Origin of the sequence: Victivallis vadensis, assembly GCF_003096415.1 — a bacterium.
GTDB classification, from domain to species: domain Bacteria; phylum Verrucomicrobiota; class Lentisphaeria; order Victivallales; family Victivallaceae; genus Victivallis; species Victivallis vadensis.
This window is the reverse complement of record NZ_QEKH01000006.1, coordinates 115,344-173,014: the sequence shown is the minus strand read 5'-3', so window position 1 is coordinate 173,014 and position 57,671 is coordinate 115,344. Positions and strand designations below refer to the sequence as shown.

General features: G+C 61.1%; 46 protein-coding genes (2 of these 46 cut by a window edge). 25 read left to right on the top strand and 21 right to left on the bottom strand.

The annotated features are described in order from the left end of the window. Positions 1 to 504 carry the 3' end of a carbohydrate ABC transporter permease gene (locus tag C8D82_RS05360; protein ID WP_116883248.1) on the top strand. The gene continues 1,098 nt to the left of window position 1, outside the view, so 504 of the gene's 1,602 nt are visible here — the last part of the coding sequence; the start codon falls outside the window, past its left edge; its stop codon occupies positions 502 to 504. A gap of 18 nt (positions 505 to 522) precedes the next feature. Continuing rightward, positions 523 to 1,365: a carbohydrate ABC transporter permease gene (locus tag C8D82_RS05355; RefSeq protein ID WP_116883247.1), complete on the top strand. Its 843-nt coding sequence runs from the start codon at positions 523 to 525 to the stop codon at positions 1,363 to 1,365. 18 nt (positions 1,366 to 1,383) lie between these two features. Here the strand turns inward: C8D82_RS05355 and C8D82_RS05350 are convergent, their stop codons facing one another. The 3 genes from C8D82_RS05350 to C8D82_RS05340 are packed head-to-tail and all read right to left on the bottom strand — an operon-like array spanning position 1,384 to position 5,672. Next, positions 1,384 to 2,775, bottom strand: a complete 1,392-nt coding sequence (locus tag C8D82_RS05350; RefSeq protein ID WP_116883246.1) for an MFS transporter — start codon at positions 2,773 to 2,775, stop codon at positions 1,384 to 1,386. Positions 2,776 to 2,805: 30 nt separating this feature from the next. Next, positions 2,806 to 4,857: an alginate lyase family protein gene (locus C8D82_RS05345; protein ID WP_116883245.1), complete on the bottom strand. Its 2,052-nt coding sequence runs from the start codon at positions 4,855 to 4,857 to the stop codon at positions 2,806 to 2,808. Positions 4,858 to 4,880: 23 nt separating this feature from the next. Further along, positions 4,881 to 5,672, bottom strand: coding sequence for a type II secretion system protein (locus C8D82_RS05340; protein WP_116883244.1), 792 nt, complete (start codon positions 5,670 to 5,672; stop codon positions 4,881 to 4,883). 248 nt (positions 5,673 to 5,920) lie between these two features. Here C8D82_RS05340 and C8D82_RS05335 point away from each other — a divergent pair, with 248 nt between their 5' ends. Continuing rightward, positions 5,921 to 6,745, top strand: a complete 825-nt coding sequence (locus C8D82_RS05335; protein WP_116883243.1) for an AraC family transcriptional regulator — start codon at positions 5,921 to 5,923, stop codon at positions 6,743 to 6,745. Between the two features lie 694 nt (positions 6,746 to 7,439). Here the strand turns inward: C8D82_RS05335 and C8D82_RS05330 are convergent. From C8D82_RS05330 to C8D82_RS22080, 6 genes are all read right to left on the bottom strand, one after another. Continuing rightward, entirely contained in the window at positions 7,440 to 9,467 is a 2,028-nt protein-coding gene (locus C8D82_RS05330; protein ID WP_116883242.1) for an FAD-dependent oxidoreductase, read from the bottom strand. After that, positions 9,467 to 11,188, bottom strand: coding sequence for an NADH-ubiquinone oxidoreductase-F iron-sulfur binding region domain-containing protein (locus tag C8D82_RS05325; RefSeq protein ID WP_116883241.1), 1,722 nt, complete (start codon positions 11,186 to 11,188; stop codon positions 9,467 to 9,469). The genes C8D82_RS05330 and C8D82_RS05325 overlap by 1 nt, the downstream gene beginning before the upstream one ends. Then, positions 11,185 to 11,637 (bottom strand): NADH-quinone oxidoreductase subunit NuoE family protein, encoded by a 453-nt coding sequence (locus C8D82_RS05320; protein WP_116883240.1) that lies wholly within the window; start codon positions 11,635 to 11,637, stop codon positions 11,185 to 11,187. The genes C8D82_RS05325 and C8D82_RS05320 overlap by 4 nt, the downstream gene beginning before the upstream one ends. Positions 11,638 to 11,673: 36 nt before the next feature. Next, positions 11,674 to 12,567, bottom strand: coding sequence for a 4-deoxy-4-formamido-L-arabinose-phosphoundecaprenol deformylase (locus C8D82_RS05315; protein WP_116883239.1), 894 nt, complete (start codon positions 12,565 to 12,567; stop codon positions 11,674 to 11,676). 15 nt (positions 12,568 to 12,582) lie between these two features. Continuing rightward, a complete protein-coding gene (gene arnA / locus C8D82_RS05310; protein WP_116883238.1) occupies positions 12,583 to 14,577 on the bottom strand; it encodes a bifunctional UDP-4-amino-4-deoxy-L-arabinose formyltransferase/UDP-glucuronic acid oxidase ArnA in 1,995 nt (664 codons plus the stop codon). A gap of 112 nt (positions 14,578 to 14,689) precedes the next feature. Continuing rightward, positions 14,690 to 15,655, bottom strand: coding sequence for a LacI family DNA-binding transcriptional regulator (locus C8D82_RS22080; RefSeq protein WP_116883237.1), 966 nt, complete (start codon positions 15,653 to 15,655; stop codon positions 14,690 to 14,692). Positions 15,656 to 15,819: 164 nt separating this feature from the next. On the opposite strand from C8D82_RS22080, the gene C8D82_RS05300 reads away from it, so the two are divergent. Genes C8D82_RS05300 through C8D82_RS05285 form a run of 4 tightly spaced genes read left to right on the top strand, consistent with a single transcriptional unit; the run spans position 15,820 to position 19,621 of the window. After that, complete coding sequence (locus C8D82_RS05300; RefSeq protein WP_116883236.1) at positions 15,820 to 16,593, top strand: type I 3-dehydroquinate dehydratase; 774 nt, start codon at positions 15,820 to 15,822, stop codon at positions 16,591 to 16,593. A gap of 22 nt (positions 16,594 to 16,615) precedes the next feature. Further along, the gene (locus tag C8D82_RS05295) at positions 16,616 to 17,617 is read left to right on the top strand and encodes an NAD-dependent epimerase/dehydratase family protein (protein ID WP_116883235.1); all 1,002 of its coding nucleotides are present in this window, start codon (positions 16,616 to 16,618) and stop codon (positions 17,615 to 17,617) included. Positions 17,618 to 17,635: 18 nt separating this feature from the next. Beyond that, positions 17,636 to 18,655, top strand: coding sequence for a Gfo/Idh/MocA family protein (locus C8D82_RS05290; RefSeq protein ID WP_116883234.1), 1,020 nt, complete (start codon positions 17,636 to 17,638; stop codon positions 18,653 to 18,655). A gap of 6 nt (positions 18,656 to 18,661) precedes the next feature. Then, a complete protein-coding gene (locus C8D82_RS05285; RefSeq protein ID WP_116883233.1) occupies positions 18,662 to 19,621 on the top strand; it encodes an NAD(P)H-quinone oxidoreductase in 960 nt (319 codons plus the stop codon). 158 nt (positions 19,622 to 19,779) lie between these two features. Here the strand turns inward: C8D82_RS05285 and C8D82_RS05280 are convergent, their stop codons facing one another. After that, positions 19,780 to 20,409 (bottom strand): hypothetical protein, encoded by a 630-nt coding sequence (locus C8D82_RS05280; RefSeq protein WP_116883232.1) that lies wholly within the window; start codon positions 20,407 to 20,409, stop codon positions 19,780 to 19,782. A 123-nt stretch (positions 20,410 to 20,532) separates the two neighbouring features. Then, on the bottom strand, positions 20,533 to 21,465 hold the full coding sequence (locus C8D82_RS05275; RefSeq protein WP_116883231.1) for a hypothetical protein: 933 nt from the start codon (positions 21,463 to 21,465) through the stop codon (positions 20,533 to 20,535). Positions 21,466 to 21,504: 39 nt separating this feature from the next. On the opposite strand from C8D82_RS05275, the gene C8D82_RS22270 reads away from it, so the two are divergent. The 5 genes from C8D82_RS22270 (at position 21,505) to C8D82_RS05250 (ending at position 28,030) form a co-directional block, all read left to right on the top strand. Beyond that, positions 21,505 to 22,227: an AraC family ligand binding domain-containing protein gene (locus C8D82_RS22270; protein ID WP_116883230.1), complete on the top strand. Its 723-nt coding sequence runs from the start codon at positions 21,505 to 21,507 to the stop codon at positions 22,225 to 22,227. A 71-nt stretch (positions 22,228 to 22,298) separates the two neighbouring features. Continuing rightward, positions 22,299 to 23,810, top strand: a complete 1,512-nt coding sequence (locus C8D82_RS05265; RefSeq protein ID WP_116883229.1) for a DUF1846 domain-containing protein — start codon at positions 22,299 to 22,301, stop codon at positions 23,808 to 23,810. A gap of 10 nt (positions 23,811 to 23,820) precedes the next feature. After that, on the top strand, positions 23,821 to 25,002 hold the full coding sequence (locus C8D82_RS05260) for a glucuronyl esterase domain-containing protein (RefSeq protein WP_116883228.1): 1,182 nt from the start codon (positions 23,821 to 23,823) through the stop codon (positions 25,000 to 25,002). A 16-nt stretch (positions 25,003 to 25,018) separates the two neighbouring features. After that, positions 25,019 to 26,521: a tagaturonate reductase gene (locus C8D82_RS05255; protein ID WP_165832840.1), complete on the top strand. Its 1,503-nt coding sequence runs from the start codon at positions 25,019 to 25,021 to the stop codon at positions 26,519 to 26,521. Positions 26,522 to 26,524: 3 nt separating this feature from the next. Further along, a complete protein-coding gene (locus C8D82_RS05250; RefSeq protein ID WP_116883226.1) occupies positions 26,525 to 28,030 on the top strand; it encodes a UxaA family hydrolase in 1,506 nt (501 codons plus the stop codon). 192 nt (positions 28,031 to 28,222) lie between these two features. On the opposite strand, the gene secA is transcribed toward C8D82_RS05250, so the two are convergent. The 7 genes from secA to C8D82_RS21060 form a co-directional block, all read right to left on the bottom strand. Beyond that, the gene (gene secA, locus C8D82_RS05245; protein WP_116883225.1) at positions 28,223 to 31,285 is read right to left on the bottom strand and encodes a preprotein translocase subunit SecA; all 3,063 of its coding nucleotides are present in this window, start codon (positions 31,283 to 31,285) and stop codon (positions 28,223 to 28,225) included. Position 31,286: 1 nt separating this feature from the next. After that, positions 31,287 to 31,853 (bottom strand): orotate phosphoribosyltransferase, encoded by a 567-nt coding sequence (gene pyrE, locus C8D82_RS05240; protein ID WP_116883224.1) that lies wholly within the window; start codon positions 31,851 to 31,853, stop codon positions 31,287 to 31,289. Between the two features lie 145 nt (positions 31,854 to 31,998). Further along, positions 31,999 to 32,391 (bottom strand): hypothetical protein, encoded by a 393-nt coding sequence (locus tag C8D82_RS05235; RefSeq protein WP_116883223.1) that lies wholly within the window; start codon positions 32,389 to 32,391, stop codon positions 31,999 to 32,001. A 27-nt stretch (positions 32,392 to 32,418) separates the two neighbouring features. After that, positions 32,419 to 32,880: a PTS sugar transporter subunit IIA gene (locus C8D82_RS05230; RefSeq protein WP_116883222.1), complete on the bottom strand. Its 462-nt coding sequence runs from the start codon at positions 32,878 to 32,880 to the stop codon at positions 32,419 to 32,421. A gap of 239 nt (positions 32,881 to 33,119) precedes the next feature. Further along, positions 33,120 to 35,183, bottom strand: a complete 2,064-nt coding sequence (locus C8D82_RS05225) for a SpoIIE family protein phosphatase (protein ID WP_116883221.1) — start codon at positions 35,181 to 35,183, stop codon at positions 33,120 to 33,122. Continuing rightward, entirely contained in the window at positions 35,180 to 36,166 is a 987-nt protein-coding gene (locus C8D82_RS05220) for an ABC transporter substrate-binding protein (RefSeq protein ID WP_165832839.1), read from the bottom strand. The genes C8D82_RS05225 and C8D82_RS05220 overlap by 4 nt, the downstream gene beginning before the upstream one ends. 1 nt (position 36,167) lies before the next feature. Continuing rightward, entirely contained in the window at positions 36,168 to 36,743 is a 576-nt protein-coding gene (locus tag C8D82_RS21060; protein ID WP_165832838.1) for a hypothetical protein, read from the bottom strand. A gap of 186 nt (positions 36,744 to 36,929) precedes the next feature. Here C8D82_RS21060 and C8D82_RS05215 point away from each other — a divergent pair, with 186 nt between their 5' ends. From C8D82_RS05215 to C8D82_RS05160, 12 genes are all read left to right on the top strand, one after another. Further along, the gene (locus tag C8D82_RS05215; protein ID WP_116883219.1) at positions 36,930 to 37,520 is read left to right on the top strand and encodes an electron transport complex protein RnfA; all 591 of its coding nucleotides are present in this window, start codon (positions 36,930 to 36,932) and stop codon (positions 37,518 to 37,520) included. An 18-nt stretch (positions 37,521 to 37,538) separates the two neighbouring features. After that, entirely contained in the window at positions 37,539 to 38,390 is an 852-nt protein-coding gene (locus C8D82_RS05210; RefSeq protein WP_116883218.1) for an RnfABCDGE type electron transport complex subunit B, read from the top strand. Then, a complete protein-coding gene (gene rsxC, locus C8D82_RS05205; RefSeq protein ID WP_116883217.1) occupies positions 38,387 to 39,709 on the top strand; it encodes an electron transport complex subunit RsxC in 1,323 nt (440 codons plus the stop codon). Before C8D82_RS05210 ends, rsxC begins: the two co-directional genes overlap by 4 nt. 22 nt (positions 39,710 to 39,731) lie before the next feature. Continuing rightward, positions 39,732 to 40,829 carry an RnfABCDGE type electron transport complex subunit D gene (locus C8D82_RS05200; RefSeq protein ID WP_206212499.1) on the top strand — a complete coding sequence of 366 codons (1,098 nt, stop codon included), beginning with the start codon at positions 39,732 to 39,734 and terminating at the stop codon, positions 40,827 to 40,829. A 6-nt stretch (positions 40,830 to 40,835) separates the two neighbouring features. Further along, positions 40,836 to 41,510, top strand: coding sequence for an RnfABCDGE type electron transport complex subunit G (locus C8D82_RS05195; RefSeq protein WP_116883216.1), 675 nt, complete (start codon positions 40,836 to 40,838; stop codon positions 41,508 to 41,510). A 2-nt stretch (positions 41,511 to 41,512) separates the two neighbouring features. After that, positions 41,513 to 42,196 (top strand): electron transport complex subunit RsxE, encoded by a 684-nt coding sequence (gene rsxE, locus C8D82_RS05190; protein WP_116883215.1) that lies wholly within the window; start codon positions 41,513 to 41,515, stop codon positions 42,194 to 42,196. A 375-nt stretch (positions 42,197 to 42,571) separates the two neighbouring features. Continuing rightward, a complete protein-coding gene (locus C8D82_RS05185; RefSeq protein WP_133245062.1) occupies positions 42,572 to 43,120 on the top strand; it encodes a hypothetical protein in 549 nt (182 codons plus the stop codon). Next, positions 43,117 to 44,931: a coiled-coil domain-containing protein gene (locus C8D82_RS05180; RefSeq protein ID WP_116883213.1), complete on the top strand. Its 1,815-nt coding sequence runs from the start codon at positions 43,117 to 43,119 to the stop codon at positions 44,929 to 44,931. Before C8D82_RS05185 ends, C8D82_RS05180 begins: the two co-directional genes overlap by 4 nt. A 1-nt stretch (position 44,932) precedes the next feature. Next, positions 44,933 to 47,539: a bifunctional serine/threonine-protein kinase/formylglycine-generating enzyme family protein gene (locus C8D82_RS05175; RefSeq protein ID WP_116883212.1), complete on the top strand. Its 2,607-nt coding sequence runs from the start codon at positions 44,933 to 44,935 to the stop codon at positions 47,537 to 47,539. Next, positions 47,526 to 49,499: an ABC-F family ATP-binding cassette domain-containing protein gene (locus tag C8D82_RS05170; protein ID WP_116883211.1), complete on the top strand. Its 1,974-nt coding sequence runs from the start codon at positions 47,526 to 47,528 to the stop codon at positions 49,497 to 49,499. Before C8D82_RS05175 ends, C8D82_RS05170 begins: the two co-directional genes overlap by 14 nt. Before the next feature lie 28 nt (positions 49,500 to 49,527). Then, positions 49,528 to 50,016, top strand: a complete 489-nt coding sequence (locus tag C8D82_RS05165; RefSeq protein WP_116883210.1) for an LA_2272 family surface repeat-containing protein — start codon at positions 49,528 to 49,530, stop codon at positions 50,014 to 50,016. Positions 50,017 to 50,047: 31 nt separating this feature from the next. Then, complete coding sequence (locus C8D82_RS05160; RefSeq protein WP_116883209.1) at positions 50,048 to 50,524, top strand: hypothetical protein; 477 nt, start codon at positions 50,048 to 50,050, stop codon at positions 50,522 to 50,524. Positions 50,525 to 51,373: 849 nt separating this feature from the next. Here the strand turns inward: C8D82_RS05160 and C8D82_RS05155 are convergent. From C8D82_RS05155 to pepD, 3 genes are all read right to left on the bottom strand, one after another. Beyond that, positions 51,374 to 54,445: an alpha-mannosidase gene (locus C8D82_RS05155; protein ID WP_147835720.1), complete on the bottom strand. Its 3,072-nt coding sequence runs from the start codon at positions 54,443 to 54,445 to the stop codon at positions 51,374 to 51,376. A 174-nt stretch (positions 54,446 to 54,619) separates the two neighbouring features. Further along, positions 54,620 to 55,705, bottom strand: coding sequence for a peptidylprolyl isomerase (locus C8D82_RS05150; RefSeq protein WP_116883207.1), 1,086 nt, complete (start codon positions 55,703 to 55,705; stop codon positions 54,620 to 54,622). 154 nt (positions 55,706 to 55,859) lie between these two features. Next, a complete protein-coding gene (pepD, locus tag C8D82_RS05145; RefSeq protein ID WP_116883206.1) occupies positions 55,860 to 57,323 on the bottom strand; it encodes a beta-Ala-His dipeptidase in 1,464 nt (487 codons plus the stop codon). A gap of 159 nt (positions 57,324 to 57,482) precedes the next feature. Between pepD and C8D82_RS05140 the strand changes: the two genes are divergently transcribed. Then, positions 57,483 to 57,671, top strand: partial view of a thioredoxin family protein gene (locus C8D82_RS05140; protein WP_116883205.1) — the beginning only. The gene runs 309 nt beyond the window's last position; the window shows 189 of its 498 coding nt (coding positions 1-189); it begins with the start codon at positions 57,483 to 57,485; the stop codon falls past the right edge of the window.

The following is a 57,671-nucleotide window of genomic DNA, read 5'->3' as shown; positions in this document are numbered from 1 at the left end:
CTGCCGCAGATGGTGCTGCAGACCAACGGGCAGCCGACGCCCGACGGGCTGACGCCGCCGCAGTGGCTGGCCGACTACTACTGGGCCAAGCCTTCTTTGCTGCTGATGGGGTTCTGGGGTGCGATCGGCTCGAACAATATGCTGCTGTACCTTGCCGGCCTCTCCGGCGTGCCGCAGGAGCTGTATGAGGCCGCCGACATCGACGGCGCCAGCCCGTGGCAGCGGTTCTGGAACATCACCTGGCCGCAGCTCTCCAACGTGACCTTCTTCATCATGATCATGGCGGTGATCGGCGGGTTGCAGGGCGGTTTCGACATGGCCCGCGTGATGACGCAGGGCGGCCCGGCCGGATCGACCACAACGCTGGCGTACTACATCTACACGCAGGGTTTCGGAACCGGACGCCTCGGCTACGCTTCGGCGGTCTCCTGGCTGCTCTTTCTGCTGGTGTTCGTCGTGACGATGTTCAACTGGAAATTCGGCAACCGCTACACCAACGAGTAAGGAAGGCAACGACAGATCATGAAAGAAAACAGCAAATTCCTGACGAACTTCGCCAAGCTGTTCAGCTTGAATGTGGTTCTTACGCTGATGGCGGTGCTGCTGGTGCTGCCGTTCACCTGGATGATTCTCGCGAGCCTCAAAATGCTCGACGAAATCGGTTACGACACCTGGCTGCCGGAAGTCTGCCAGTGGCACAACTACCGCGACGTGTTCACGATGAAGGGGATCTTCTTCGGGCGCTGGTACTGGAACACCGTGTTCGTGTCGGCGTGGATCACCTTTCTGCAGGTGTTCACCAGCAGCCTCGCGGCGTTCAGCTTCTCCCGGCTGCAGTGGAAGGGGCGCGACAAGGTCTTCTTCCTGTACCTGGCCACGATGATGCTGCCCGGCCTCGTGATGATGATTCCGAACTATCAGAATATGATCCGGCTGCATCTGGTGGACACCTACACCGGCCTGATCCTGCCCGGCGCGTTCTCGGCGTTCGGCACCTTCCTGATGCGGCAGTTCATGATGAACATCCCGAAATCGCTGGACGAGGCCGCGGAAATCGACGGCGCTACCAAGTGGCAGCTCTACTGGGACGTGGTGCTTCCGCTGGCCCGTCCGGCGCTGGTCACGCTGACCATCTTCAGCTTCATCGGCAGCTACAACAGTCTGTTCTGGCCGCTGGTGCTGATGAAGAGCCCGGACAAGTACACATTGCCGATCGGCATGCTGGCCTTCGACTCCTCGCAGGGACAGCAGACCAATCTGCTGATGGCCGCGGTCGCGATGAGCGTGGTCCCGATGATCATCATCTTCGTGGCGATGCAAAAGCAGCTGGTCAAGGGCATCATGCTCGGCGGCGTGAAGGGCTGAGTTCCGTCCGTATGGGAGTCACGGGCGGGGCGAACTGTCCTGCCCGTGAAGAGTTTCGATATCCGGCGCCTGATAGTTCCGGTCGCCGCCGAGTTTCAGGAAGCCGCGGTACACGACGCAGAGGATCGCGACGCCGAAGATCGAACAGATTCCGCCGATGAAGAGCGTGTAGTTGTAGCGGTGGCCGATCAGGTCCAGAATCCTGCCCGTCACCGGCGTCAGGATCATCCAGGTGAAGGATTGCAGAATCCACATCGCCGAATTGAACTGCGCGAAATATTTCCTCGGGAACAGCCGGGGACCGAAGGAGGCGGTCAGGGTGCTGAAGCATCCGGAGATCACCCCGTGCAGGATAAAGACGATCGCAAACGACAGATGCCCCGAAATCAGGAACGTTCCGCAGAAGGCGAGCACGCCGTACACCGCCGTCGAAGCGATTCCCATGCGGATCGGATGGAACCGGTCCGCGAGCATGCCGAGAAAATAGCTCAGTCCGAACGAGATGATATAGGTATACGCGAAGTATCTGCCGAGTTCGTCCATGCCGATGTTCAGGCTTTTGGCGTAAAAGATCGTGTATGCGTTAAAGGGGACGTTGGCCATATTCGCGACCGGCACCGCCAGCAGCGCCCAGCGGTAATAGGGCAGCGCGAAACACTCCTTCAGATAGGTGCGGAAGATCGCCGGAATGCTTCCGGCTCCGCGCGGCGCGGGTTCCGCCGGCGGGTACTCCCCCTCCTTCACCTTGCACAGCAGCATGGTGAAACCGGTGCCGTACAGCGCGGCCAGCCCCAGAAAGATCCACATCGAATACGCTTCGGCGTGTCCCAGAAAAAAGAAGTTGAACAGCACGCCCGCCGCGAGGCTGATCGCCCGGAACAGTCCGAAAAAGCGCCCCAGAAACGCCACCGGCACCACATCGTTGACCAGCGCCGTGAAGATCGAGCTGGCCAGCGTATTGCCGAAGTCGAACATGATCCAGAAGAAGCCGAACACCAGCAAACAGGCCATATTCGGCGAAATCGCATCCGCTCCGATCAGGCCGTGCAGTTCCCGTCCCAGCCACGGCGTAAAGGCCAGTCCGATCATCCCCGCCACGATGAACGGGACCGTGAAGGCCAGAAACGGGATGCGCCTGCCGAAACGGCCGCGGTGCCGGTCGGACCGGAAGCTGACCAGCGGCCCGAGGATCGCATTGGTGAAATTGGGGAACGAGAGGATCAGCAGCCCGTAGGTGAAATCGGACACTCCGAACGATTTCACCATCAGTGTCGCCACGCTGCCGACGGCGCGGTCCTTCATCGACCATGCGAAGTCCCCCCACAGCAGCCAGAAGAACAACGCGGCGATCCCGGCGGAGGTATAGGTCAGCGTTCCGACCGACCACAGTTTCGTTTGAGATCTGGACATGGGATGACTCCGGTTTGACGCAGGCAACCGCTACCGCGCGGCAACGCCGTTCCGCAGTTGGCCGGGATCGAAGGTGACGCTCCGCCCGTTGAAAACCACCCGGCAGCGGCCATCCTCCAGCCGGGTGACCTGCGGCTTCGCCCCGCCGGATTTCAGCGGGAACAGCAGCGTGGCGAACCGGAACTCCTTCCGCCGCCTCGCGGTCATCGACAGCGTCGTCGCCGGGTGGAGGTTCCGATCGTTGCGTCCGGCGTACCAGCCCGCCAGACGCGGCTCCTTTTGCCCCGAAACCCGACTGACCTCCAACCCTTCCGGATACAGCGGCACGATCAGAATATCGTAATTCCTGCCGAAGTCCGAAATCACCGCGCCGGGAAGCTCATCGACCGGCTTCAGCTTCAGCGTGTCGAGCTGGAACAGCAGTTCGTAGTCGTGCGCCCGGCCGTCGCGGGAGTTCACCGTGTCGGCCACACAGAAGAAATCCGGCTTCGCGAACAGCACTTCGCGGCGGTGGACGGCAAACTTCGCCTCCTCCGGCCCGAAGCCGTCCCGATAGTCGGCGGCGGCGTAATCAAACCGTTCGTTGGAGATCCACCCCGCCTCGACCGGCGCTTCCGCCGTTTTCGGCTCCCGGCGGAACTGCGCCAGCCCGTCGACCAGCAGCGTATTGTGTCCGGCCCCCGAACGGGCGTGGAAGTAGTGCGGCGACCGGTCGTACTGGCCGCCGCCGTCGTCGAAGATCAGCTCCTCGGAGCCTTTGTAGAGGTTGATGTTCAGCTTGTCCTGATGTTCATGCGCCCGGCCGAGCGGCCCGACGTCGAAGCAGAGGTACGCCGCCTCCGGCCCCCAGTCCGAGCGCATCACCGCGAAACCGCTCCACGGCAGGTACCGCGAGGCCGTCCCGCCCGCCGGCGGCGTTCCCTCCGCGCGGCCGGTCGCCGCCCAGCGGAAATCCTGCCGGTGCGGGAACAGCTGCGAGGCAGGCAGCAGCACCGACTTCGTGCGCAGCGTATAGCAGTCGTTGGTGCGCGGCTGCGTCAGGCCAGGCGCGGCCATCGCGAGGTACGCTTCGGCGGCTTTCTCCAACAGCGGCAGGAAATCCTGCGGCAGCTCCCCGAGCCGTCCGTACTGCCGGGCGATGTGCCAGACGGTTGTATTGTTGTTGAACACCACGGCATGATAGTCCGGCGACAGCTCATTCTGCCAGCCGTCCGGCAGCAGCTGGCGGCGCAGGGCATCGGTGATGATGTTCATCGCCTCGCGCCTCATCGCCGCGGCCTCCCGGAACTCCGGGAAAAAGGACGCGAAGGCGTAGACGCCGCTCATCTCCATTGCGATCCAGTTGCCCATGAAGCGGTTCGGACGGGTTGCCGAACCGTGGCGCATCAGGTGTTGCGCCTGCTGGTGCATCGATGCGACCATCAGCAGCAGCGTTTCATCCGGCACTTCCGGGGAGTTCCGGAAGACCTCGAACGCCAGCGGCCACGGCTTCCCGAGCCGGATGCCCGCTTCGATGGAACGCCACGCGCTGCCCGGCCGGTCGCCGTTGTCGTCCGCGGCGGGAGCCGGAACCTGCAAGATCCAGTCGCGCACCTGACGGTTGAAGGCGCGGGCGCAGGCTTCGTCCTTCTTCCGGTAATAGTCCGCCGCCATGTCGTTCCAGAACCACATCCGGTTGAGCTGCCAGAGCCATTCGTGGTTCTGCGGCGGACGGGCCGCCGTCGCGTCGAACCGGAAGTCGATCCGGCCATCCGGGAAAGCATACGGAACGTTGACCACCGTGACTTCGCCGCGGACCGCCCGCCGGGCCCGTTCCGCGTCATATCCTTTCTGCGCCAGCCCGGCCAGATAGGGATTCTCCGGCTTCCGGCGGTAATAGCCGGCAACCAGCCGGAGCGCCTCCGCCCGGTCTCCGCGCTTCAGCGCGGCGGCATATTCCGGCCCGAAAGGCTCCGCATTCAGCCAGTTCGGCAGGTTGTCGAGAAGCTGATCGCGGCGCTTCTCCGGGGCGTCCGCAGCCGTCCCGGCAACGGGAAGCAGCGCGGCGGCTGCCAGCATCAGGGAAAGAAAGCATCGTTTCATTGCAGTTCTCCGGCGGTGAAAGTTCAAAGTGTGCTGCCGACGCCTTCGGCGCTGATCGTGTACGTAATCGGGGCGGGCAGGGCTTTCAGCTCCCCCCGGTTCATCGACTGCACGTGGAAGTCGTAGAACAACCCGTTGAGGCGGTCGCCGTGGCGCAGCTGGAAACCACGGTCCGACTCCACCTTGCCGGGATGGACGCGGTTGTAGCCGTACCCGAAGTTGCTGCTGATGACCAGATGGCCGCTGTCTCCGAATCCCAGGAGCTGGCTGGGCGACTTGATCCTTTTGACGAAGATATACTTCCGGCTGGCGTCGATGCGGTGCCAGAAGCTGCCGAACCGCTCCTTCATTTCGGCGTTGTATATGCTCGTGTCATCACCCCAGGAGGCCTGTCCATACCGATAGACATTGATGTTGCTGTACTGTGGGCGCTTCATCGTCGGACAGAGCAACACATCGGTCGGCAGACCGCTCTGAACAGGATAGTCTGTGCGGATGGTATTGCTGCTGTTGTAGGAAGGGGAGATGTGCTGCGCCCAGTTGACCGTGTCCGATCCCCACTTGGAGTTGACCGGCACACAGCCGTCGGATTCATCCGAATAGAACGCCAGCGCGACGCCGACCTGCTTGAGGTTGCTGGTGCATTTGATCGAGTGCGCCTTGGAGCGCGCCTGATTCAGAGCCGGCAGCAGCATGGAAGCCAGAATTGCAATAATCGCAATTACCACTAACAGCTCAATCAGCGTAAAACAGAAAAATTTCCGGGAGGCTGCGGGGAAGAAATTCCCCGTTTTACCAGATCGGGCGGTATTCATCGGAATTCCGATAAACTCAAATGAATTATTCTGTATCTTGAATCCTTTCTGTTACCGGTTGCGGAAGCCATCTCCTGTTTCCATATTTATATTATGACGCACATTGCCGTGCAAGACAAGGGAAAAATTAGCAAAGAACAATGCAATAATACAACAAAACACTTTTTCCAGGAAATGCGTTCCCGGCGGGCTGGATTTTCTTTTTCGCGTTGCTATAGTATAAATTGAACGGGAAAGGCCGGTGCAAAATGGATAATTTCAGCTCTTTGCCGCTGATTCTCTATGCCGGAAACTACAACGGCAGGAACTACGGAAAATACAACGGAAAACTTCACTTCCATGACGGCATGGAGCTGGTTTTCATCAAATGCGGCAGCTGCATCAACCGGACGCCGGAAGGGGAATACCCGTCCCGGGCCGGCGATCTGCTGGTCATTCCGCCGCAGCTCAAACACCAGCAGGTCGATCAGGAGTACGTCGAGACATTCTTTGTGGTTTTCGAGACCACCGGAATCCGGGCGCGGCAGCCGATGCACGTGGTGACCGCCGACGGCGACCCCCTGGTCGGCTGCTGGATGGAGCAGATCCTGATGCTCTACCGGAAGCGCCGCCTGAAAGAGTGCAACTTCCTGCTGGCCGCGCTGCTGCAGCACCTGACCCATGCGGAAAACAATCTCGAAGAAGTGGCGGATTACCCGGAACGTTTCCGGCTCGCGCTCGATTATCTCGCCGCCTATCCGGGCGAAACGGTCGCCATCGGTGAAGTCGCAAGGAAGTTCTCCTACAGCACCACGCATTTCAACGCGCTGTTCCACCGCTATTTCGGCAAGAGCCCCTCCGCGTACCGGGAGCAGCTGCGCATGTCGCTGGCCCGGAAACTGCTGCTCAACACCCACGAGGGCATCGCCGAAATCGGCCAGCTCTGCGGTTTTCCCACCGCCCACTATTTCGGCAAGGTATTCCGCCGGACTCACGGGATCTCGCCGCGCGAATACCGCAGCCACCGGACCTTTTACTGGGCGAAAATCGACGAGGACGCAGCCGCCTACCGGCTGACGCCGTGGGATTCCTGAGCAGGACTTCCCCCGCAAAGCGGCTTGGGAATGCGGAGATGAATCTCCGCACTCCAAGACAGTTATGACGGAGTGCGGAAGCTGGTTAAATCATCGAAGGCCAGTCGCAAAGGGGAAAGCCTGCCGCCTTCGCGGCAGGCGGGTCTTACGGCCTTACGGCCTCCAGACCTTGTGCGCTACGCGGCCTGATTTTCAATCAGGCTCCGGTAGCAGGGCGCTGTAGCGCACAAGTGTCTCCGACGGCAAGGGCACTTCGTCCCTTGACCCCGACCGGGTAGCACCCGATGGCAAGTACAGCCGATAGAACCAATAAACTGATAGATAATAACCCCGGTTTTGAGATTTTTGCGCAGCAAAAAGCTCGAAACCGCACTCGGCGCCGGCACCTTGCCGGTCGGGGGGCCCGGGGGGCGAAGCGCCCCCGGCCGCCGGAGGCGAGTCCCCGGGAAGCCATGCCGCTTTCGCGGCAGGCGGGTCTTACGGCCTTACGGCCTCCAGACCTTGTGCGCTACGCGGCCTGATTTTCAATCAGGCTCCGGTAGCAGGGCGCTGTAACGCACAAGTGTCTCCGACGGCAAGGGCACTTCGCCCCTTGACCCCGACCGGCAACGTGCCGGTGCGGAGTAACGCCGATCGAACAAATAAGCTGATAGATACTAACCGGGGGCGAAGCGCCCCCGGCCGCCGGAGGCAATTACTTCTTGATCCGCCAGTCGAGCGCGCCGACCGGGCAGGCTTCGATGCACTCGCCGCATTCGCTGCAGCTCGCGGGGAAGCCCTTGTCGAACGCGGTGCCGACGTAGGTGTAGAACCCGCGCTTTTTCGGGCTGAGCAAACTCCGGTTCACCACCTCTTTGCAGACCTTCACGCAGGTGCTGCACTTGATGCACTTGCCGCGATCCTGAATGATCAGCGGATGGCGGATGTCGTAGCTGACCGGGAGACGTTCGCCCTTGATCGCTTCCGGGTTGCAGCCGTAGCATTCGCCGTGCTCGCGCAGCTTGCAGTCGTGCTTGTCGGTGCAGCTGCACTCGATGCAGCGCTGGCCTTCCTTCATCACCTTCTCTTTGGACATCGTGGAGGTGACCTCCTTGAAGGTGGTCTTGCGCTCCTCGACCGGGATGAAGTCAAGCTGTTCGCGGTCCGCTTCGGAGACGTCGTCGCGCAGGAAAACCAGATCGGACTTCTTCAGGTTCTGCCACTTGCCGCGGGAGACGTAGACGGTGTGTTCCACCGGCAGCGCCTGGCCGGTCAATGCGTTCACGATTTCAAGCGCCGCCTGACGGCCGCCGGCGACGCCTTCGACCACGGTGGCCGCGCCGGAGACGCAGTCGCCCGCCGCATAGACTCGGTCGGCGATCTTCATCGTGCCGGGCTGCACTTCGATGTTGCGGAACCGGTTCGTCGGGAGTCCGGCCGGAACGATGGTTCCCTGTCCGATCGCGCCGATGATGGTGTCGGCTTCGACCTCGAAGTCGCTGCCGGACACCTCGACCGGCTTGCGACGGCCGGAGGCGTCGGGTTCGCCGAGTTCCATCTTGCGGCAGGTCATCACCAGCTTGCCGCCGCGCTTTTCGACCTTCACCGGAGCCACCAGGAAGTCGAAAATCACGCCCTCTTCGCGGGCTTCATGGATTTCGATCTTCTCCGCGGGCATCTCGGCTTCGGTACGGCGGTAGAAGCAGTGAACCTCGGGGCTGCCGAGACGCACGGAGGTGCGCACGCAGTCCATCGCGGTATTGCCGCCGCCGACCACGATCACCTTGCCCGGATTATCGAGCTTGTTGCCGTTTTCGGCCACTTTGCGCAGGAAGTCGATGCCCGGCGTCGCGAGCTCTTCGCCTTCGCAGCGCATCCCGGAGGCTTTCCAGCAGCCGACCGCGATCACCACCGCGTCGAACTCCTTCAGAAGCTCTTCGACCGTCAGGTTGTCGCCGAGTTTTTTGCCGAACACGAACTTCACGCCCATTTTCTCGTAGTGGGCCAGCTCGCGGTCGAGGATCGCCTTGGGCAGCCGGTACTCCGGAATGCCGTAGCGGGTCATACCGCCCGCCTTGGGCATCATTTCAAAGACCGTCGCGGCCACGCCGTTGCGGCGCAGGTAGTACGCGGTCGAAAGCCCGGCAGGGCCGCCGCCGACGATCGCCACTTTCCGGCCGGTTTCCGCCGGAAGCTCTTCCATGTACTCATCGTAGTACAAATCGGCGGCGAGCCGCTTGAATTCGTTGATCGCGACCGGCTTGCCGTACACGTTGCGGCGGCACTCCTTCTCGCAGAAGCGCGGGCAGACGCGGCCGATGGTCATCGGCAGCGGAATGCGCTCCTTGATGATCTTCAGGCTTTCGAGGAACTCGCCCTTGCGCCCGGCGCGGACGTACTCTTCGACGTTCGCATGGGCGGGGCAGGCCAGCGTGCACGGCGCTTCGCAGTCGCCGGAGTGTTCGCTCAGCAGCAGGTTCAGCGCGGTCTTGCGCATGTCGAGCACTTCGGGAGTCGAAGCCTCGATCTCCTGCCCCGGAGCGGGCATCGCGGCGCAGCTCGGCATGAACCGGCCGGTCTTCTTGTCGCGGACCACGCACACAAAGCAGCTGGTGGTCTTGGAGATGCGCTGTTCACGGCACAGGGTCGGAATCTTGATCCCGTTGGCCCGCGCCACTTCCAGAATGGTCTGACCGGGTTCCGCAGTAACGTTCCGGCCGTCCAGAATAAATTCGATACTCATCAGTTGGAACCTTTCTTGACCCGGCTGATCGCCTTCTTGGGACAGATGTCCACGCAGGTGTTGCAGCGGGTGCACTTCGTATTGTCGACCACGAAATCGTCGGAGATCGCCCCGACCGGGCAGTTCTTGATGCAGAGTCTGCACTTGACGCATTTGGACTGGTCGAGCTTCAGGTCGACCAGCGCGTTGCACTGCAGCGCGTCGCACTGGCGGTCGCGCACATGCGCTTCGTATTCGTGACGGTAATAGCGCAGCGTCGCCAGCACCGGATTCGGCGCGGTCTGGCCGAGTCCGCACAGCGAACCCATCCGGATCTTCGGGCCGAGGTCCTCCAGCAGAGCGAGGTCCTCCATGCTGCCCTTGCCCGCGACGATCCGCTCAAGCGTCTCGTACATGCGGGTGGTGCCGACGCGGCAGAACGTGCATTTGCCGCAGCTTTCGCGGTGGGTGAAGTCGAGGAAGTACCGCGCGGTCTCCACCATGCAGCGGTCCTTGCCGATCACGATCATGCCGCCGGAGCCCATGATCGCACCAAGTTTGCGCAGCGAATCGTAGTCCACGGGAGTGTCGAAAAGTTCGACCGGGATGCAGCCGCCGGAGGGACCGCCGGTCTGTACCGCTTTGACCTTCTCCGGATCGGCGCCGCCGATGTCGAACACGATCTCGCGCAGCGTGGTGCCCATCGGCACTTCCACCAGGCCGGGATGCTTCAGGTCGCCCGCCAGCGCGAAGAGCTTGGTCCCCTTGCTGCCCTCGGTGCCGACCGACGCGAACGCCGCAGCGCCTTCGCGCAGGATCAGCGGCACGTTGCCGAAGGTTTCGACGTTGTTGATCATCGACGGGTGGCCCATCCAGCCCTTGTCGGTCGGGAACGGGGGACGGAAACGCGGCGTGCCGCGCTGCCCTTCCAGCGACGCGATCAACGCGGTTTCCTCGCCGCACACGAAAGCGCCCGCGCCCTCCTTGATGATGATCTCCAGCTCGCGGCCGTTGACCACATTGAGCTTGTGCTCGTAAATCTGCGCGATCGCGATCTTCAGGTGTTTGATCGCCATTGGATATTCGGCGCGGCAGTAGATGAAAAGCTTGGTCGCACCGGTCGCGTAGGCCGCGATCAGCATGCCTTCAAGCACCTGGTGCGGCGCGGATTCCATCAGCGAGCGGTCCATGAACGCGCCGGGGTCGCCCTCGTCGGCGTTGCAGATCAGAATTTTCTCATCGGCCTGCTTGGCCGCGAGGAAGCCCCACTTGTTGCCGGTCGGGAAGCCGCCGCCTCCGCGGCCGCGCAGCCCGGAGAGCTTCACTTCGTCGACCACCTGCTGACTGGTCATCGCGAGCGCCTTTTCCAGCCCCTTGTAACCGTCATGGGCGACGTAATCCTCAAAGCTGGTCGGATCGATGCGTCCGGCCAGCGCCAGCACCTTGACCAGCTCCTTCGCCTTGCGGGCGGGCGGGATTTCAAAACGGCTCTCCGGCCCGACGCTGAGGATGTTCTGCATCGCCTTGTCGTCGGCTTTCACGTCGCGGTAGAACACGGAATCGCCGTTTTCCAGCACGACCTCCACCATCGGCTCGGCATAGCAGTGGCCGAGACAGCCGGTGCCTTCCACGGGAATATCGCCGGCCCGCTGCTTGAGCAGGTCCATCACAGCCTCGGCCCCGGCGGCCACGCCGCAGCTGGCCACGCCGACCCGGATCTTCTTAATCTTGGCGTCGCTCATTTCGCTTCGTACTCCTTCAGGATTTTGATCGTGCTCTTGCGGTCGAGCTTACCGTAAACCCGGCCGTTGACGCTCATCACGGGAGCGAGGCTGCAGCAGCCGAGACAGGCGACCGTCTCAAGGGAGAAATGTCCCCGCTCGTCGGTCTGGCCGTCCTCGATGCCCAGTGCGCGGCTGACCCACTCCTGCACCAGCGGCGAACCTTTGATGTGACAGGCGGTGCCGTCGCAGATCGCGATCTTATACTTGCCGGGCTTGACCCGCTTGAACTGAGCGTAAAAGCTCAGGACGCCCTCGACTTCGACCTCCGGGATTCCGAAATATTCGGAAATCGCCCGGATGCTCTCATCGGAGACGTAACCCTCGACTCCCTGAACCGCCTGCAACCCCTTGATCAGGTTGCTCGGTTCACGGCCGATCTTCTCCAGAAATGCGTACTTCTGACTCATTTGCCTTTTGAGACTCCTGGTTGGTATGGAAATTCGTCACAACTCTTTTTGTACCGCGAGTTCCCCTTCACGGCCGGGGAACCCGCATAATTCGATCCGCCCCTCGGGAGCGGAATCCCTGACTTCCTCCGCGATCACGCCCAGCGGCACGACCCGGTAACCGAGCTTCAGAACCCGGTCCAGATACTCCTCGAACATCGCGGAACAGCGGCCGCCCTCGGCCTCGGCGTGAATGGTCAGGACATTCAGCGCATCCGGCTTCAGCAGCGAAATCTGGAAGTCGTTGTAGTTCCGGTCCGACACGCCGTCGCGCCCGAGCGCCTCGTCGTAGGTCGGCAGCGTGACCGGAATCTGCAACTGTTCGAGTTTCTTTCCGTTGACGACCGGGTAGAACGGGTGATTTCCACGGCAGTCGCTGTTGTAACGGAACGGAAAATTCGATTTGATTTCAAGCAGCCGGTCATTGGCCCGCCAGCCCGGCGCCGCGCTGGTCGCGGGCAGTTCCCCGGTGATGCCGGTCAGCACCGCCAGCCCCTGCTCGATCTCCTGCACCATCGCGCCGGTGGTCATCGCCATAAGCCGGGCCTGCGCCTTGTGGTGGTCCCATGCGTGGAACCCGATCTCATGCCCCGCCTCTTTGACGGCGCGGATCACGCTGCCGAAGCGCTTGCCGATCTTCGGGCCGGGCCACGCGGTGCCCATCAGGATGATTTCCGGCCCGTACAACCCGGCCGCGTCGGTGCGCAGCATCTTCCACAGGAAAGAGGGCTTCAGCAGCCGCCACAAATGGCGGCCCATATTGTCCGGCCCCACGGAAAAATAGAACGTGCCTTTCACGCCGCGCGCGGCGAGTATCCTGCACAACGCAGGCACGCCGCGGCCGGTGCCGCGGTAGGTGTCCACGTCAATGCGCAATGCAATGGTTTTCATGCGACGGCCCGCAGATCAATCCAGGTTGAATTCGCCGGAGCTGATCGCTTCCGCGAGGAAGAAGTCCAAAGTGGTTTCGATCGACTTTTCCAGCGGGATCGCCGGAGCCCAGTCGAGCAGCTTCTTCGCGTTTTTGATCGACGGCACACGGTGCTGCATATCCTGATAGCCCTTGCCGTAGAACGCGCCGGACTCCACCACCAGATAACCGGCGAAGGGAGGGAACTTCGAACGCAGCGGATGCTTGTCGAACTTCTCGACCAGCATTTCGGCCATCGTCTTGATGCTCGCTTCGTTCTCCGGGTTGCCGATGTTGATGATCGCGCCGGTGCACTTGCCGTCCTTGTTCTCGATGATGCGGTACAGGGCCTCGACGCCCTCCTTGATGTCGACGAAGCAGCGCTTCTGCTCGCCGCCGTCGATCAGCTGGATCGGCGCGCCCTGCACGAGGTTCAGGATCAGCTGGGTGATCGCGCGGGAGCTGCCGATGCGGGCGCTGGTCAGGCTGTCGAGCCGCGGCCCGATCCAGTTGAACGGCCGGAACAGCGTGAAATCGAGCTGCCCCTTCGCGCCGTAGGCCCAGATCACGCGGTCGAGCAGCTGCTTGCAGGTGGAGTAAATCCACCGCTGCATCCGGATCGGGCCGGTGACCAGCTTGGAATTGTCCTCGTCGAACTGCGGGTCCTCGCACATGCCGTAGACCTCGCTGGTGGACGGGAAGATGATCCGCTTGTTGTACTTCACGCAGTAGCGGACGATCCGGAGGTTCTCCTCGAAGTCCAGCTCAAAGACGCGCAGCGGATTGCGGGTGTATTCGATCGGGGTCGCGATCGCGACCAGCGGAAGCACGATGTCGCACTTGCGGATGTGGTATTCGATCCACTCGCGGTGGATCGAAATGTCGCCCTCGCGGAAGTTGAAGCCGGGACGGTCGAGCAGGTGGTCGATGTAGTTGTGGCGCAGATCGAGGCCGTAGACCTCGTACTTGCCGGAGTCCAGCAGCCGTTCGCTGATGTGGCTGCCGATGAAGCCGTTCACGCCGAGAATCAGCACCGACTTCTTGCGGCCCATCTCCTTGAGGCGGCGCGGATCGCAGCCCCAGACCATGTTTTCGACGATGCGCGCGTCGGCGGCGAGCTGGTCGCCGGTCATGAATACGCCGCCGTCGAGCTGGGCGGTCTTGACCCGCACCGCGCCTTCGCCGCACGCGACGGTGAAAGGTTTCGCTCTGAGCACGGTGCCGGGAGCCGCCTTGCGGGAGGCTTCGACCACGTCGACCGACCAGAAGAAGCATTTGCGGTCGCCGATGAAGCTGAACGCGCCCGGATAGGGGCGGGTCACCGCGCGGATCAGGTTCCGCACCTCCTTCGCGGATTTCGTCCAGTCGATCTGGCCGTCGGCGGGCTTGCGGCCGCCGAAGTAAGTGGCCTCGGCTTCATCCTGCGGCGTGCGCGGCGCCTTGCCGCTCTTCAGCAGCGGCAGCGTGCGGTCCAGCAGGATTCCGGCGGCGGTCACGGCCTTGTCGAACAGCGTCCTGGCGGTGTCGTCGTCGCCGATCGCGAATTTCTCCTGGTCGACGATGTCGCCCGCATCCGGTTTCGCGGTCATATAGTGCAGCGTCACGCCGGTTTCGGTTTCGCCGTTGATGATCGCCCAGTTGATCGGAACGCGGCCGCGGTACTTCGGCAGCAGCGAGCCGTGCAGGTTCAGCGCGCCGAGGCGCGGAATCGACAGGAGATCGCCTTTGACCATGTCGCGGAAGTAGAAACTGAAGATGAAATCCGGGGCCATCGCCCTGATCCGGCCGACCCACACCGGGTGGTTGATGTCTTCCGGCGCGAAGACCGGAATGCCGAGTTCGCCGGCCAGCTCGGCGACGGAGCCGAACCAGATATTTTCGCCGGGGTTGTCCCGGTGGGTAAAGATCGCACTGATCTCGAATCCGTTACGAATCAACGCCTCAATGCCGGCGCGCCCGACATTGTGATACGCGAGGACCACACACTTCATTTTCCACTTCCTGACTTGGTTGCAACTGTCTCGAATTACATAGAATATCGTTCTTAATATAAACGCGCAATTGCGTTTTTGCCACATCTCAAGTTGTTATTTTACAGGATTTTTACTGTGCCCGGACGCTTTCGCGTGAAATCAGCCGGTACGGCAGCGTGGCGGCATCGGTCGGAACCGGCGTTCCGTCCAGCCGCCTTTCCAACACGTCGGCGGTGGCGGCGGCGATGGCCGGATAATCCGGGCTGATCGTGGTCTGCGGCGGCACCGCGTGCTGCGAGAAGAAGGTCTGTTCGGAGGCGATCAGCGAAATATCCGCCGGAAGCTGCCGGTTGAACAAGGAAAGCGCGTACAGCGATACGATTCCGGCGTTTCCGCCGGGACAGAACAGCGCGTCGGCCCGCTGCCGCAGCAGTTTGCCGATCAGCTCGACATAGCGGTCGGAACCGGGGCCGGAGAAACAGATCAGCGGCTCCTCGACCGGCAGTTTGCGTTCGCGCAGCGCGGCCAGGATCGCGGCGTGACGGATGTCGGCGTTGCCGGTGCCGGGATCGCCGTGGATGATGCAGCCGATCCGGCGGCAGCCCCGCCGGTACAGGTGATCGATCGCCAGTGTCATGCCCTGCCGTTCGTCGGAGTGCACGAAGCAGACGTCCGGCGAAACCGGCTGCGCGGCGCGGTCCACGATCACCAGCGGCACCGGGAAGCGTTCGGACCAGCCTTTGAAGTCGCCCGGCTCCGCGCCGACCGCGACCGCGCCGCAGAACTGGATGCTTTCCAGCCGTTCGAGGTTGTTGCACGGCAGCACCTCCAGCCGGAAACCGCGGCGCGGCAGCTCCCGCATCAGCGCCATTAAAATCATATCCACGCAGCTCTGGACCGGATAGACCGAATCGTAGGGCGTCACGATCACCACATTCCGCTGTTTGCTGGAGAGGCGCGGATGGTAGCCGTGTTCGCGCGCCGCCGCCAGCACCCGCGCACGCACATCTTCGCGGATATTCGGGTGATGGCTGAACACCCGCGACACCGTCGAAGTCGACACCCCGGCCAGCCGGGCGATTTCCGAGATCGTCATTGCAAGAGTTCCCTTTGTTTTGATGCAGTTTCAATATAACGGGTTTTCTTTTGAGAATCAAGCCGCGATTGCATGATACTTTTCAGAAACAGTGGAAAACGCCGGTTGTACCGGAAGCGGCAGGAGAGTATTGTTATTCACAGGAAAAACAGGAGGACCCGTTTATGAAACGAACCTTTCTCAACCAGCCCGATCCGGTCGTCACCGGAATCTTCGCCGGGCAGACGCCGGCGGAGCTGACCGCCGAAGCGCGGAATTGCGAATTTGAAGGAGCGGACGGCCTCGCGGTCGACCTGGGGGACCTGAAGCCGGAATTCCGCAAGCGCGACGCGCTCAAAGGGGTGATCGACGCGGTGCGGCTGCCTTTCATGTTCTGTTTCTACCGCAACGATCCGCAGCAGCATCTCGGCGACGACGCCCGGCAGGAGGTGCTGCTCGCCGCCGCCGACGCGGGCGCTTCGATCATCGACGTGATGGGGGACCTGTACGATCCCTCCCCGATGGAACTGACCCGCAATCAGGCCGCCGTCGATAAGCAGAAGCGGCTGATCGACCGGATTCACGGCAAGGGGGCCGATGTGGTGATCTCGTCGCACATGCAGTGTCCCCGCACGGCGGAACAGGTGCTCGAACACCTGTCGGAGACCGCGAAACGCGACGCGGATGTGGTAAAGATCGTGACCACGGTGAACAGCGATGACGAACTGGCCGAGGCGTTCCGCACCACGCTGCTGCTGAAACGCGAACTCAAACTGCCGTTCATCCACCTCTGCAACGGCAGTTACAGCCGTCCGCACCGCTTCATGGGGCCGGCGCTCGGCGTGTCGATCCTTTTCGCGGTTTCCCGCTACGAACCGCGCTACGGCATGGGGCAGCCCACCATCCGCGCGATGAAAACCGTACTGCAGAATATGCACTGGAACATCAACAACCTGTAACCTCCCGAAGGAGAAAAGCGACATGAATACTCCACGCAAAGTCCTCGTTCTCGGCGCCACCGGCGCGATGGGCCGCTATCTGGTTCCGCTGCTTGCCGATCTGGGTTATCAGGTCGATGCCGTTTCCCTCGACGAAGTGAAATCCGACAGGCCCAACGTGAACTGCATCAAAGCCGACGCCAAGGACCGGGAAGTCCTGAAACGGCTTCTGGCGAACGGCTGCGACGGCATCGTCGACTTCATGATCTACTCCACCGCCGAGCTTCCCGGCGCTTTGGCGTTCCTGCCGGCGCATACGGACCACTACGTCTATTTGTCGACCTACCGCATCTACGACGACAAGGAGCATCCGGTCAAAGAGAGTTCGCCGCGGCTGCTCGACACCGCCGACAACCTTGTGCTGCGCAATTCGGACGACTATTCCGTCTACAAGGCGCGCGGCGAAAACATCCTGCGCGCGCTGCCGAACCGGAACTGGACCATCGTCCGCCCCGCCATCACCTATTCCTATTTGCGCAACCAGCTCGTGACGCTGGAAGCGCCGGACACCGTGGGGCGGGCCTTCGCCGGGAAAGCCGTCGTCCTCCCGGAACAGGCGCGGAACGTTCAGGCGACGATGAGCTGGGGCGGCGATGTCGCCCGGATGATCGCGGGGCTTTTGTTCAACGAGCACGCGCGCGGCGAAGCCTTCACCGTCGCCACCGCCGAACACCACAGCTGGGGCGAAATCGCCGACTATTACAAGGCGATCTGCAACCTCGAAGCGGTCTGGGTGGACAAGGAGGATTATATCCGCATCCTGCGGCCCGACCCGTATGACTTCGGCGCGCGCTGGCAGCTCGAATATGACCGCCTCTTCGACCGGATCATGGACAACTCCAAGGTGCTCGCGGCAACCGGGATCAGCCAGTCGGAACTGACGCCCCTGTACGACGGCCTTGAAAGGGAGATTTCCCGCTGTCCCAAAGACTATCCGTGGCCCGTCAACCGCCGGATGGACGACTACCTCGCTGCCATGCGGTAAGCCGGAAGGAACTCAAAAATGGATAGAATCAGAATCGCCCAGATCGGCATCACGCACGAACATGCCAACGGGAAAATGTATTCGCTGCGGAAACTGCCTGAGGTGTTCGATATCGTCGGTTATGTCGACGACCGGGAATTCTCCAAATCGCCGCGTTTCGGTAACGATTTTGTAAAACCCTACGAGGGATTGCGGAAACTGACGCTCGATGAGGCGTTCAATATGCCCGGTCTTCAGGCCGTCACCGTGGAGGTGCCGAACAACGAACTCGTCCCGGTCGCGCTGCGCTGCATGGAGCGCAATCTGGCCATGCACATGGACAAGCCCGGCGGCGAGGACCTCGCGCTGTACAAAACGCTGCTCGACGGCTGCAAAGAGCGGAATCTTCCGTTCCAGATGGGCTTCATGTTCCGCGGCAATCCCGCGTTTCAGTTCTGTATCGCCGCGATCCGTAACAAGCTGATCGGCGAGGTGTTCGAGCTGGAAGCCGATATGAACCACTGTTACGGCGGCGAACCCTATCAGGAGTACATCGGCAAATTCGCAGGCGGAATCATGTACAACCTCGGCTGCCATCTGATTGACTTCGTGGCCGCCGCTCTGGGGCGCCCGGAAAACGTGACGCCGTTCCTGAAATCCGCGCCGGGTTATCCGGCCGCGATCCGGAACAACTGCATGGCGGTTCTGGAATATCCGCATGCAACCGTAACCCTCCGCTCCTGCAGCAAGGACATCGCCGATACGGACGGACGCCGCATGAAGATCGTCGGTACCAACGGTTCGATCGCCTTCAATCCGCTGGAGCGTTTCGACGGAAAACCGGTCGAGCTCTCCTTAAACCTCGCGGCCGCCGCCGGAGAATTTCCCGCCGGCAAGCATACGCTCCGTTTTCCACCGCAGGCGGACCGCTACGAGGCCCAGCTGCTCGAATTGGCCCGGATCATCCGGGGCGAGATTGCCAACCCGTACACGTATGAACACGATTATCTGGTGCACGAAGTCACACTGGCCGCCGCCGGATACAACCGCTGGAGATAAGATGCCATGCACGCAATGATTCTCGACGCCGACCGCAATTTCGCCTGGGCCGAAGTACCGGACCCGGTTCCCCGCGACGGCGAAGTGCTGATCCGGGTCTGCGCCGCCGCGGTCAACCGCGCCGACCTGATGCAGAAGGACGGCTGTTACGCGTCACCCGAGGGTTGGCCGCAGTGGTGCGGACTCGAGGTCTCCGGCGAAGTGGTCGCCGCTCCGGCGGACGCGAAAGTCAGGCCGGGCGATAAAGTCTGTGCGCTGCTCGGCGGCGGCGGCTACTCCGAGCTGGTCGCCGTACCGGCGGGCATGGTTATTCCGGTCCCCGAAGGGCTGTCGATGATCGAAGCCGCCTCGCTGCCGGAGGTCTGGAGCACCGTCTACCTCAATCTGATGCACGAGGCGGGCGGCATGAAGCCGGGCGATGTTTTCTATATGCAGGCCGGAGCCAGCGGCGTCGGCCTCGCCGCGATCCAGTTCGCCAAACGGATGGGAGCCGAAGTCATCACCACCATCGGTTCCCCCGAGAAAGCGGCATTCGTGCGTAAACTCGGCGCCGATTACGCGATCGACTACCACACCGAAGACATCCGTACAGTCATCGCCGCCCATCCGCCGACCGTCGCCCTGGACTGCGTCGGCGGGAAACTCATGGGCGAATGTTTCCGTCACATGGCATTCGGCGGCCGCTGGATCATGATCGCCACGCTGGGCGGAGCCGAAACCGCCATCGACCTCGAAACCGTCTGGCGCAAGCGCATCCGGCTGATCGGCAGCACGCTCCGCAGCCGCACGCCGGAAGAGAAAGCCGCGATCCTGCAGGCGCTGGAACGCGAGCTCTGGCCCCTTTTCACCGACGGCAAGCTCGTGACCAATATTCACGCGGTCTTTCCGGTCCGCCAGGTCGACGAAGCTCACAACATACTGCGCCGCAACGAAAACATCGGCAAAGTCGTACTGCGCTTTCCCTGACAGGGAGATGTCTCCGGCGGTCCGGGGCAAGCGCCTTGGTCGCTCCGAAGGGAGCGAAATCCCGGTTCAAGAAACTTGCACACGGCATTAAATTAAAGAATCGGCATCAGGATGATTTGGCTTATTTAGGGATAAGCTCTAACATACAGACTTCAAGGTCAGTTCCAAGGGGTTAAAGTGGCTTGCAGCACGTGGGTGAAACGGTTGGTCACTGTTTTCAGTTCGGTATAGCTTCTGGCGGCGACATGGCCGTCGAAGAAGTTGACGTTGGCGCGGTTGTTATGAACGGTTGCCACACCATCCCTGTCAACGAGGCTTCCGGTCGGAGAGAAAATATAAAGACCGATATTATTGATATCCCGGGTGTCGGCAAGGAATACCGTTGTGCTGGGAGCCTTCATCAGGCTGGGCCGGTAGGAGATGGTTCCGCTCCACGGGGGCGCCTCGATACAGGCGCCGCTGCCGAGAACCGAAGCTGCGTCCGCCCCTCTGCTGCCCAGCCCGGAGTCTACGGCAAAAAGATACATCCCATATATTCCGGTGGATGAGCCGATCGATGTGACCGGATCCGCCGGGCATTTGCCTGCCACGCGAGGCAGATAGTTCGGGAAAAGCCCGAATTCATTCACATCGCCCCAGCAGCCGACTCCGCTCCGCCAATTCGGAACGGTCCAGCCTTTGTTGTTGTCCGCATACAGCAGCATGCCCTGCATGGTCTGCCTGAGATTGCCGAGGCAGCTGGAGGCGCGCGCCGCTTCCCGCGCCTTATTCAGCGCGGGAAGGAGCATAGCTGCAAGAATAGCGATAATTGCAACAATCACAATAAGTTAAATAAGCGTGAATAATATTTTTTCCCCATTTTTCCACTTCCCGTCAATGATGTTTTCTGTTCCATTTTTTCAAATCTCCGGTTATTGGTAAAGTTCCAGATTATCGATCAGCAGCCAATCCGCCGCTTCTCCGCCGTTGACGTCGATGTAGAAGATCAACGTGAGAGCTTTGCCCGGCAGCCGGTCGGCGGGAAGCTCTGCAGAAACTTCGTGCCACCCGTCGGGCGATATCGAAAGCGGCAGGGGTGTCCCCGGATATTTTTTCCCCTCCAGCGGCGGTTCCCCCAGAGCCGCGATTCTCCAGGTTCCGGCCCAATGTCCGCCGGAGAACATCGCCGCGTGAAAGGAAAGCCGCACATCCGGCGAAAGCCTGCCTTTCAGCATGGCTTTGAAGCGGAGCGGACGCCCCGGAAGCATCGGGAGCTGTTCCAGGTGATGGATTCTGCCGCGGAACGGGCCGCCGAGGCGGAGGCAGCCGGAGTTGTCCACACCGCCTTCCGCCTCCACACGGACGCCGGGATGGCAAAACTCCCGGAGATCGTGGAAAAAACTTCCGCCGCGGATGAAGCTGCGCCTCCCGACATCGACCGGGAGCCACCGGATCACCTCCGGCATATCCTCCGAAGGAAGGCGGAAAGTGAATTTCACGACACCCGCCTCGGCGCCGTTGCCGGCGGTGATTTCGCCGGACACCCGGTCACGCCCGGTTCGGACCCGTAATCCGGCCGGGAATTCCGGCGTCTCCGACCAGATGGCCCGGCTGCCGGAGGGCATGGTGAATTCAAAAGATCGCTTTTCATTTGGTTCAAGCTCCATGACCGGCAGGGGGGTCACCGCCGTTTCCGCTTCGGCGGCGAGGCGGCGTTCCTCCATCCATGCCTTTCGGGATTCCGCCGCCGTTTCCGGGAGCTTTCCGCTGCCGAAAAGAAAGCGGGGGCCGCCATTCAATTTCAGCGTGAGGTTCGCCGCCTTGCCCTGACAAACCGGATTGCCGAACAGGTCGCGGACCGTCAATTGATACGGAAAAATAAAAATTGATAAACACGGTAAAATATGATATATTCACGACATGGAAAAACAACATGCAGGAGAAACGGAAACTTGGAGTTGCGCGCCGAAATCAAAACGCGGATGTCGGAATATCTCTGCTTCACCCCGGACGGGCCCGGCGTCTGGGTCGGATTACGGAAGTACTTCGGTACAACGGAAATTATTCACGAACATGATTTCTTCGAATTGGTGCTGGTTCGCGCCGGAACGGGTATCCATCTGACGGAAACCGGAGAATATCAGGTCGGCCCCGGCAGCGTGTTTCTGGTGACCCCGGGCTGCGTGCACGGCTACCGGCAGATGAGCGAATTTGAGATTATCAACATCCTCTATCTGCCGAAGCGGTTGAAAATGGAATTGGCCGATCTGGCAAAAGATGCCGTCTGCCAGGCCATTCTGGGCAAAACTGCCGATTCGGTGCTGCATGACGGTTTCATGCTCGACGCCGACCATATGGCCATAATCGCGTACAGCTGCGGTTTCAGGGAGAGCAATTATTTCTGCAAGCTGTTCCGCCGCAAGTTTTTTTGTCGCCGCAGGAGTATCGCCGCAAATTCCTCCCTCTGCAATCTTCTCCGCGTCGGGGAGTTGATGAAAGGTGAAAAAGCGTTTCTCCGGCTCGTTTTCCAAGCTCCTCGAATGACTTCTTGCTGCAAGCCGGGAAAGCTGCCGGAGCGGTTCCTCGCTTCGCCGGAATCGGGAATCTTTTCCGTAAAAAATTCTTGAAAAATTACAGCGCGGAGCTATATTGCAATCATGTTTGTTCAGTTTGCAGCATCTTGGCAGAGGGAAGTTTTATGAGACCGGGTTTCGACAGCGAGAAGTATTTGGAAGAACAGTCCCACGCGATTCTGGAACGGGCCGCCAAGTTCGGCGACAAGCTCTATCTGGAGTTCGGCGGCAAACTGATCTGCGATTTCCACGCCGCGCGCATCCTTCCCGGTTTCGACCCCAACGCGAAAATCAAGCTGCTGCAGAAGCTCAAGGACAAGGTCGACATCATCATCTGCATTTTCGCCGGGGACATCGAACAGCGTAAAATGCGCGCCGATTTCGGCGTCGCCTACGACACCGACACCATGCGCACCATCGACGACCTGCACGACTGGGGGCTGGAGGTCCGGGGTGTCGTGGTCACGCGCTATCAGGACCAGCCGGCGGTGCGCACCTTCCTGAACAAACTTTCGCGCCGCGGCATCAAGGTCTACACCCACCGCCCGATTCAGGGATATCCGACCGAACTCGACACCATCGTCAGCCGCAAGGGCTACGGCGCAAACTCCTATATCGAAACCGAAAAGCCGATCGTGATCGTGACCGGCCCCGGCCCCAATTCCGGCAAAATGGCGACCTGCCTGTCGCAGGTGTACCACGAGTTTCAGCGCGGCGTCAAGGCCGGCTACGCCAAATTCGAGACTTTCCCGGTCTGGAACCTGCCGCTGAAGCACCCGGTGAACATCGCATACGAGGCGGCCACCGCCGACCTCGCCGATGTGAACATGGTCGATCCCTATCACCTCGAAGCCTACGGAAAGACGGCGGTCAACTACAACCGCGATGTCGAAATCTTCCCGGTGGTCAAGCGCATCTGCGCGCGGATCATGGAGCCGGAGCAGCTCTACCAGTCCCCGACCGACATGGGAGTGAACCGGGTCGGCTTCGCGATCAGCGACGACCGGGTGGTGCGCGAGGCTTCCATTCAGGAGATCATCCGCCGCTACTTCCGCTACATGGCCGATTACGCGACCGGCACCGCCGACAAGGCGGCGGTGGACCGGGTCAAGCTGCTGATGGACGACCTCGGTGTGACCGAGCTCGACCGCAAAGTGGTCGCTCCCGCGCGCAAAGCCGCCAAGGAGGCCGAAACGCAGGGCAAGGGGAACAACAACGTCTACTGCGGCGCGGCGCTGGAGCTGCCGGACGGCACGATCGTGACCGGCAAGAATTCGCCGCTGCTGCATGCCGCTTCCAGCTGCATCCTCAATGCGATCAAACTGCTGGCGAAGCTGCCGGACGACCTGCTGATGCTTTCTCCCGAAGTGATCGATTCGGTTTCCCAGCTCAAGAAAAATGTATTCAAGAACCGCGAAGTCAGCCTCGACCTCGCCGAGACGCTGACGGCGCTCAGCGTCTCGGTGCCGACCAATTCGGCGGCCCGCCTCGCGATGCGCAAGCTGCCGCAGCTCGCCGGCTGCGAAATGCACATCAGCCATCTGCCGACCGCCGGAGACGAGGCGGGACTGCGCAAGCTCGGCATCCGCCTTACCAGCGAACCGGTCTTTACCAGCCGCAACCTGTTTATGGAATAGGAGGTCTTTCATGCTGCCCGAAGCCAATTACGAAGAATCCGAAGCCGGCAACCTGCCGCTGCCCTCTCCGCTTGAGGGGGAAGACGGCGGACGGATCGGCACCGCAACCCGGTGGAACCGCCGCCGGGCCGCCATCCGCGCCGAGTTCGCCCGGATCATGTATGGCGAGCTTCCGCCCCGGCCTGAAGCCGTGCGGTTCGAACTTCGCCGCGAGTGCGACGATGCCATCGATGGCATTGCGATTCGCCGGGAAATCCGCATCCATCTGGAGCAGGGGAGGAAGCATCACTGCATCGACGTGCTGTGGTATCTGCCGAAGTCGGTGAAGGAGCCGGTCCCGGCGATCGTCGGCATGAATTTCCGGGGCAACCACGCCTGTTCTCCGGAGCCGGATGTATTTCCGCCGGAATTTTTCCCGCTCGACGAACCGGTCGAACGGGGCAGCCAGACGGGCCGGTGGTGTTTCCGGCAACTGGTCGAGAGCGGCTTCTCCGTCGCGACCGCATTCCGGGGCGACCTGTTCCCGGACCGGGCGGACGGCCGCGCCGACAGCGTGTTCCGGCTGTACCGCGAAGCCGACGGGCTGACGCCGGAGCATCGCGAACTGACCGCGATCAGCGCATGGGCGTTCGGTTATGTGCAAATGCTCGAACTTCTGGAAACCGACCCGCGCATCGACCGCCGCCGGATCTGGGCGCACGGCCACTCCCGGCTCGGCAAGACCGCGCTGTGGGCAGCCGCCAACGAACCGCGTTTCGCCGGGGTGGTCAGCAACGACTCCGGCTGTTGCGGTGCGGCGTTGAGCCGTCGGAACTTCGGCGAAACGGTCGGGCGCATCACGCAGATGTTCCCGTGGTGGTTCCAAAAGGAGCTTGACCGGTACGCCGGGTGTGAGGCGGAGCTGCCCTTCGACCAGCATTTCCTGTTGGCGCTGGCCGCGCCGCGCCCGGTGCTGGTCGCCAGCGCGACTGAGGACCTGTGGGCCGACCCGCGCGGCGAATTCCTGTCGGCCCGTGCGGCCGGCGAAGTCTACCGGCTGTTCGGCTGCGAGGGGATCGGCGACGCGGAGTTCCCGGCGCCGGAGCAGCCGGTGTTCGGCGACGCGGTCGGCTACTATCTGCGCACCGGCATCCACGATGTGACGCCGGTCGACTGGAAGTTTGTAACGGATTTCATCAGACGCAATTCATAAGGAAAAGGGAATGATCATGGAACGTTTAACCCGCAAGCTGCTGCCCTCCATTCAGACGAAAGATCTGGTGATCGGGCCGCGCGAGGAGTACCCGGTCAAAGTGATGCAGTTCGGCGAAGGCAACTTTCTGCGCGCCTTCATCGACTGGATGATCGACAAGTCCAACGAAGCCGGCAGGTTCGGCGGCATGGTGCAGCTGGTGCAGCCGCTGCCGCAGGGAATGGCCGACTTCATCAATGAGCAGGACGGCCTTTACACATTGATCCTGCGCGGGATGGAAAACGGGGCTCCCGCCGAATACAAGCGGGTCGTGACCTGCGTGAAGGGATGCCTTAAGACCGATTCCGAATGGGACAAGGTGGTCGAATGCGCCTGTCTGCCGTCGCTGGAGCTGGTTTTCTCCAACACCACCGAGGCGGGCATCGAATACCGGCCGGAGGCTTATACGCCCGGCAAGGCGCAGCAGACCTATCCGGCCAAGCTGGCCAGTCTGCTGTACGAGCGGTTCAAGGCGGGGCGGAAAGGTCTGGTGATCGTGCCGTGCGAGCTGATTGACAGGAATGGCGCAAAGCTGCGCGAATGTATCCTTCACTACGCTGCCGACTGGAAGCTCGGCGGCGGCTTCGTGAAATACGTTGAAAACGAGTGTGCGTTCCTGAATACGCTGGTCGACCGGATCGTCGCCGGTTATCCGCGCGCCGAAGCCGCTGCTTATTGCGAAAAACTCGGCTACGAGGATAAATTGCTCGATTGCGGCGAACTTTTCCATCTGTTCGTGATCGAGGGGGATGAGAAGTTCCGCAAGGTCATTCCGTTTGCCGAGGCCGGGCTGAACCTCGTCTGGACCTCCAACCAGACCCCGTACCGCAGCCGCAAGGTGCGGTTCCTGAACGGCGGCCACACGTCGAGCGTGCTCGCCGCCTATTTGGCCGGTTTCGACTTCGTGGACAAAATGACCGCCGATCCGCTGTTCGGCCGGTATCTGCGCACCGCGCTGTTCGACGAGGTGTTCCCGACCGTACAGCTGCCGGACGGCGAAAAGAAGGCGTTCGCCGAGTCGATCATCGACCGCTTCCTGAACCCCTTCGCCAATCACCAGCTCATCTCGATTTCGCTCAATTCGATTTCCAAGTGGCAGGTGCGCGTGCTGCCGTCGCTGCTGGACTACGTCGAACTCAAAGGCAGACTGCCGAAGGTGCTGACTTTCTCCTTCGCCGCGCTGCTCGCGTTCTACCGCGGCACCAAGAATGCCGACGGCAAGTGGATCGGCAAGCGCGCCGCGGGCAGTTATCCGATCAGCGACGACGACGCCAAGATCACCACGATCAATGCCGCTTATGCCGAGCTGGACCGCTCCGGCGACTACCGGAGCTTCATCGAAACCATCGCCTCCAAGACCGATTTCTGGGGCCGTGACCTGAATCAGGTGCCGGGCTTTACCGACGCGGCGGCCGCGTATCTGAAATCCATTGAGGACGACGGCGTCGCCGCCGCGGTCCGCAAGCTGCTGGAGGCGTGAACCATGGCCGAAGCTCCCCGTTACATCAGGATCGGGCGCACCGATAATGTCGCCGTCGCGCTGACCGACCTCGCCGCCGGAGAGCGGTGCGAGGCGGACGGCCTGGCCGTCACGCTGGCGCAGCCGGTTGGGCGCGGCCACAAATTCGCGCTCACCGCCATTCCGGCCCAGAGTGCGGTGATCAAGTACGACATGCCGATCGGCAATGCGACGCGGGAGATCCGGCCCGGCGAGTTCGTGCATACTCACAACTTGAAGACCCGCCTTTCCGGCGAACTCGAATACAGCTACGCTCCGGCGGCTCCGGCGAAGCTCGACCCGTGCGAGGCGGGCCGGACCTTTCAGGGCTTCCGGCGCGCCGACGGCACCGTCGGCATCCGCAATGATCTCTGGATCGTGCCGACCGTCGGCTGCGTGAACAAACTCGCCGAAAACCTCGCCCGCGATTTCGGGCGGCAGTTGCCGCGCGGCACCGTGCGGCGGGCGCTGGCGTTTCCGCACCCCTATGGCTGTTCACAGCTCGGGGGCGACCACGAGATGACTGCGAAAATCCTCGCCGCGCTGGTGAAGCACCCCAACGCGGGCGGCGTGCTGGTCGTCGCGCTCGGCTGCGAAAACAACACGCTCGAAAGTTTCAGGGCGCGGCTCGAAGGCTGCGACCTGTCGCGTGTGCGTTTCCTGAAAGCGCAGGATGACGGCAGCGAGTACGAACAGGGGCTGGAACTGCTCGGAGAACTGGCCGCGCAGGCGGAGGGCTTCAAGCGCGAACCGGTTCCGGTTTCCGAACTTAAAGTCGGCCTGAAGTGCGGCGGCTCCGACGGCCTCTCCGGCATCACCGCGAATCCGCTGATCGGCCGCTTTTCCGACCTGCTGGTCGCGGCGGGCGGCACCACCGTGCTGACCGAAGTGCCCGAAATGTTCGGCGCCGAAACGCTGCTGATGGCCCGCGCCGCCGACCGCGGCGTATTCGACCGCACCGTCGCGATGGTCAACAGCTTCAAGGAGTATTTCCTCCGCCACGGACAGGCGGTCTATGAGAATCCTTCTCCGGGCAACAAAGCCGGCGGCATCTCCACGCTTGAGGAGAAGTCCCTCGGCTGTACCCAGAAGGGCGGCACCGGCCCGGTTTCGGACGTGCTCGACTACGGCGAACCGCTGAAAACCCCCGGCCTGAATCTGCTGACCGGCCCCGGCAACGATATGGTCGCGACCACGGTGCTCACCGCGGCGGGCGCGCAGATCGTATTGTTCAGCACCGGGCGCGGCACTCCCTTCGGCGGGCCGGTTCCGACCGTCAAGATCGCGACCAACCACGAGCTTGCCGAACGCAAGCCGAACTGGATCGATTTCGACGCCGGAGTCCTCGTCAGAGGCGGCACCGATCTCGACAAGCTCGGCAAAGAGCTGTTCGATTATGTGGTCCGGCTCGCCTCCGGCGAAGTCGAAGCCCGCAACGAAACTTACGGTTATCAGGAAATCGCCATCTTCAAGGACGGCGTCACCCTGTAGCCTTGGGATTTCGCCTTCGGCAACCAAGGCGCTTCGCCTCTGGAACCCGACCGGCAAGGCGCCGGCGCCAGGTATGTTTTTGAAATTTTTGCTGTGCAAAAATCTCAAAAACGGTGTCGAAACAGCGATAAAAAACGAACTCCCCGGTACACCTCACGGGAACCGGGGAGTTCGTTTCAATATGCCGGCGGCTTATTCCCTGCCGCAGCACTTCTTGTATTTCTTGCCGCTGCCGCAGGGGCAGTCGTCATTACGGCCGACTTTGGGCACGGTGCGATGGAACGTGATCTGCACGTCGTCCTGTTCCGCCGGAGCTTCCTCCGGCATCGCTTCTGCGCCGCCCGCCATTCCCATCGGAGGCATGCCGCCGAGCATGATCGGCTGGCCGGGAGCGAGATCCGCGGAATTGATCGTGATCGCACCGCCGTCAAGCGTGTTGTGGATCAGTTCCTGCGGCATCGAAGCGAGCAGTTCTTCCAGCGAAATCAGCCGGGTCACGGTGGCCCGGAAGAGATTCGCGGCGACATCCTGATAAATCTGGTCCATCAGGGCCTTGAAGATTTTGTACGCTTCGTGCTTGTACTCGACCAGCGGGTCCTTCTGAGCGTAGACGCGCAGCGACATGCTCGAACGCAGGTTGTCCATCGCGTAGAGATGCTCCTGCCAGAGCCGGTCGATCGCTTCGAGCACGGTGTGGCGTTCCAGATACTTGACCTGATCCTCCGGCAGCGCCGCGTTGCGGTCGACATAGGCCTGTTCGATCCGGTCGACGATCTGGAGCGTCAGCTTATCGGCATCCACCAGACGGGCGCCGTCGATTCCCTCGGTCAGCTCTTCCTCGGTGAAATTCAGCGGGAAAGTCAGATTGAGGTAGGCCAGCAGCGCTTCGATATTGAAACCGTCGCGCTTGGACTCCTTGTCGCCTTCAGCCGGGCTGGCGGCCTTTTGGATCTCCATTTCGACCACCTGCTCGATAATGCCGAACAGCACATCGTGCGGAGTTTCGGAGAGCAGCGCATCCTTGCGGAGGCCGTAGATAATCTCGCGCTGTTTATTCATCACATCGTCGAAGTCCAGCGTGCGTTTGCGGATCGAGAAGTGGTGCTGCTCGACGCGGCGCTGCGCGGTTTCAATCGACTTGGTCAGCCACGGATGCTGCAGCTCGTCGCCCTCCTCCAGACCGAACCGGTCGAAAATCTTCACGATCCGGTCGGAGCCGAAGAGACGCATCAGGTTGTCCTCCAGCGACACGTAGAACTTGGACGAACCGGGGTCGCCCTGACGCGAGCAGCGGCCGCGCAGCTGGCGGTCGATACGGCGCGAATCGTGGCGCGAGCTGCCGATCACATGCAGCCCGCCGAGATCAGCGACACCGGGACCGAGTTTGATGTCGGTGCCGCGGCCGGCCATGTTGGTCGCGACGGTCACCGCCCCGGCCTGACCGGCACGGGCGACGATTTCGGCCTCATGCTGGTGATTTTTCGCATTCAGCACGTTGTGTGGAATGTTGCGCATCTTGAGCATGCGCGACAGGATTTCAGAATCTTCCACCGAAATCGTGCCGAGCAGGATCGGCTGCCCTTTCTTGTGGCGCTCTTCGACATCCTTCAGGATCGCGGTGAACTTCTCGCGTTTGGTCTTGAAGATCGAGTCGTTCTCATCCTTGCGGATGCAGGGCCGGTTGGTCGGCACCACGATCACGTCGAGCTTGTAGATCTGGTGGAACTCGTTCGCCTCGGTTTCGGCGGTACCGGTCATGCCGGCGAGCTTCTTGTACATGCGGAAATAGTTCTGGATGGTGATGGTCGCCATAGTCTGGGTTTCCTGTTCGATCGGAACCCCTTCCTTGGCTTCCAGCGCCTGATGCAGGCCGTCGGAGAAACGGCGGCCCGGCATCAGGCGGCCGGTGTGCTCGTCGACGATCATCACCTTGCGGTCCTGAACCACGTAGTTCACATCCTTTTCAAACAGACAGTAGGCCTTCAGCAACTGCGACAGGTCGTGCAGCCGCTCGCTCTTGGCGGAGAACTCCTCCTGAAACGCATTGCGCTTCTCGGTCTTTTCCGCCGCGGAGAGCGAATCGTCGGAGTCGATTTTGTTGATCGTGCCGAGCAAATCGGGCACGATGAACGCATCCGGATCGTTCGGAGAAAGATTCTTGCGGCCGAGCTCGGTCAGGTCCGCCTCGTGGGTTTTCTCGTCGATCGCGAAATACAGCCCCTCCTGCACCTCCTGCAGCATGCCGCGGTTGGAATCGCTGCGGACGCGGGTTTCGAGCTTTTCCAGCTCCTTGACGATGTCGCCGTCTTCGAGTACGTGCAGCAGCTGCTTGTGAGTCGGCAGGCCGAACTTGACCTGAAGCAGCTTCATCATCGCCTCTTCGCGCTCATCGGCGGACACATCCTGCCTGGAGAGGACCGCGCGCGCTTCACGGACCAGCCGCGAGCAGAGCAGATTCTGCTTGTTGTAGAGGTCGCCGACCAGCGGCTGCAGCACGTCGAACTGGTGGGTCGACATCGGCACCGGGCCGGAGATGATCAGCGGGGTACGCGCTTCGTCGATCAGGATGCTGTCGATTTCGTCGACGATCGCGTAATAGTGGTCGCGCTGCACCAGCTGCGACGCTTCGGTCGCCATGCCCATGTCGCGCAGATAGTCGAAGCCGAATTCACTGTTGGTGCCGTAGGTGATGTCGCAGGCGTACTGCTCGCGGCGGACGTGCGGCGGCTGCATGTTCTGCAGGCAGCCGACCGTCAGGCCGAGAAACTTGTAGACCGTGCCCATCCAGGTGGAGTCGCGCAGTGCGAGGTAATCGTTCACCGTGACCAGCTGGCAGTTCTTGCCGGTCAGCGCGTTCAAATAGAGCGGCATGGTCGCGACGAGGGTTTTTCCTTCGCCGGTTGCCATTTCCGCGATATTGCCGCGGTGCAGCGCGATGCCGCCCATCAGCTGCACGTCGAAGGGAATCATATCCCACACCTGCATCTGGCCGCATACATCGACCTCGGTATGGCGTTCGGCAAGGCGGCGGCAGGCGTTTTTGACCACGGCGAACGCTTCGCACATGATGTCGTCAAGCGTTTCGCCTTTGGCAAGACGCTCCTTGAATTCGGGCGTCTTGGCCTGAAGCTGCTCGTCGGAGAGCTTCCGGTACTCCTCTTCCAGCTGGTTGATCCTGCGGACCAGCGGAATCATCTTCTTCAGGTCGCGCTGGGATTTGGTGCCGAAGATGGCTTTGAGTATATTCGTAAGCATCTTATTTCGACCCCGGGCGATCGATCGCCTGACCTTCCTTGCACATCGGGCATTCCGCCGGATCGAAGGTCGGGAGGGAGAGTTTCAGGGCGCTCTTGAACGGCACGTCGAATTTCGCGTCGCCGCCGGAGCGGTCCACGATCACCGCGATGCCGACGATTTCCGCGCCGAAGCTGCGGGCGAGGTCGATCGTCTGCTGCACCCGGCCGCCTTTGGTGACCACGTCTTCCGCGACCAGAATCCGGTCGCCCGGCTTGATCGAGAAGCCGCGCTTCAGCACCAGCTGACCGTCCTCCTTGTCCGCGAAGATCGCGCGGCAGCCGAGGGCGCGGGCGACCTCCTGGCCGACGATCAGGCCGCCGACCGCGGGAGAGATCACCGCATCGATTTTTTCATTTTTGTACTGCTCCGCGAGGAAACGGCAGACCGTCTCCGCCTTGTCGGGATATTGCAGCAGCAGAGCCGCCTGGAAGAAGCGGTTGCTGTGCAGGCCGCTGCGCAGCTGGAAGTGGCCGGTCAGCAAAGCGCCGGACTCTTCCAGAATTCTGATGATTTCCTGTTCCGTCATAATTTTTTCGACTCCTGATATGTTAAACTTCAGACTTCATAAAAAACAAACGCCGGCTCCTGCACCCGGCGCAGATTTCCTGCTCCGCGGCGCTGCCGACGTGCAACCGGCCCGGGGCCGGCACTGTTTACTGTACTTGCGCTTCTTACCGGAACGTATCCGGGGAAGAAGGCTCGATCCACAAGTGGAAGTCCACCTTGCGGCCGCCGACCTCCAGCGTAATCAGGGTATTCAGGCGCGTCAACAGCAGCGCATAGGGTATCTTCACCTCTCCGCCGGCGACATTCACCGAAACATTGCTGTCTCCGAGAATATCCTCCGCCTTGCGGATGGCGGTAATCAGTTCGAGCATCCGGCCGAGCTTGTCCTTCAACGCCGCATCCAGCTCATAGGCGCGATGGCACTTCGGGCAGACCGCCTGAAATTCCCGGCCGGCGATATCGGCCAGGTTGAATTTGACGATTCCGTCGCACTCCGGATCAAAACAATGAAAGTCAATCTGCGCCTTGGCGCCGAGTTCATTCGCGGACTTGCTCATTCTTCAGGTATCTTTCCTGCCGTTCGATTAGGCTTCTTCACGCTTGATCACTTCGAGGATTCTGGCGGGCGCTCCGACGCATCCGACCAGTTCCTCGATCAGAGCGGAATTGCGCAGCTTGCGCGAGATGCTCGAAAGCAGCTGGAGATAGGCCTCCTGGTTTTCATCGGGGGCGACGGTGAACACGACCACGCGCACCGGCTGGTCGTCCTGCCCCTGGTAATCCTCGATCGGATTCTCGCAGACGCCGATGATCACATAGGGACGGGTGATGTCGTTCACCCGGATGTGCGGCAACGCCAGCATGCCGCCGACGCCGGTGGTCATCATCTGCTCGCGCTTCCAGGTCAGCCGGAAGATCACGTCGCGGTTCAGCTTGGTCAGGTCCGCAGCCCGGGTGATGAGCTGGTCCATGATCTCAAGCTTGTTCCGGCCGTCGAGCGACATCACCGAATCCTTGGTCACATACTGGGTGAAATCATACTTCATTTTTTATCTCCGTAAAACTGTCCTTTGGGCCGCTTGAAAAATTCCGCTGGAATATTGATGAACCGCAGCCGGTTGTCCGAATTATATAATTTATCCTTAAGATATCCCGCCAGTTTCATTTTTTCAACAGGATAAGCCAAAAAAATTTCTTCTAAATCGTTCCGGCTGCTCAAAAAAACGCATTCCGGGCGTTTCCGGGCCGAAACCGGCCGTCTCAACGAAACGGTTACCGTCCGTTTTCACCCGGCGGCAATTCCGTTTTTCCGGTATTTCAGCACCAGCAGCGTGATATCGTCGGCCTGCTCGGCCCCGTCCGCGAACCGGTCGACCGCCGCCACGATGTCGCCGCCGATAATGCGCGGTTCCAGTCCGCGGTCCCGGGCCAGCACCTGCCGGAGGGATTCAGCTCCGAATTCGTGAAATTCCGGATTCATCGCCTCCACCACGCCGTCCGTGTAAAGAACCAGCGCATCCCCCTCTTCGAGCGTGATCCGGGAACTGCCGTACTCCTGATTCTCCACCACCCCCAGCGCCGGGCCGTGCCGGGTGTTGAGCAGCTTGAGTTCGCCGCATCCCTGCAGGATGTAGGGCGGATTGTGTCCGGCGTTGGTGTATTCCACTTCGCCGGTCCGGATGTCCAGCACCCCCAGGAAATAGGTCACGAACATCATCGAATCGTTATTCCGCACCAGCAGGTTGTTGATCCGGGAAATCAACGCCCCCGGCGAATGCTGTTTTTCCGATTCGCTGCGCTGCAGCGTCTGAGTCACGGCCATGAACAGCGCCGCCGGGACCCCCTTGCCTGAAACATCGCCGATAATGAAGCACCAGTGAAACTCGTCCAGAAAGAAAAAATCGTAGAGGTCGCCGCCCACCGCCCGGGCGGGACGCAGCAGCGCGAACAGCGAGAACTCCGGCGTTTCCGGCAGGGGCGGCAGCATCGCCGGCAGGATGCTGCGTTGAATCTGCCGCGCGACCTCCAGTTCGCTTTCGATCTTCTGGCGGATTGCCGTGTTTTCCTGAAGCTCATCGACATACCGTTTCAGTTCATGCTGCATGGAATGGAACGCGCTGCTGAGGCGGCCGATTTCGTCCAGCCCGCGCACCGCCGGAACCGGCGTGTTGAAATTGCCGCTCCCGATCGACTGCGCCACCCCGGCCAGACGGACCAGCGGATGCGAAAAACGGCGGTTGATCACCGCCACGGTCAATACCATCATCAGGATGCCCAGCACAGCCAGGGAGCCGATCTGCCATTCCAGCTGATCCAGCTGCTTCATCAGCATCTTTTCCGGGTAGATCACGCCGACGCTCCAGCCGGGTGTGGAGCACGGGGCGAAATAGAGCCACTGCGCTTCATCGCGCTCCCGGCTGAGCAGTCCGAGCCGGGCGTGTCCGGTTTCCCCCGCCAGCATCGCCTTGCCGACCCGGCGCAGCTTGGAGAGTTCCAGACTGTCGGAAAAGGCGGAGCCGGCCATCGCGTCCGCCATGCTGAAAATCGTGGTATTGTAGACGTGGTGCCGCCGGTCTTCCGCCGGAAGCGGCGGAGCTTCGGCTTCCGTCGTTTCCAGCCAGTCGTTTTCGGCTTCCGCCGGCATTTCGCCGGGAAAGACCGCAAAGCGGCCGAAGCGGGAGAGCAGGAACTCCTCGCCGTAACCGTAAGCGTCGGCGTCCTTGACCATCCTGCCGAGTCCGGCGAGTGAGAGATCGAAACCGACGACTCCCCGGAATTGTCCATCCGGCTTGCGGATCAATTGGCTCCATGTGGTCATGTGCAGACGGGCGTAGGTGTCGAAATAGGGCTCGGTCCAGATGGAGCGGCCCAGCAGCTCCGGCAGCACAAACCAGTCGAATTTATCATATTGATAGCCCGGACCGCCCAGGCGGACAACCCGCGGTTCCCCGGCCGGTCCCTCGTGGATATACAGCATGAAATAGCGGCCGGCCGCCACCGGATCGTCAGGGGGATAAGCGATGCTGATGCCGCAGAGCGCCGGCACCTGCGTTTTGAGTTGCCGATAGGTACGCTCAAGCATCCGGCGCATATCCGCTTCATCCGGCTCGAGCGTTTCCAGCACCGATGCGAACTCCGCCGCGCCGGTCGCCACCACCGGAAATCCGGCGTTGATCTTCCGGGCCGCCAGCTCTACGGACATCTGAGCGGTCCGGGAGATTTCCCCGGTCAACAGATTCCGCACTTCGCGGCGCATCCAGATGAAGCTGAAGGCGAAAATCGCCGCCAGCAATGTGATCAGCGCGATATTCAGCTTGACGGTGAGGCTCAGGTCGCGAAAACGTTTCACGGCTTCACCTCCCGCGGCAGAGCCGGACAGAAATCCTCATAAGACGGCGCGGAGGCCAGTTCTCCATGCCGCGTCAGCAGCTTTACCGTCGAATCATAGCTCTTCCGCTGCAGCTTTCCCCGCAGCTGCGGATTCCCCAGCTCCAGCTCCTTGCTGTAAGCTCCGAGCATCCAGCGCTGGTGGGCGACATCGAAAGCGCTGTTTTCCCGGTCGCAGTAGAGGCGGATATATTTGAGCGCCTCGTTGGGATGCTTCATGGCCAGGCGCCAGCCTTCCAGAATCGCCAACCGCATCAGGCGGCACTCCTCCGGGCAGCGCCGGACGGTTTCCCGCAGCGCGTACAGGCCGTCTTCCGGGATGTTGAGGCCGTAGTCGCGCAACCGGAAGCGGATCAGTTCTTCCGGGTTGAAGCCCGCCGCGAGAATCTGGTAATACTCGTTGTAGCTCATCACCGCCAGTGCGTCCACGGCGTCCCACAGGAACAGCGAAATGCCGCTGTTGACCGGAACGATGTCCACATCGAGCTTCTGCCGGGCCAGGAAAATTTTCGGCAGCGTATCGAAGTTGAACCTCCACACGCCGACCCGGCGGCGGCTGCCGTCCGGACGCCGGGAGTTGAGCTGCCCCAGCCGGCCGACGCCGGCGCCGCGGGCGACCAGCATCACCGAAGAATTCTGGCTGAACTGGGCGATATTGACCAGCGGCGCCGACGCATTGTCATGCCGCAGCGCGGCGACCAGGGGGGCGACCACCAGCTCGGACTCCGGATCCTTCAGGTAGTCGAATATATCCACCTCGGTCAGCCGGTGGCGGATCCGCACATCCAGGCCGTACCGGGCAAAGACTCCGGCCTCTTTCGCATAATAGATGCCCGCGAACTGCGCCTGCGGAATCCACGGCATCGTCAATACCCACCGGCGTCCGGCGGCGGCCGGCGGAATTACGGCGCACAGCAGCAGAAGCGCAAGGAATCGTTTTACCATTTTATTGCACCAGCACCCGTTGAAGCCGGATCGCATTCTTCCCGGAGAAAATCGTTCCGGAGCAACTGCGGAGCACACTCTCCCACTCCTGCGGAGAAGCCGTGAAAACCGGCGGGGCGTCTTTTGCGGGCAGCGCGGCATACGGAAGCTTCACTTTTCCCGCCAGGCAAAGTTCCCGCAGTTTTTCGAAGTCCGGCCACAGGATTGTCAGCGCATCGCTGTCCATCTTTATTTGATACACATTGTGCGTGGGGACCAGCGTGCCGAGCAGCATCGCGTTTTCGACGTCCGGCGGCGGTTTGGCCAGGGAAAGATCCGCGTAAAGGGAATCCGCCACCTTGAAAAATACGGCCTGAAGCTCCAGCTCCACCGTTTTTTCCCCGGCGAATGAACGGTATTCGACTGTTCCGTCCGGCAGGATTTTCAGATGCAGCCGGTCGCCGCTCCACAGGCCGCGCGCCTCCAACGGTACGTCGATCCGGTTCTGCGGTGTATAAAACGGATTCAGCGAAAACAGCGCGCAGCCGGCCAGCGCCGTCAGTGCGATTCCGAACAGAAACAACCGTGTCTTCTTCAACTTTCTCTCCTGCCGACTTTCAAAGTTACTGTAAAATACAGGCTTTTCCGGATTCGTCAAGAACCGGCTTCAAAAAAACGGAAACTTTCGGATGCCGTGAAACCGTTGCTTGAAAAAAGTTCTTTGTGCGTTAGATTAATACGTCGTCTTGCCAAAAAACAGGGAAAAGGGAGGAATACACGACAAATGAAATATCTGGAGCTGACTGTAGGCGCGGTGTTGGTCTACAACTTCGTGCTGTCACGCTTCCTGGGGATCTGCCCGTTTCTGGGGGTCTCCAAGCGTCTGAGTACTGCGATGGGCATGTCCGGCGCAGTGATCTTCGTGATGACGCTCGCATCGTTCATCACGACCTTGCTCTACCGGAACGTACTGCAATTTTCGTTCGGCGGAGAGAAAATCGATCTGATCTTCCTGCAGGTGCTGGTGTTCATCCTGGTGATCGCCGCGCTGGTGCAATTGATCGAAATCATGCTCCAGAAGCTCTCGCCGGTTCTCTATCAGGCGCTCGGCATCTACCTGCCTTTGATCACCACCAACTGCGCGGTGCTCGGCGCGGCCACCATCAGCGCCAACAACGGCTACACGGTGATGGAGTCGACGGTGTTCGGTTTCTTTTCGGGCGTCGGTTTCGCGCTGGCGCTGCTGTTGTTCGCCAGCCTGCGCGAACGTCTTGAGCTGGCGACGCCGCCGGAAGCGTTCAAGGGAACGCCGATCGCGCTGGTGACCGCCGGCATACTTGCAATGGCCTTCGTCGGTTTTTCCGGCCTCTGCTGATTCAGGAGCATCTGACGAATGAATACTGTGGTTTTGATTGCTGTCGTGCTGATGGCCGTGCTGGGGCTGGCCCTCGGCGTGGTGATCGGCTGGTTCGCCAAACTTTTCCGGGTTGAAACCGATTCGCGCGTGGAGCTGGTCACCGAGCTGCTGCCCGGCGCCAACTGCGGCGGCTGCGGCAAGGCGGGCTGCTCCGATTTCGCCAAATCGGTGGTCGCGGGCGAAAATCCGCCGTCCAAGTGTCCGGTGTCCTCTTCCGAGCAGATTTCCGCGATCGCGATGGCGCTCGGCATCGACGCCGGCGAATCCTTCCAGCAGCGGGCGGTGGTCTGCTGCGGCGGCGACATGGAGCAGACCAAGCGGCTGCTGAATTATAACGGCGTGCTCGATTGCGTTTCCGCGTCGCTGGTCGCCGGCGGCCCGAAAGGATGCTCCTACGGCTGCCTCGGCATGGGGACCTGCGCCCATCACTGCCCCTTCGGCGCGATCGAGATGATCAACAATCTGGCGGTGGTCCACCGCGAGCTGTGCGTCGGCTGCGGCAACTGCGTGGCGGCGTGTCCGCGCGGCGTGATCAAGCTGGTGCCCGCCGACGCCGACGTGCATATCTACTGCAATTCCCCGGCCAAGGGCGCCGCCAAGAAGCAGGTCTGCAACGTCCCCTGCATCGGCTGCCGCAAGTGCGCGAAGTTCGCGCCGGACAAATTCACCGTCAACGGTTTCCTCGCCGCGGTCAACTATCAGGCGGAAGCCTTCCCGACCGCGGAAGACGTGTCGGCCGTCGGCTGCCCGACCGGCGCGCTGCTGACCGTCGAGGAACACCTGAAAATCGAACAGAATGAGCCTGAGTGGAGTGCCGGAAAAAAATGAGCAAGAAAGATATCCTGACTTTTGACGGCGGTATCCATCCCGTCTCCGACGGCAAGGCGCTCAGCTGCAACGCCCCGATTACGGCGGCGCCGCTGCTGGACAAATACCGCGTGCTGCTTTCCGAGAACGTCGGCAAACTGCCCAAACCGGTCGTGAAGGCCGGTGACCTCGTGAAGAAATATCAGCTGATCGCCGAGGCGGACGGTTTCGTTTCCGCCAACCTCCACTCTCCGACCAGCGGCAAGGTCACCGGCATCGTCGATGTTCCGGGGCCGATGGGAACTCTGATTCCCGCGATCGAAATCGAAGCCGACGGACAGGACGAGCCGTGCGAACCGATGCCGGCGATCGACTGGCACAAGGCGGATGTGAAAGAACTGCTCAAGCGCACCGCCGACGCCGGGCTGGTCGGCATGGGCGGGGCGGCGTTCCCGACCCACGTGAAACTCTCCCCGCCGCCGGATAAGACCATCGATACGCTGATCCTGAACGGCGCCGAGTGCGAACCCTACCTGACCGCCGATCACCGGCTGATGCTCGAACAGCCCGAACGGGTGCTCGAGGGAGCCGCGATTTCAGCGAAAATCCTGAATGTGAAGAACGTCTATATCGGCGTCGAGGCCAACAAGATCGATGCGATCGAAGCGCTCGGTCGCCGGGCCGCCGAATTCGGCATCAAGGTCGCAACCCTCAAAGTGCAGTATCCGCAGGGGTCCGAAAAGCAGTTGATCATGGCGATCACCGGCCGGAAAGTTCCGACCGGCGGCCTGCCGATGGATGCCGGGTGCGTGGTTCAGAATGTCGGCACCGCCGCCGCGATGACCGACGCGGTCTGCCGCGGCATCCCGCTGGTCGAACGCGTGACCACCATAACCGGCGAAGTGGTGAAAAATCCGGGCAACTGGCTGCTGAAAATCGGTACTCCGGTGATCAAGGCGATCGAGTTCGCGGGCGGTGTGACCGCCGAGCCGGGCAAGCTGATTCTCGGCGGGCCGATGATGGGCTTCGCGCAGAAATCCTTTGAGGTGCCGGTGGCCAAGAACACCTCCGGCATCCTGCTGCTGCCGGTGGAGCTTTCGATGAATTACGGTTCGACCGGCTGCATCCGCTGCGGGCGCTGCGTGGAGGGCTGCCCGATGAACCTGATCCCCTGTCTGCTCGGCAACGCGGTCGAGGCGGAGCGGTTCGACCTCGCCGCCCAGAACCACGTGATGGACTGCCTTGAATGCGGCTCCTGCGCTTATGTCTGCCCGGCCCACCGGCCGCTGGTCCAGCACATGCGCCGCGCCAAGGCCGAAATCCGCAAGCGTAAAAAGTAATTTACAATATAGTGAACAAATCATGAGTGAAAACGAAAAAAACTCTGAAGTGATGCTGCCGACCGGTTCCGAACTGGTGTTGAGCTCCTCTCCTCACCTGAGTTCGCCCGACAGTGTCCGCCGCATCATGTACAAGGTGCTGCTCGCACTGGTTCCCGCCGCGATCGCCGGCGTCTGGTTCTTCGGCTTTTACGCGCTGGTCGTGATGGTCGTGACCATGCTGTTCTGCGTCGGCGCCGAAGCGTTGTGGTGCAAGCTCGCCGGCAAGCCGGTGATGGGAACCATTGCCGACGGCAGCGCCGCGGTGACCGGACTGCTGCTTGCGATGAACCTGCCGCCGGGCGTCCCGCTCTGGGTCTGCCTGATCGGCGCTTTCCTGGCCATCTGGCTCGGCAAGCAGATTTTCGGCGGCATCGGGAACAACCCGTTCAACCCCGCGCTGGTGGCCCGCGTCGGCCTCCTGATCGCGCTGCCCGCGATCATGACCACCTGGCCGGTGCCGCGCAGCTTTGACTCCGCCGATCCTGCCGCGAAAATCACGCATGCGACCGACACTCCGGTCGATTCGATCACCGGCGCGACTCCGCTCGGCGAAGTCGGCACCACCAAAAAGATCCTCGACAAATCCGAAGCGGCCTATGCGAACTTTCAGGCGGTCGACAACGACGCGATGCTGTGGAAGTATTTCCTCGGCGAAAAGGGCGGCTGCATCGGTGAGACCAGCGTGCTGGCGCTGCTGATCGGCGGCATTCTGCTGATCGCTCTCAAACTGATCAACTGGCGCGTGCCGGTCTGCTACATCGGCACGGTCGCGATCATCACCGGGCTGGTGCATTTCTTCTATCCGGGGGTCAGCCCGTCGCCGCTGTTCCACATCCTGACCGGCGGGCTGATGATCGGCGCATTCTTCATGGCGACCGACATGGTCACCTCGCCGATCACCAGCACCGGCTGCGTGGTATTCGCGGTCGGCTGCGGCGTGATCACCAGCGTGATCCGCCTCTGGGGCAACTATCCGGAAGGGGTCAGTTTTTCGATCCTGTTCATGAACGCACTGGTTCCGCTGATCGACCGCTGGTGCAGCCAGCGTCCCTTCGGCTACGTGAGAAAGCGGGGGTAAGCACAAATGAATCTGAAAAACAGTGAAAATCTCTGGGTGCTCGGACTCTTTCTCGGCATCATCGGTCTGGTTTCGGCGCTGATTCTGGCCGTGGTCTCCAATCTGGTGGCCGGGCCGATCGAGCAGGCGGAACTGCGCAACACCAACCAGGCGCTGCGGCAGATCCTGCCCCCCTTCGACAACCAGCCCTCCGAAAAGCGCGTGGAGTTCACCAGCCCGAACGGCTGGCCGGTCTCCTTCATGGCCGCCGTCAAGGACGGCAAGGTCGTGGCGGTCGCCGCCGAAGCGGCCAATCCGCAGGGTTACGCAGGCAATATTCAGGCGCTGATCGGGCTGGAAACCGACGGCGCGATCCGCGCGGTGCTGATCACCAAGCAGAACGAAACCCCCGGACTCGGCGCCAACGTCTGCCAGCGCAAGGTTCAGAAGACCATCTTCACCCTCTTCGACAAACCCGCCGAGGGGCTCGCTCCCAATAAGATCCTCGATCAGTTCGACGGCAAAAAAGCCAGCCCGGACGCCAACTGGCAGGTCAAAAAGGACGGCGGCGAAATCGATTTCATCTCAGGAGCCACGGTTACCAGCCGGGCGGTCACGCTGCTGGTCAGCGAAATCGACCGCACCTATCTCCTGAACCGCGACAAGATCATGCAGGAATTAACCCCGGCGGGAGGAAAATAATCATGGGTATGCTCACTGATTTCACCAAAGGCATCTGGAAAGAGAATCCGGTACTGGTGCTGCTGCTCGGCACCTGCCCGACGCTGGCGCTGACCAACAGCGCGGTAAACGGCTTCGGCATGGGCGTGGCAACCACCTTCGTACTGGCCGGCAGCAACCTGGTCATCTCGCTGATCGCCGGAATCGTGCCGAAAAAGATCCGCATCCCCGTCTATATCGTGGTGATCGCGACCTTCGTGACCGTGATCGACATGCTGATGAAAGCCTATGCGCCGCAGTCGCTCTACCAGGCGCTCGGCATCTTCATCCCGCTGATCGTGGTGAACTGCATCGTGCTCGGCCGCGCCGAAGCCTTCGCTTCGAAAAACGGTCCGGTCCGCTCGATTCTCGACGGTCTCGGCATGGGGCTCGGCTTCACCCTGGCCCTGACGATGCTCGGCGTGATCCGCGAATTCCTGACCAGCGGCTCGGTGTTTGAAGTCAAGGTGATCACCGCGTGGTCGACCGACTTTCTGCTCCCCTCCGCGGCCCCCGGCGCTTTCATCATCGTCGGCTGTATTCTCGCGGCCAAGAACTACTGCAACCGTCGCAAAGCGATCAGGGAAGGACGTCTCTACGTACCTCCCGCCGGTATGGACTGTCATCACTGCCGCATCTGTTTCACCTCCAAAGAGGGTGAAGAATAAAATCGGGGATTTCGCTGCTGATCGCAGCGAGCAGGGCGCTTCGCCCTTGCCGCCGGAGGTAATTTGTGCGCTACTGCGCCCAGCTGCCGGAGCCTGATTGGAAATCAGGCCGCGTGGCGCACAAGGTCTGGAGGCTAAAGGCCGCAAGACCCGCTCGCCTTCAAAACGGCAGGCTCCCCGGCGTGACCGGCCGCCGAAGACTGTATCCGCGGCCGGGAACACTGTCATACGCCATGCGCCAAGGTGCGAAGATTACTTTTTGATTACCAAAGTTCTTCGGAGGATCGAAAAAACTTGATAAATACAGGTTGCGCTCCTACCTTATTTGTGGTATAATATGGAAATGACTGTTAACCTCTTCAGGAGCCTTTGAAAATGAAATCTGCCGGGTCTCGTGTCTTGTTGTTGATTCTGATTCTGGTGCTGGGCGCTGCTTTTGTGTACTGGATGAACCATATGTTCAACACTTCCGCCATCATGCGCGATATGTTCTGCGGCGCCGGCAATCCCGGTGTGCTCGGAGAGGTCGCGCCCGGTTCGCCCAACAGTCTGGCGATGCAGAATGAAAGGTTCGGCCGTATCTCGATGCTGATTTTCTCGGTGATCACCGTGATGCAGTTTCTCGCTTTCGGCGTCGCTTTCGTCGTGATCGGCGGGATCAAAAAAGGCGCGGACTCCGTGAAACTCAAACTCAAGAAGCTTGAAAACGCGGATATCTTTTTTGATGTGCCGCTCTATGTCGGTCTGTTCGGTACCGTGTCGGCGTTTCTGGTGATGACCTTTTCGCCGCAGAGCAGCCGGCTGATCGCGTATTCATCAACCCTGATCGGTATTATTTTCAGTCTGATCCTGCGGGTGGTCCTGCTGTTCCCGTACCGGCAGAAGCTGCTCGGCTGTGACAATAACAGCGAGGCGGGCAAGTGAATCGGGCAATTCTGATTGTAATCTGCGACTTTCTGGTCTCGGCGATGCTGTCGATGATGACCGGAATGGTTCCCGCTCACACCGGCGGGACCGGCGTTGGGCTGGACCACCAGACTACCGCGCTGCTGATCGCCGAACTCCGGCAGCGCCGGCAGGAGTTGACCTCCGCCCGCGAACAGCTCCGCCAGGCCCGGCAGAAGCAGGGCTTCGACGAGGAGCGGGAGCGACAGCTCAGGGAACTGACTGCTCAGCTGGCGGACACCCTCGCCAAAACCGAAAAGCTGGAAAACCAGATGAAGCTGAAGCCGGAATCCGCGGGAGCGCTGACTCCGGAGCAGCTTCAGGCGCGGTTGGACAAAGAGGTGCAGCGCCGCTATCAGCTGCGCCTCGAATATGACGAGGCGCAGGAGCGGGTAGCCGAGCTGCAGCACAGCCTTGCCTCCACCTCCGGCGACCTCAACAAGCTCAATGAGAACTATGCGGCCGCCCGCCAGCGTCTTTCCGATACCCGGGACCGGCTGGATGAGGCGAAAGAGACGCTCAAGGAGCGCGAGGCTAAACTGGACGCCGCTTCCAGAGAGATCATGAAGGCCCGCGAAGAACTGGCCGCCCGCGAGGCGGCTTTGAGCGGAACGCGCGGTCAACTCTCCGAAACAAAGGCCGCCCTCAAGGAGGCCCTGACTCGCACCGGGGAAATTTCACAGGCGAAGCAGCAGCTGGAAGGCGATCTCTCCTATACCCGCGGCCGGTTGACCGCGGCGGAGCGGGAGCTGGCCGAAGCCCGCAGCCAGGCGGAGCGGATCCGAAAGCTCGCCGCCGAGCGCGAGATGGAGCGCAATGAGGCAAAGCGTCAGCTCGCCGAAATGAGCGCGATGCTGAAAAATGCGGTCACCGAGCTTTCACAGACCAAGAATGAACTGGGCAAGACCCGCGAAGTTGCCGCCAACACCGGCAAGGAGCTGATCGTCACGCAGGGCAAAGTTGAGCGGACCAGTCTGGAACTCGAACAGGCGCAGCGGCAGCTTTCCGAAGCGGAAAAGAAGCTTTCCACCGACGTTCTGGCCCGCTATTCCAGCGCCGCGATCCGGCTGGATATCGATGTCACGGAAAAACGTCTTTTCCTGAACCAGCACGGCGGAGGCCGCTTTTTCCTGCCGCTGGTCAAGCTCGACGGCAGGAGTGTGATGGTGAATACTTTCCCGGTTTTCGCCGGGAACGCTTACGAGCCGCTGAACTTCACGGAGATCATCAGGGCCGATTACAAGGTCGATTCGCCGGATGCGCCGGATTCGTCGGCAGGCATCCGCCTGGCCGGGCCGATTCTGACGCTGCCGGATGAACCGCGTGTCGCCGCGATGGAATTCAACCTGGTCGGACGCGCTCCGCTGGAGGTGATGACGATCGAGAAGCTCAAAAAGCGGGGATTGGAGGAGCTGTTTTTGTTCAAGACCTCCTCGTTCGGCAAGCAGAGCGCGGGGTTGGCCGGGCGCTGCTCGCTGGATTTCACCTCCGGCGACCGCTATTTGTATATCCGGAATACCGGCCGCGGAACCGGCAGCGAATTGCGGGCGGAGCCGGGCGATCTGGTGCTGACCAAAGAGGGGGATTTCGTCGGGGTGGTCGTTTCGATCGAAAAGTTCGACTTCGGCCGCCGCGAGGAGGCGAAATGTTACGTGTTTTCCGATGCGTTCAGCTGGAAGGACGCACCGGCGGTCCCGATCGGCAAACAGCCCGGCGAAAACGGTTTCGAGCGTTTCGGCAGCGAGATCCAGCGCCACTATGACGTGATCGGGAAATTTACCGGGAACTAGCATGGCCGCTTCAAACGCTTCCGAAAATCTCTCCTCCTCGTACGGTGACTGCGACAATGAACAGACGTTGATTTACGGAACCGGCGATGACGCGAACCGCATCTCTCCCGAGGAGCTGCGCAAGCTGCTGGATATTCCGCAGGGGGACTGCATTCAGGATTACGACGATCTTTCCACGATCGGCATCGGCGGCATCGGAGCGGTCTTTTCCGCGCGGGAGCCGGGGCTGAACCGGGAAGTCGCGCTGAAAATCCTGCGGCCCCAATACCGCGATCAATCCGAACGGATTGAATCTTTCATCCGGGAAGCCCGGGCGACCGCCCAGATCGATCACCCGAATATTGTTCCGGTGCATCGGCTCGGCGTGTTCGACGACGTCGGCGTCTATTTTTCGATGAAGCGCGTGGAGGGCGAAACGCTGCGCGCGATCCTGCGCAAGCTGGAGGAGAACCGGGCGGGCTACCGCCGCAAATACAACCTGCGCCGCCTGATTGAAATCTTCATGGGCGCCTGCAACGGCGTCGCTTTCGCCCACCGCCACGGCATTCTGCACTGCGACCTGAAGCCCGGCAACGTGATGGTCGGAGACTACGGCGAGGTATTGGTGATGGATTGGGGCATGGCCCATTATCGCCCGGAGCTGGATCAGGGCGGCGTCCGTTCCAAGATGGACCTGGAGGTGGGCGGCCCGCTGTGCTCCGGCGGCAAACACTCCGAGGAGCTGCTGGGGGGGACTCCCGCCTTTATGGCTCCGGAGCAGCTCTGCGGCGAGGAGATCCAGCCGACGGAGCTGTCGGATATCTACGGGCTCGGAGCGATCCTCTATACCCTCCTGACTTGGAAAAGCGCTCCGTTCGATGTAAACCAGGAGCAGCAAAAGCTGCTGGAAGCCGCCGCGCGCGGACAGTTCATCCCGCCCCGCAAAGCGGCGCACCGCGAGCAGCCTATCCCGCTGGAGCTGGAGGCGATCTGCCTGAAGGCGATGGCGCGCAACCGGAAAAAGCGTTATCAGCACGTCGGTGAATTGCTGGCCGATGTGCGCAACTATCTGGACGGTTATCCGGTGGCGGCCTATTCGCCGACGCCGCTCTACCGCCTGACCAAATTGATCCGCCGCCACCCGCTGATCCCGTCGACCCTGATGGCGGCGGTGCTGACGTGGGGCGGTTATTATGCGTTCACGGTGATCAGCAATATTTCGCAGAGCACTTCGCTGATCAATCTGGCGGAATACAATTACGGACAGGCCCGCGAGTACAATGTGATGGCATTGCGGACGGCGCGGCTGCTCCGGGAAAAGGCGGGAGGCGGCGACGCCGACCGGGAGCGCTATTTGCTGACCGAGCTGATCCGGCAGATTGCGGAAATGGAGAACGGCTACAATTCCGCGCTGGAATTCATCTCCCGAGCCCCGGAGCTGGGGGTGCGCGCTCCTCAGGTGGACCGCATGGTCCGGGAGATTTTCAAATCGACGCTGGAACTTTATTTGCAGGCGGGCAATGATTATCAATTGAAAAACGCGCTGCGCCAGTTCCGCGGCCGCTGGAGGCCGATTTTCGAAAAAGCCCAGGAGCAGGATTCCACGCTGGCCCAGCTGGTCGGGGAGATCGATTCGCAGAACGGCTGGCTCCTGCTCCTGCCCGGCAGCGCTTTCGGCTGGAGCGTCAGTATTGCGCATTCGGACGGGACTCCGGTATCGGAGCCGGAAAACGCTTCTTTGCCGCTGCCGCTCAGCGGCCCGGTCCGGCTCCAGCTTCCGGCCGGAACCTATCTGCTGAAGTTCCGGCAGGAGGACGGCACCGCCTTTTCGGCTCCGGCGGTGGTCCGGATCGCCCGGGAAAACCAGCTGGACCTCGAACTTCCGGAGCGGATTCCGGCGGATATGGGATATATTCCCGGCGGCGAATTTCAGCATCAGGTGAAGGCCGACGACTCCGGTATGAGCAATGTCTATCTGCCGCCTTACCTGATCCGTAAACATGAGGTGACGTTCAGGGAGTATCTGGAGTTCTGGAACTCCCTGAACGATCCGGTGTTGAAAAAGAAATGCCTCGGCTGGTACCGGTTCGACCTGAATTCCGGCGGCAGCCGTCCCATCTGGAACGAGGATGGAGTGTTGAATCCGCCCTTTGCCCCGGAACTGCCGGTCATCGGCATCACCGGGGAGGCGGCGATGGAGTATTGCCGCTGGCTCGGGCGAAAGCTGGATCGCACGGTCCGGCTGCCGACGCGGTATGAATGGGAGAAAGCGGCGCGGGGTGTGGATGGGCGCATCTATGTCTGGGGTGATGATTACCTGCCCGGGCTGGCGCTGCTGAGCGATCATCCGCAGGCGGACCGGTATCCGGTCGGGGCGCCGCCCGGCAGTTTCCCGCGTGACGTTTCCGTATTCGGGATTTCCGACCTGACCGGCAATGTGCGTGAATTCATCCGCAATGCGGATGACGCGGGGCCGATGTTCCAGGTCGGAGGCGGTTCGCGGGTCACCGGGCCGGAACAGGCGAAGTGCACGGAATTTTACTATTTGAACGGCAGTGCGGGCGATGTGGGGTTCCGCTATGTGATGGAACTGCCGAAAACGGCGATGGAAAAAAATGATCGATTTTAAAGATGTAGTCAAGAATTATGCCGGAGATGCGATTCTGAACGGAGTCACATTCCGGATCAATCCCGGCGACCGGGTCGGCGTGGTCGGTCCGAACGGAGCCGGCAAAAGTACGCTTTTCGGCATCATCACCGGAGATGTCCAACCCGACCGGGGAACGGTTTCGTTGCCGAAGGACCACCGGCTCGGGATGCTTCGGCAGCATCTGCCCGAAGGCGAGGCGGCCCGGACGCTGCTGGATTTCACCAGCGACGCGATTCCCGAGCTGCGCACCATGAGCGAGGAGTTGCACCGGCTGGAGCAGCAGCTTCACGACGGTGTGGACGACGACGACAAACTTCAGTCGATGCTGGCCCGCCACGGACGGCTCCAGTCGCAGATCGAGCACCTCGGCGCTTACCGGCTCCGGACCGAAGCGGAACAGGCGCTCAGCAACCTCGGTTTTCACGAAGCGGATTTCAACCGGCCGTTGAGTTCCTTTTCCGGGGGCTGGCGGATGCGCGCCGCGCTGGCGCGGGTGCTGATTTCGCAGCCGGATATCCTGATGCTCGACGAACCTTCCAACTATCTGGACATTCCGGCGGTGGAGTGGCTGTGCAGATTCCTGAAATCCTTTCCGGGAACGCTGCTGCTGATTTCGCACGACCGCTTTCTGCTGCGCAAGCTGACCCGGATCACACTGGAAGTCAACTCCGGGCAGGTGGCCCGCTATCCGGGCGATTACGACTACTACCGCGCCGAACGCGAGAACCGGCGTCGCAACCTCGAAGCCGCCAAGCGCAATTCCGACCGCAAGAAAGAGCACCTCGAACGGGTGATCGACCGGTTCCGGGCCAAGAGCTCTAAAGCCGCCCAGGCCAAGAGCTGGCAGAAGGCGCTGGACAAGATGGAGGAGATCGAACTGCCGGACGACCTCAATTACAACGGCGCGATCCGTTTCCCGGCTCCGCCGCCCGGCGGCGTCGAAGCGGCCCGTTTCGAGAATCTCAGCTTCGGCTACACGCCGGACAAACTGATTTTAAAGGATATCAACCTGACCATCGACGCCGGGGACAAGCTCGCTTTCATCGGTTATAACGGCATGGGCAAGACCACCTTGCTGAAGCTGCTGGTCGGCAGGCTCAAGCCGACCTCGGGCCGGGTGGTGCTCGGACATCACAGCGTGGTCGGCTATCAGGCGCAGGAGTTCGCGGACCTGCTGGTGCCGGAGCAGACCGCGTTCGACGTGGTGCGCGGCAACCTGCCGGCGGGAGCTTCGACCGCCGGTTTGATGAACGTGCTCGGCAGCTTCGGCTTCTCGGGCGAGGCGGCGGAAAAGCCGTGCAAGGTGCTCTCCGGCGGTGAAAAGATCCGGCTGTTATTCGCGCGCATCTTCGTGAATCCGCCCAATCTGCTGGTGCTCGACGAACCGACCACCCACCTCGACATCGCGGCGCGCGAGCTGCTGCAGGAGGCGCTGCGCAGTTATCCGGGCACCGTCTGCGTGGTCAGTCACGACATCGAATTCGTGCGCAACGTCGCGACCGGCATTATCGCGATGGAGCCGCCCGGCATCCGCAAATATTTCGGCAACTACGACTACTATCTGGAGAAATCCGCCGAGTTCCGCGCCGCGGGTACGGCCCCGGATCTTGAAGCGCGGGAAAATGCCGGTTCACCGGACCTCGCCCGCAACCGCCGCCGTGCGAGGGCGCAGGCGCGTGAAGCGCTGGCCGCCGACAGGAAAAAAGCCGAGAAACGGGTCGCCGAGCTGGAAAGCCGTTTGGAACAGTTGGAGAAACGGCAGGCCGGGCTGCTTGAACAGCTGGCCGATCCGGGCGCTCTGGATTTCGCCAGCCTGAACCGGGAGCTGGCAAAGATCCAGTCCGATATCACCTCCACGGAAAGCGAGTGGGAAGAGGCCGCGCAGAAGCTCGAAGAGATCCGGTTGGAAAACGAACGCATCCATCAGGAAATCAAATAACCAACTTCAACAAAAAGGGAATGCAAGTATGAAATTCGGAAAATCCATGTTGCTGGCGGCGTTTCTGGCCGTCGGCGGCGCCGTCGCGGCGGATGAAGCGAAGGCCGATATCGGCGTCTGGACCAATGTGCCCGCCGGAATCGAAAACAAGAGCATCACCGGCGTCCGTTTCGGGCTGCCCTGTTCGATCAGCAACGGGACCGTGAAAGGCGCGGAACTGTCGATCTTCTTCAGCGGCACCCGCAATGCCGAAGCTTTCAAGTTCGCGTGGATCGGGGCGACCTGGGCCGAAACGCTCAAAGGCGGCGCACTCGCCTGCGTGAATATCGCCGAAGAACGGCTGGCCGGAATTCAGGTCGGAGCGGTGAACCTCTCCGGGAAAGGCGGATTCCAGCTCGGCTTTTTCAACAACTGCGATGACGACGCGAAGTTCCAGCTCGGACTGATCAACATCAATAAAAACGGCTGGCTGCCATTCATGGTCTTCGTGAATTTCGGTTCCGACACCTTCAAATGACCTGTCCTCAACTTTCAAGGAGAAAAATCGTATGAAACTGTTGAAATCCATGCTTCTTTCCGTTGCCGCGCTGTGTTCCGCCGCCGCCGTCGCCGAAGCCGATATCGGTGTCTGGACCGACGTCCCCGCCGGCATTGAAAACAAGAGCATCACCGGAGCCCGTTTCGGCCTTCCCTGTTCGATCAGCAACGGCAGCGTCAACGGCGGCGAATTCTCAATCTTCTACAGCGGCACCAGATACATGGAGGGAATCAAATTCACCCTGCTCGGCGTCAACAATGCCGAAAAGCTCAGCGGCGGCGCGCTTGCTCTGGTGAACCTGACGCAGCAGTTGAACGGCGCCCAAGTCGGTTTGGTCAATCAGAGCGCCAAAGGCGGCGTTCAGTTCGGCCTGATCAACAACTGCGACGACAACGCCCAGTTCCAGTGCGGGTTGATCAACATCAACAAAAACGGCTGGCTTCCTTTCATGATCTTCGTGAACTTCGGTTCCGCCGTTTTTGAGTAATACTATTTCGTTATTCAAAGATTTTCCGGAGCAGGACGCTGTTGCAGGCGCCCTGTTTTTTTATTTTTTAAACGAAATAACGCCGTGTGCAAGTTTCTTAAACCGGGATTTCGCCTTCGGCGACCAAGGCGCTTCGCCCTTGGAACCCGACCGGCAAGGTGCCGGCGCCGGGTACTTAAGAACCGGGAAAACCGTTCCGGTTTTCCCTCCGGGTGGGGGAGACTCTACTGTGGACAGGCAAGCAGGTACCTGAGCGACACACCGCTCCGGTCGGCGCAAAGCCTGCTTTTTTGCAGGCTTTAGGCACTCCCTGCGGTGAGCTGCCGCCGGAGGTCACGCGCGGAACCTCCAGATGCTGACCAAATAATAGACAGATACCCTGATGGAGGCTGATAAGAGTGTATCTGCCGATATACGTAAAGCGAGGTCAGGCAACAATACAATTGCCATATCACAGGTAAGCATATCTTTGAGTACGAGCCTTACTGAATCTTGCCTGTATTATAGAGACAAGTAGAGTTCAGCCTCCATGAGAGTAACTTCACATCAGATGGTCAGCATCTGGAAGTTCCGCGCGTGACCTCCGGCGGCAGCAGGCGCAGGGAGTGCCTAAAGCCTGCAAAAAAGCAGGCTTTGCGCCGACCGGAGCGGTGTGCCGCTCCTGTACAACCATGCCTGTCTCTACCGGAGCCTTCCCCCCCCCCGGAGGGAAAACCGTTCCGGTTTTCCCGGCTCTCAAGTATTCGGCGCCGGCACCTTGCCGGTCGGGGTGCAGGGGCGAAGCGCCCTGCTCGCTCCAGAGGAGCGAAATCCCCGAATCTCTCCGTGGGAGCTATGCCCGCGAAGAAGTTATTTCTTCACCACCTTGAAAGTGCGCAGCTCGAAAGGCTTGAAAGCGAGTTCGAGGCAGTTGCCGCCGTCGAATTCGTATTCAGCCTCACTGGTCCACTCGACGAGATTGGTTTCGACGAGCTTTACATTTTCGAGGTTGGTCTTCAACACGATGCGATCGGCGCCGCCGCGGGTTTCGACGAAACGGATCACCAGATCATCGCTCTTTTCGGCCTTTTTGAGCACTTCGAGCGTCGAGGTGCCGGAGAGGACCTGGAACGGAGCCTGGACCTGGACCGCCACGCCCGGAGCCGCGATCGGAGCGCGGTTCAGGACGGCGGCCTCGTGCATCACATTGGAGACCGCGAGTTCGCCGGTGTGCGGCAGCAGCGCGTAGGTGAAGACCTGACGGCCCTGGTCGGCATTCCAGTCGGGATACTTGGGCGAGCGCAGCAGGCAGAGGTCGAGGTTGCCCTGATTGGTGCGGTGGCCGTATTTGCAGTCATTCAGGATCGCGACACCGTAGCCGCGTTCGGAGAAGTCCACGTAACGGTGGCCGACGACCTCGAACTTGGCCGAATCCCAGCTGGTGTTGCCGTGGGTCGGGCGCTTCACGTAGCCGTACTGGATATCGAACGCAGCTTCGGAGGTCATTACGTCGACCGGGAAGAGCACGCGGAGCATCCGGCGCACCTCATGCCATTCGACTTCGGTTGCGAAATCGAGCCGCTTGGAACCGGCGCGCAGCGACACCTCCTGACGGATTTCAGAGTTGCCGATCGCGAAGACCAGCTTCACGCTGGACCGGACCGGGCCGGAGACCACATCGGAGATCGATTTGATCTCGGCGCCGGTGCGCTCTTCCTGATCGTAGAAGATATCCACGTCCCACGCCTCGAAGGTATTCGGGCGGTCGACATAGAGTGAGAATACATTGCCCTTCTCGCCGTCGCGCAGGATTTCGCGGCCGGCCTCCTTGTCGAAGCCGCGGACCAGCTCGCCGGCGGCGTTGAATTCGTAGCGGACCAGCTCGTTTTCGAGCACGGTCTCGCGGCGGGTTTCAAGCACGGGCTGCTCCTGCGGCGCGCCGCGACGGAGCACGACGACCGAGTCGGCCGGGATTTCGCCCTGCGCATAGACCTTGCCGTCCTCGACCTGCACCTTGAATTCGTTGCCGCAGCCGTCGGTGACGGCGCATCCGGCCCACGACGCGGGCAGTTCGACCGGGGCGTTGTAGGCGTAGGGGAGGGTGTTGATCAAACTGACCGCGTTTTCGTCGGCGGAGCCGATGGTCTCGAGCGCGTCGGCGATCAGCTTTTCGCAGACCTTGAAGAGTTCAGCGTGCTCCTTTTCGGTCACTTCGTAGACCTTGGTGATCGAGGAACCGGGGATGATGTCGTGGAACTGGTTGATCAGCAGCTTCTTCCACGCCTTGTCCAGAGCTTCGGCCGGATAGGATTCCCGCGGGGCCAGTGAGCAGATGAATTCGGTGGCCGCCAGCAGCTGTTCGAGCTTGCGGTTGTTGCGTTTGGTGCGGGCCTGCGTGGTCAGGGTGCCGCGGTGCATTTCAAGGTAAAGTTCGCCGACCCAGTGGTAGAGCTTGTCGCTGTGCTTGGCGAGCCGCTCGAAGAATGCGTCGGCGCGGCCGAGCCTGACCTTCGGCATGCCTTCCATGTTGCCGAGGCGCAGCGCGTGTTCGATGAACTCCTCTTTCGGGCCGCCGCCGCCGTCGCCGATGCCGAAAAGGCTCAGGAATTCGTCGAGCACGTCGGCCTCCTTGAAGCGGTTCTGGGCCGGGACGAGTTCGGTCGGGGAGACGAAAGCGTTGTAGGTGTTCTCCGGCGGGAAGTGGGTCAGCACCTCGGTGCCGTCGATCCCCTCCCAGATGAAGGTGTTGTGCGGGAACTCGTTGAACTGGTTCCACGAGATCTTCTGGGTCAGGAAGTAGTTGCAGCCCGATTTGCGGATGATCTGCGGCAGTGCGGCGGAGTAGCCGAACACGTCCGGCAGCCACAGGTTCTTCACGTCGAAACCGAATTCGTCCATGAAGAAGTTCTTGCCGTGCAGGAACTGGCGGACCAGCGATTCGCCGCTGGTCAGGTTGCAGTCCGCTTCGACCCACATGCCGCCCTGAATCTCCCAGCTGCCGTCGGCGACGCGCGCTTTGATCTTCTCATAGAGGGAGGGATAATGCTCCTTCACAAACGCATAGTGCTGCGCCTGCGACGCGCCGAACACGTAGCCCGGATACTTTTCGATCATATCGAGCTGGTTCGAGAAAGTGCGGGCGCACTTGCGGATGGTTTCGCGGACCGGCCACAGCCAGCCGGTGTCGATATGCGCATGGCCGACCGCGGTCACAGTCAGCGCGGAGGCGAGCGCGGGCAGCCGGAGCATCTCCTGCAGCGGACCGCGCGCCTTCGCGGCGTTGGCCGGATTGTCGGCGTAGAGGTTGATCGCCTCGTTCATCGCGTGCAGCAGCTTGCGGCGGCGGTAGTCGTTTTCGGGAAGGGTGTCGAAGTAGAGCAGCAGCATCTCGAAGTCGAGGCGCATCTGCCACAGCTCGCGGTTGAACAGGCCGATCTTCATCGCCTTGACCTTGCCGGGGAAGTAGCCCTCCGGCTTTTCGATCAGGCGGTGCGGCTCCTCGTCCATGAAGACGCCGAACAGCGAGTTCGCGGCGGCCTCGACGTAGAGGTCGAGCCTGCCGCCGAGCTGGAAGCTCTTCGGGAACTGGCAGATATCCTTGGTGTAGTTCGCGTTGATCACGCTGTTGCCGGTCAGCGCGAACATCGGGGTGCCGTCGTTGTTGAAGATCAGGCTTTCGCCGGAAAGGTTCAGCTGCATCGCGATTTCGCGCCCCGCCCAGGCTTCGGGCAGGTCGGCCTGCAGATGGAACCAGGCGCTGTCCCACGCTTCGCCCCAATCTTCACCGATTTCGATCGGCTTGTATTCGAGTTTCAGCCGCTCGTCGAACGGCACCGGCTCCGCGGTGCGCGCGAATTCGGCCCGGACCGGAATCGACTCGATAAACAGATCCGGTTCACACCGTCTCCAGAATCTCCGGCAGCGGTCAAGGTACAGCTTCATCTCTTCCTGGCGCATAAAACCCCCGTATCAGATATGTTGGTTGACAATTAAAATGCAATCGGTTGCATCTAATCTACACCGTTTTTCGGAAAACTCAAAGAATTCCGGTAAAAATATTCAAAAAAACGGCCGCCGGATCGATCGTCCGGCGGCCGCTGGGGATTCGTGCGTAAACTACTTGAGTTCCGGCATCGCCACGAAGAACTTGACGCCGCTGTCCTTTTCGAGCTGCGCCATGTAGTCCGTGAAAGCCTGCATCTGCTTCTGCCGCTTCAGAATATTGCCGACGGTTTCCTTGACGTTGTCGAAAGATTCGACCTTTTCACTCTGAAGTTTGTCGCGGCGGATGATGTGATAACCGAACTGGGTCTTGACCGGAGCGGAAATCTCGCCCTCTTTCAGCCCTTCCAGCGCCTTCTGGAACTCGGGGACCATCTCCTTGTCGCTGAACGAGTCGAGGGAACCGCCCTTTGCCTTGCTCGGACAACCGCTCTTCTCGCGGGCCAGCGCTTCGAACCTGGCCGGATCCTTTTTCAGCTCCGCGGAAATCGCGTTGATCTGGTCGAGCGCGGCTTTCTTGGCGGCGTCGTCGGCCTTGTCGTCGACCATGATCAGGATATGGGACGCACGGAAAGTTCCGGGCCGATCCGCCGGAGTGGAGAACTCTTTTTGCTTGTTCTCGTCGTAATATTTGCGCATTTCAGCCTCGGTGACCGTCGGTTCGGCGATCTTGGTCTTGAGAAATTCATCCAGCGCAATCTGCTTTTGGATCTCCGGATTGGAAACCATCTCCTCCTGATACTGTTCAACCGTTTTATTCTGGATCTGGAGCATCTGAGCAAATCGTTCGCGATCCTCCTTGCCGACTTTCTCCCACTGAGCCTTCACCGCTTTTTGCGCATGTTCCTTCGAGGGCTTGAATCCGGCTTTTGCCGCCGCGGCTTCCAGAATCTGCTGGTCAACGAACCACTTGATGACGCCGGGGGCAGCGTTGTCGAGCTGGTCGGCCATCATCGACGGAACCTTGCCATCCGGCATCTGGGCGAGCAGGGGCTTCAGGACCTCCTGCTTGGTGATCTTCTTGTCGCCGATCTGGGCGACCACATCCGGGAGCTTGGCCCAGATTTCCGGCTCCGCCGGCTTCGCGGCCGGTTTGGGGGCTTCCGCCGGCTTCGCGGCCGGTTTGGCTTCCTCCGCCGCGAACGAGCACATCACGGTGCCGGCCGCCAGCAGGGACATCACAGTTTTTGCATTTCTCATCTTCTTTTCTCCTTTTTATAACGGGCGACCCCGCCGGGCCGCCCATCCTCTTGCGTTGCTGTTTACGGCTCCCGGAATTCCGGAAACCTGTTGATTTCACTATATATACACCGCGATCCGTATTTTTTCAAATCGCCTGCGGAAAATCACCGTATTATTTATCCGGTTCCGGCGGAATCTGCAACTGCGACACCAGTTTTCTCAGAAATTCGTAAAAACGGCCGACCGAGGCGATATTGAGCTTTTCCGAGGGGCTGTGCGGATGGATCAGGGTCGGGCCGAACGAAATCATCTGGAGAGCCGGATTGATCCCCGCCAGAATGCCGCACTCCAGCCCGGCGTGAATCACCTTGACCTGAGGCGGAGTGCCGAAAAGTTCCCGGTAGAGTGATTCCGCGGTGCGCAGCAGCTCCGACTCCGGGTCCGGCTCCCAGCCGGGATAGGAGTTGTCCACCGTCGGCCTGCCGCCGGCCGGGGCGAAGTGGGCGGCGATTTCGTCGGTCAGCTTCTGACGTTCCGCATCGACCAGACTGCGCTGGCTGGTACGGATCTTCAACTGCGCCCCGTCGGTTTTCACCGCCGCGAGGTTGGTGCTGGTGCGGACCACGTCGAGGGCGCGATCCATCGAGCGCACGCCGTTCGGACAGGTTGCCAGCAGTGCGACCAGCTTTTCGCGGAAGCTCCGCTCCCAGACCCGTTCGGGCAGGACGGCGGGCCGCAATTCCACCGCGAAATCCGGCGGGGCGTCGAATTCACGGGCGAATTCGAGCGCCAGGTTGGCGGCGCGCAATCGCAGCGTGGCCAGCCGGGCCGGATCGACCGCGCCGAATGCGACCGCTTCGCGCGGAATCACATTGTCAAGCGTGCCGCCGGAGAGCGCGGCGACTTCAAATTCCGGCATCTTTTCCAGCAGCCGCGCCAGAAAGGCGACCGCATTGCCGCGCCGCAGATGGATGTCCACGCCGGAGTGCCCGCCCGCGAGGTTCTTGATCTCGCAGCACAGCCCGGTATAGCCCGGCGGAACCGCCGCCTGCGGCAGCTCGACGTCGATTTCCAGCCGGGCGCCGCCCGCACAGCCGATGTAGAGCTGTCCCTCCTCCTCCGAATCGAGGTTCAGCAGGAAGTCTCCCTTCAGGAACTCCGCGGAAAGGGCGAGCGCTCCGTTGAGCCCGACTTCCTCTGAGACCGTGAATACGCCGGCCAGCGGACCGCATTTCAATTCGGGATCCAGCAGCAGCGCCATCGCGGCGGCCACGCCGATGCCGTCGTCGCTGCCGAGTGTGGTTCCGGCTGCGGATCTGACCCAGCCGTCTTCCACAGTCAGCGGAATCGGTTCACGGGTGAAGTCGAAATCGACGGTCGCGAGCGCCTGGGGCACCATATCGAGATGTCCCTGAAGCAGGATCATCGGGGAATCTTCAAAGCCGGGAGAAGCGGGCCGGTCGATCCGGAGATTGCCGGTCACGTCGATCCGGACGGCAAGTCCGTTTTTTTCCGCCAGCGCCGCCAGCGCCGCGGCAAGTCTGGTTTCATGCCCGGACGGATGCGGAATCGCGCAGATCGCGTCGAAAAGCCGCCAGACGGGGGCCGGTTCCAATTTGGCAAGTTGGGAATTCATCTTATGTGTTTGCTTTCCTGTATTAACTGTTTCTTACTACAAATATACCGGTTCGGTCGGAAATAGCAAATCAGGCTCTTGATTTTTCCGGGAAGAAGGGTATGGTAATTTCTATACGGAATATGAAGAGCCGTGGTTATTTCATCAGGAGGAGAGATTATGAAAAAAATGTGGATGAGCCTGTTGGCGGCAGTCGCAATGATTGCCGGGAGCGCCGCCGGATATGCGGCGGAAACTTCAAAGGCGGAACCTGTTTTGCTGCCGGGCGTGCCGGATAAGAACTGGTTCACCGACTATCGGCAGGCGCTCGCCCGGGCGAAAGCCGAAAAACTGCCGGTCGTGGCGCTT

What these genes read in the sequence shown, in the direction of transcription:
- C8D82_RS05355 (WP_116883247.1), top strand. Translation starts at nt 523, where the DNA reads ATGAAAGAAAACAGCAAATTCCTGACGAACTTCGCCAAGCTGTTCAGC.
- C8D82_RS05350 (WP_116883246.1), bottom strand. Translation starts at nt 2,775, where the DNA reads ATGTCCAGATCTCAAACGAAACTGTGGTCGGTCGGAACGCTGACCTAT.
- C8D82_RS05345 (WP_116883245.1), bottom strand. Translation starts at nt 4,857, where the DNA reads ATGAAACGATGCTTTCTTTCCCTGATGCTGGCAGCCGCCGCGCTGCTT.
- C8D82_RS05340 (WP_116883244.1), bottom strand. Translation starts at nt 5,672, where the DNA reads ATGAATACCGCCCGATCTGGTAAAACGGGGAATTTCTTCCCCGCAGCC.
- C8D82_RS05335 (WP_116883243.1), top strand. Translation starts at nt 5,921, where the DNA reads ATGGATAATTTCAGCTCTTTGCCGCTGATTCTCTATGCCGGAAACTAC.
- C8D82_RS05330 (WP_116883242.1), bottom strand. Translation starts at nt 9,467, where the DNA reads ATGAGTATCGAATTTATTCTGGACGGCCGGAACGTTACTGCGGAACCC.
- C8D82_RS05325 (WP_116883241.1), bottom strand. Translation starts at nt 11,188, where the DNA reads ATGAGCGACGCCAAGATTAAGAAGATCCGGGTCGGCGTGGCCAGCTGC.
- C8D82_RS05320 (WP_116883240.1), bottom strand. Translation starts at nt 11,637, where the DNA reads ATGAGTCAGAAGTACGCATTTCTGGAGAAGATCGGCCGTGAACCGAGC.
- C8D82_RS05315 (WP_116883239.1), bottom strand. Translation starts at nt 12,567, where the DNA reads ATGAAAACCATTGCATTGCGCATTGACGTGGACACCTACCGCGGCACC.
- arnA (WP_116883238.1), bottom strand. Translation starts at nt 14,577, where the DNA reads ATGAAGTGTGTGGTCCTCGCGTATCACAATGTCGGGCGCGCCGGCATT.
- C8D82_RS22080 (WP_116883237.1), bottom strand. Translation starts at nt 15,655, where the DNA reads ATGACGATCTCGGAAATCGCCCGGCTGGCCGGGGTGTCGACTTCGACG.
- C8D82_RS05300 (WP_116883236.1), top strand. Translation starts at nt 15,820, where the DNA reads ATGAAACGAACCTTTCTCAACCAGCCCGATCCGGTCGTCACCGGAATC.
- C8D82_RS05295 (WP_116883235.1), top strand. Translation starts at nt 16,616, where the DNA reads ATGAATACTCCACGCAAAGTCCTCGTTCTCGGCGCCACCGGCGCGATG.
- C8D82_RS05290 (WP_116883234.1), top strand. Translation starts at nt 17,636, where the DNA reads ATGGATAGAATCAGAATCGCCCAGATCGGCATCACGCACGAACATGCC.
- C8D82_RS05285 (WP_116883233.1), top strand. Translation starts at nt 18,662, where the DNA reads ATGCACGCAATGATTCTCGACGCCGACCGCAATTTCGCCTGGGCCGAA.
- C8D82_RS05280 (WP_116883232.1), bottom strand. Translation starts at nt 20,409, where the DNA reads ATGCTCCTTCCCGCGCTGAATAAGGCGCGGGAAGCGGCGCGCGCCTCC.
- C8D82_RS22270 (WP_116883230.1), top strand. Translation starts at nt 21,505, where the DNA reads ATGATATATTCACGACATGGAAAAACAACATGCAGGAGAAACGGAAAC.
- C8D82_RS05265 (WP_116883229.1), top strand. Translation starts at nt 22,299, where the DNA reads ATGAGACCGGGTTTCGACAGCGAGAAGTATTTGGAAGAACAGTCCCAC.
- C8D82_RS05260 (WP_116883228.1), top strand. Translation starts at nt 23,821, where the DNA reads ATGCTGCCCGAAGCCAATTACGAAGAATCCGAAGCCGGCAACCTGCCG.
- C8D82_RS05255 (WP_165832840.1), top strand. Translation starts at nt 25,019, where the DNA reads ATGGAACGTTTAACCCGCAAGCTGCTGCCCTCCATTCAGACGAAAGAT.
- C8D82_RS05250 (WP_116883226.1), top strand. Translation starts at nt 26,525, where the DNA reads ATGGCCGAAGCTCCCCGTTACATCAGGATCGGGCGCACCGATAATGTC.
- secA (WP_116883225.1), bottom strand. Translation starts at nt 31,285, where the DNA reads ATGCTTACGAATATACTCAAAGCCATCTTCGGCACCAAATCCCAGCGC.
- pyrE (WP_116883224.1), bottom strand. Translation starts at nt 31,853, where the DNA reads ATGACGGAACAGGAAATCATCAGAATTCTGGAAGAGTCCGGCGCTTTG.
- C8D82_RS05235 (WP_116883223.1), bottom strand. Translation starts at nt 32,391, where the DNA reads ATGAGCAAGTCCGCGAATGAACTCGGCGCCAAGGCGCAGATTGACTTT.
- C8D82_RS05230 (WP_116883222.1), bottom strand. Translation starts at nt 32,880, where the DNA reads ATGAAGTATGATTTCACCCAGTATGTGACCAAGGATTCGGTGATGTCG.
- C8D82_RS05220 (WP_165832839.1), bottom strand. Translation starts at nt 36,166, where the DNA reads ATGGTAAAACGATTCCTTGCGCTTCTGCTGCTGTGCGCCGTAATTCCG.
- C8D82_RS05215 (WP_116883219.1), top strand. Translation starts at nt 36,930, where the DNA reads ATGAAATATCTGGAGCTGACTGTAGGCGCGGTGTTGGTCTACAACTTC.
- C8D82_RS05210 (WP_116883218.1), top strand. Translation starts at nt 37,539, where the DNA reads ATGAATACTGTGGTTTTGATTGCTGTCGTGCTGATGGCCGTGCTGGGG.
- rsxC (WP_116883217.1), top strand. Translation starts at nt 38,387, where the DNA reads ATGAGCAAGAAAGATATCCTGACTTTTGACGGCGGTATCCATCCCGTC.
- C8D82_RS05200 (WP_206212499.1), top strand. Translation starts at nt 39,732, where the DNA reads ATGAGTGAAAACGAAAAAAACTCTGAAGTGATGCTGCCGACCGGTTCC.
- C8D82_RS05195 (WP_116883216.1), top strand. Translation starts at nt 40,836, where the DNA reads ATGAATCTGAAAAACAGTGAAAATCTCTGGGTGCTCGGACTCTTTCTC.
- rsxE (WP_116883215.1), top strand. Translation starts at nt 41,513, where the DNA reads ATGGGTATGCTCACTGATTTCACCAAAGGCATCTGGAAAGAGAATCCG.
- C8D82_RS05185 (WP_133245062.1), top strand. Translation starts at nt 42,572, where the DNA reads ATGAAATCTGCCGGGTCTCGTGTCTTGTTGTTGATTCTGATTCTGGTG.
- C8D82_RS05175 (WP_116883212.1), top strand. Translation starts at nt 44,933, where the DNA reads ATGGCCGCTTCAAACGCTTCCGAAAATCTCTCCTCCTCGTACGGTGAC.
- C8D82_RS05170 (WP_116883211.1), top strand. Translation starts at nt 47,526, where the DNA reads ATGATCGATTTTAAAGATGTAGTCAAGAATTATGCCGGAGATGCGATT.
- C8D82_RS05165 (WP_116883210.1), top strand. Translation starts at nt 49,528, where the DNA reads ATGAAATTCGGAAAATCCATGTTGCTGGCGGCGTTTCTGGCCGTCGGC.
- C8D82_RS05160 (WP_116883209.1), top strand. Translation starts at nt 50,048, where the DNA reads ATGAAACTGTTGAAATCCATGCTTCTTTCCGTTGCCGCGCTGTGTTCC.
- C8D82_RS05155 (WP_147835720.1), bottom strand. Translation starts at nt 54,445, where the DNA reads ATGAAGCTGTACCTTGACCGCTGCCGGAGATTCTGGAGACGGTGTGAA.
- C8D82_RS05150 (WP_116883207.1), bottom strand. Translation starts at nt 55,705, where the DNA reads ATGAGAAATGCAAAAACTGTGATGTCCCTGCTGGCGGCCGGCACCGTG.
- pepD (WP_116883206.1), bottom strand. Translation starts at nt 57,323, where the DNA reads ATGAATTCCCAACTTGCCAAATTGGAACCGGCCCCCGTCTGGCGGCTT.